The 50,214-nt window shown below is 64.8% G+C and carries 45 protein-coding genes and 1 pseudogene; 25 read left to right on the plus strand and 21 right to left on the minus strand.

Annotated features, from left to right (window positions below; genetic code table 11):
• Positions 1–212: 212 nt before the first annotated feature.
• On the minus strand, positions 213–2,645 hold the full coding sequence (locus tag K675_RS0111560; RefSeq protein WP_420066335.1) for a penicillin-binding protein 1A: 2,433 nt from the start codon (positions 2,643–2,645) through the stop codon (positions 213–215).
• Positions 2,646–2,851: 206 nt separating this feature from the next.
• Between K675_RS0111560 and K675_RS0111565 the strand changes: the two genes are divergently transcribed.
• From K675_RS0111565 to gspM, 24 genes are all read left to right on the plus strand, one after another.
• Entirely contained in the window at positions 2,852–3,916 is a 1,065-nt protein-coding gene (locus K675_RS0111565) for a pilus assembly protein PilM (protein WP_017903681.1), read from the plus strand.
• The gene (locus K675_RS0111570; RefSeq protein WP_017903682.1) at positions 3,916–4,482 is read left to right on the plus strand and encodes a PilN domain-containing protein; all 567 of its coding nucleotides are present in this window, start codon (positions 3,916–3,918) and stop codon (positions 4,480–4,482) included. The genes K675_RS0111565 and K675_RS0111570 overlap by 1 nt, the downstream gene beginning before the upstream one ends.
• The gene (gene pilO / locus K675_RS0111575) at positions 4,479–5,102 is read left to right on the plus strand and encodes a type 4a pilus biogenesis protein PilO (RefSeq protein ID WP_017903683.1); all 624 of its coding nucleotides are present in this window, start codon (positions 4,479–4,481) and stop codon (positions 5,100–5,102) included. The genes K675_RS0111570 and pilO overlap by 4 nt, the downstream gene beginning before the upstream one ends.
• On the plus strand, positions 5,099–5,626 hold the full coding sequence (pilP, locus tag K675_RS0111580) for a type 4a pilus biogenesis lipoprotein PilP (RefSeq protein WP_017903684.1): 528 nt from the start codon (positions 5,099–5,101) through the stop codon (positions 5,624–5,626). Before pilO ends, pilP begins: the two co-directional genes overlap by 4 nt.
• A gap of 11 nt (positions 5,627–5,637) precedes the next feature.
• Positions 5,638–7,713: a type IV pilus secretin PilQ gene (pilQ, locus tag K675_RS0111585; protein WP_026145112.1), complete on the plus strand. Its 2,076-nt coding sequence runs from the start codon at positions 5,638–5,640 to the stop codon at positions 7,711–7,713.
• Between the two features lie 4 nt (positions 7,714–7,717).
• Complete coding sequence (aroK, locus tag K675_RS0111590) at positions 7,718–8,236, plus strand: shikimate kinase AroK (RefSeq protein WP_026145113.1); 519 nt, start codon at positions 7,718–7,720, stop codon at positions 8,234–8,236.
• A gap of 149 nt (positions 8,237–8,385) precedes the next feature.
• Positions 8,386–9,486, plus strand: a complete 1,101-nt coding sequence (gene aroB, locus K675_RS0111595; RefSeq protein ID WP_017903687.1) for a 3-dehydroquinate synthase — start codon at positions 8,386–8,388, stop codon at positions 9,484–9,486.
• Positions 9,487–9,496: 10 nt separating this feature from the next.
• On the plus strand, positions 9,497–11,086 hold the full coding sequence (locus K675_RS0111600; protein WP_026145114.1) for an AAA family ATPase: 1,590 nt from the start codon (positions 9,497–9,499) through the stop codon (positions 11,084–11,086).
• Positions 11,087–11,433: 347 nt separating this feature from the next.
• On the plus strand, positions 11,434–15,882 hold the full coding sequence (gene gltB / locus K675_RS0111605; RefSeq protein WP_017903689.1) for a glutamate synthase large subunit: 4,449 nt from the start codon (positions 11,434–11,436) through the stop codon (positions 15,880–15,882).
• A gap of 31 nt (positions 15,883–15,913) precedes the next feature.
• A complete protein-coding gene (locus K675_RS0111610; RefSeq protein ID WP_017903690.1) occupies positions 15,914–17,332 on the plus strand; it encodes an FAD-dependent oxidoreductase in 1,419 nt (472 codons plus the stop codon).
• Positions 17,333–17,660: 328 nt separating this feature from the next.
• Positions 17,661–18,728 (plus strand): uroporphyrinogen decarboxylase, encoded by a 1,068-nt coding sequence (gene hemE, locus K675_RS0111615; protein ID WP_017903691.1) that lies wholly within the window; start codon positions 17,661–17,663, stop codon positions 18,726–18,728.
• A 488-nt stretch (positions 18,729–19,216) separates the two neighbouring features.
• A complete protein-coding gene (locus tag K675_RS0111620) occupies positions 19,217–20,617 on the plus strand; it encodes a lytic polysaccharide monooxygenase (protein WP_017903692.1) in 1,401 nt (466 codons plus the stop codon).
• A 75-nt stretch (positions 20,618–20,692) separates the two neighbouring features.
• Positions 20,693–21,223: a cytochrome b gene (locus K675_RS0111625; RefSeq protein WP_051070747.1), complete on the plus strand. Its 531-nt coding sequence runs from the start codon at positions 20,693–20,695 to the stop codon at positions 21,221–21,223.
• An 8-nt stretch (positions 21,224–21,231) separates the two neighbouring features.
• Positions 21,232–21,729: a type II secretion system protein N gene (locus K675_RS0111630; RefSeq protein WP_017903694.1), complete on the plus strand. Its 498-nt coding sequence runs from the start codon at positions 21,232–21,234 to the stop codon at positions 21,727–21,729.
• Positions 21,726–23,621 (plus strand): type II secretion system secretin GspD, encoded by a 1,896-nt coding sequence (gene gspD, locus K675_RS0111635; protein WP_026145117.1) that lies wholly within the window; start codon positions 21,726–21,728, stop codon positions 23,619–23,621. The genes K675_RS0111630 and gspD overlap by 4 nt, the downstream gene beginning before the upstream one ends.
• The gene (gene gspE, locus K675_RS0111640) at positions 23,618–25,081 is read left to right on the plus strand and encodes a type II secretion system ATPase GspE (RefSeq protein WP_017903696.1); all 1,464 of its coding nucleotides are present in this window, start codon (positions 23,618–23,620) and stop codon (positions 25,079–25,081) included. Before gspD ends, gspE begins: the two co-directional genes overlap by 4 nt.
• Before the next feature lie 2 nt (positions 25,082–25,083).
• Entirely contained in the window at positions 25,084–26,295 is a 1,212-nt protein-coding gene (gene gspF / locus K675_RS0111645; protein ID WP_017903697.1) for a type II secretion system inner membrane protein GspF, read from the plus strand.
• Between the two features lie 3 nt (positions 26,296–26,298).
• Positions 26,299–26,739: a type II secretion system major pseudopilin GspG gene (gene gspG / locus K675_RS0111650; RefSeq protein ID WP_017903698.1), complete on the plus strand. Its 441-nt coding sequence runs from the start codon at positions 26,299–26,301 to the stop codon at positions 26,737–26,739.
• Positions 26,740–26,742: 3 nt separating this feature from the next.
• Complete coding sequence (gspH, locus tag K675_RS0111655; RefSeq protein ID WP_017903699.1) at positions 26,743–27,213, plus strand: type II secretion system minor pseudopilin GspH; 471 nt, start codon at positions 26,743–26,745, stop codon at positions 27,211–27,213.
• On the plus strand, positions 27,203–27,583 hold the full coding sequence (gspI, locus tag K675_RS0111660; protein ID WP_017903700.1) for a type II secretion system minor pseudopilin GspI: 381 nt from the start codon (positions 27,203–27,205) through the stop codon (positions 27,581–27,583). The genes gspH and gspI overlap by 11 nt, the downstream gene beginning before the upstream one ends.
• On the plus strand, positions 27,576–28,121 hold the full coding sequence (gene gspJ / locus K675_RS0111665; RefSeq protein ID WP_017903701.1) for a type II secretion system minor pseudopilin GspJ: 546 nt from the start codon (positions 27,576–27,578) through the stop codon (positions 28,119–28,121). The genes gspI and gspJ overlap by 8 nt, the downstream gene beginning before the upstream one ends.
• Positions 28,118–28,978: a type II secretion system protein GspK gene (locus K675_RS0111670; RefSeq protein WP_017903702.1), complete on the plus strand. Its 861-nt coding sequence runs from the start codon at positions 28,118–28,120 to the stop codon at positions 28,976–28,978. The genes gspJ and K675_RS0111670 overlap by 4 nt, the downstream gene beginning before the upstream one ends.
• Complete coding sequence (gene gspL / locus K675_RS0111675; protein ID WP_017903703.1) at positions 28,975–30,072, plus strand: type II secretion system protein GspL; 1,098 nt, start codon at positions 28,975–28,977, stop codon at positions 30,070–30,072. The genes K675_RS0111670 and gspL overlap by 4 nt, the downstream gene beginning before the upstream one ends.
• Positions 30,069–30,533 carry a type II secretion system protein GspM gene (gene gspM, locus K675_RS0111680; RefSeq protein WP_017903704.1) on the plus strand — a complete coding sequence of 155 codons (465 nt, stop codon included), beginning with the start codon at positions 30,069–30,071 and terminating at the stop codon, positions 30,531–30,533. The genes gspL and gspM overlap by 4 nt, the downstream gene beginning before the upstream one ends.
• Before the next feature lies 1 nt (position 30,534).
• Here the strand turns inward: gspM and K675_RS0111685 are convergent, their stop codons facing one another.
• Positions 30,535–31,812 (minus strand): MFS transporter, encoded by a 1,278-nt coding sequence (locus tag K675_RS0111685; protein WP_026145118.1) that lies wholly within the window; start codon positions 31,810–31,812, stop codon positions 30,535–30,537.
• A 118-nt stretch (positions 31,813–31,930) separates the two neighbouring features.
• On the opposite strand from K675_RS0111685, the gene K675_RS0111690 reads away from it, so the two are divergent.
• Positions 31,931–32,851 carry a LysR family transcriptional regulator gene (locus K675_RS0111690; protein ID WP_017903706.1) on the plus strand — a complete coding sequence of 307 codons (921 nt, stop codon included), beginning with the start codon at positions 31,931–31,933 and terminating at the stop codon, positions 32,849–32,851.
• A 6-nt stretch (positions 32,852–32,857) separates the two neighbouring features.
• Here K675_RS0111690 and K675_RS0111695 read toward each other — a convergent pair whose 3' ends face one another.
• From K675_RS0111695 to K675_RS0111785, 19 genes and pseudogenes are all read right to left on the minus strand, one after another.
• Positions 32,858–33,094, minus strand: a complete 237-nt coding sequence (locus K675_RS0111695; protein WP_017903707.1) for a DUF6124 family protein — start codon at positions 33,092–33,094, stop codon at positions 32,858–32,860.
• Between the two features lie 419 nt (positions 33,095–33,513).
• Positions 33,514–33,960 (minus strand): hypothetical protein, encoded by a 447-nt coding sequence (locus tag K675_RS0111700; protein ID WP_017903708.1) that lies wholly within the window; start codon positions 33,958–33,960, stop codon positions 33,514–33,516.
• A gap of 39 nt (positions 33,961–33,999) precedes the next feature.
• The gene (locus K675_RS0111705; RefSeq protein ID WP_017903709.1) at positions 34,000–34,440 is read right to left on the minus strand and encodes a hypothetical protein; all 441 of its coding nucleotides are present in this window, start codon (positions 34,438–34,440) and stop codon (positions 34,000–34,002) included.
• Positions 34,441–34,465: 25 nt separating this feature from the next.
• A complete protein-coding gene (locus K675_RS0111710; RefSeq protein WP_017903710.1) occupies positions 34,466–35,692 on the minus strand; it encodes a beta-ketoacyl-ACP synthase in 1,227 nt (408 codons plus the stop codon).
• Positions 35,692–36,420 carry a 3-oxoacyl-ACP reductase FabG gene (fabG, locus tag K675_RS0111715; protein WP_017903711.1) on the minus strand — a complete coding sequence of 243 codons (729 nt, stop codon included), beginning with the start codon at positions 36,418–36,420 and terminating at the stop codon, positions 35,692–35,694. The genes K675_RS0111710 and fabG overlap by 1 nt, the downstream gene beginning before the upstream one ends.
• Entirely contained in the window at positions 36,413–36,877 is a 465-nt protein-coding gene (locus K675_RS0111720; RefSeq protein ID WP_017903712.1) for a hotdog family protein, read from the minus strand. Before K675_RS0111720 ends, fabG begins: the two co-directional genes overlap by 8 nt.
• Entirely contained in the window at positions 36,874–38,070 is a 1,197-nt protein-coding gene (locus K675_RS0111725; RefSeq protein WP_017903713.1) for a beta-ketoacyl-[acyl-carrier-protein] synthase family protein, read from the minus strand. The genes K675_RS0111720 and K675_RS0111725 overlap by 4 nt, the downstream gene beginning before the upstream one ends.
• Positions 38,067–38,549 (minus strand): hypothetical protein, encoded by a 483-nt coding sequence (locus tag K675_RS0111730; RefSeq protein WP_026145119.1) that lies wholly within the window; start codon positions 38,547–38,549, stop codon positions 38,067–38,069. Before K675_RS0111730 ends, K675_RS0111725 begins: the two co-directional genes overlap by 4 nt.
• Entirely contained in the window at positions 38,546–39,280 is a 735-nt protein-coding gene (locus K675_RS0111735) for a class I SAM-dependent methyltransferase (RefSeq protein WP_017903715.1), read from the minus strand. Before K675_RS0111735 ends, K675_RS0111730 begins: the two co-directional genes overlap by 4 nt.
• Complete coding sequence (locus K675_RS0111740) at positions 39,277–40,524, minus strand: NAD(P)/FAD-dependent oxidoreductase (RefSeq protein ID WP_026145120.1); 1,248 nt, start codon at positions 40,522–40,524, stop codon at positions 39,277–39,279. Before K675_RS0111740 ends, K675_RS0111735 begins: the two co-directional genes overlap by 4 nt.
• Complete coding sequence (locus K675_RS30680) at positions 40,515–41,672, minus strand: hypothetical protein (protein WP_037006447.1); 1,158 nt, start codon at positions 41,670–41,672, stop codon at positions 40,515–40,517. Before K675_RS30680 ends, K675_RS0111740 begins: the two co-directional genes overlap by 10 nt.
• Positions 41,666–44,005 (minus strand): MMPL family transporter, encoded by a 2,340-nt coding sequence (locus tag K675_RS0111750; protein WP_017903717.1) that lies wholly within the window; start codon positions 44,003–44,005, stop codon positions 41,666–41,668. The genes K675_RS30680 and K675_RS0111750 overlap by 7 nt, the downstream gene beginning before the upstream one ends.
• Positions 43,989–44,693: an outer membrane lipoprotein carrier protein LolA gene (locus K675_RS0111755; protein ID WP_051070748.1), complete on the minus strand. Its 705-nt coding sequence runs from the start codon at positions 44,691–44,693 to the stop codon at positions 43,989–43,991. Before K675_RS0111755 ends, K675_RS0111750 begins: the two co-directional genes overlap by 17 nt.
• Positions 44,690–45,115 carry an acyl-CoA thioesterase gene (locus K675_RS0111760; RefSeq protein ID WP_017903719.1) on the minus strand — a complete coding sequence of 142 codons (426 nt, stop codon included), beginning with the start codon at positions 45,113–45,115 and terminating at the stop codon, positions 44,690–44,692. The genes K675_RS0111755 and K675_RS0111760 overlap by 4 nt, the downstream gene beginning before the upstream one ends.
• Complete coding sequence (locus tag K675_RS0111765; RefSeq protein WP_017903720.1) at positions 45,108–46,652, minus strand: HAL/PAL/TAL family ammonia-lyase; 1,545 nt, start codon at positions 46,650–46,652, stop codon at positions 45,108–45,110. The genes K675_RS0111760 and K675_RS0111765 overlap by 8 nt, the downstream gene beginning before the upstream one ends.
• Complete coding sequence (locus K675_RS0111770) at positions 46,633–47,571, minus strand: glycosyl transferase (RefSeq protein WP_017903721.1); 939 nt, start codon at positions 47,569–47,571, stop codon at positions 46,633–46,635. The genes K675_RS0111765 and K675_RS0111770 overlap by 20 nt, the downstream gene beginning before the upstream one ends.
• Entirely contained in the window at positions 47,568–48,302 is a 735-nt protein-coding gene (locus K675_RS0111775) for a glycosyltransferase family 2 protein (RefSeq protein ID WP_017903722.1), read from the minus strand. The genes K675_RS0111770 and K675_RS0111775 overlap by 4 nt, the downstream gene beginning before the upstream one ends.
• Entirely contained in the window at positions 48,295–49,965 is a 1,671-nt protein-coding gene (locus tag K675_RS0111780) for an AMP-binding protein (protein WP_026145121.1), read from the minus strand. The genes K675_RS0111775 and K675_RS0111780 overlap by 8 nt, the downstream gene beginning before the upstream one ends.
• Positions 49,962–50,214, minus strand: a pseudogene (locus K675_RS0111785) (hypothetical protein); the annotation flags it as partial. The pseudogene K675_RS0111785 and the gene K675_RS0111780, both read right to left, overlap by 4 nt.

Consider the following 50,214-nt stretch of genomic DNA (forward strand, 5'->3'; position numbering starts at 1 on the left):
TGTCGAGGCTGCTTGATGTGGCGAGCGGGCTTGCCCGCGCTGGGGTGCAAGGCACCCCTGAAGCCTGCTGGTTGCGTCAGTCCAGGTGACACGCGCTGCCTGAGTTGCGGCTGCCTTGCAGCCGGGCGAGCGGGCAAGCCCGCTCGCCACAAGCGCCCGCCTGTCAGGCGTGTCCACCCCACTCCATTGTTGGAGGAGTCATTCCCGTCTGGTCAGAACAGATCGATCGGCGCGGATTCGTCTGCTGGCAGAGGGCTGCCAGGGGCGCTGCCGCCAGTGCCCAGTTCGTTGACCGACGGCGGCGTATCCTCGCTCTTGAACAGCTCGAAGTAGGCGTTCGGCGTGCCGGGTACCGCTGCGCGGCCGCTGACCGGGTCGACCCGCAGGCTGAGGATGCCTTCCGGCTCGGCCTGGGTGTGCGGGGGCTTGTCCTTGAGCGCGGCGCCCATGTAGTCCATCCAGATCGGCAGCGACACCGTGCCGCCGAACTCGCGGCGGCCAAGGCTCTCCGGCTGGTCGAAGCCGGTCCAGACGGTGGTCACGTAGTCGGCGTTGTAGCCGCTGAACCAGGCATCCTTGGATTCGTTGGTGGTGCCGGTCTTGCCCGCCAGGTCGCTGCGGCCCAGGGCCAGGGCGCGGCGGCCGGTGCCGAGCTTGATCACGTCCTCGAGCATGCTGTTGAGGATGTAGGTGGTGCGTCCGTCGACGATGCGCTCGGCGACAGCCGGTGCCTGGGCGGCAGGCGCCGGGCCTTCGCTGGTGCCGTTGATGGTGAAGCTCGAATGGCTTGGTGCGGCGATCCCGTTGCTGGCGGCCATGCCGGTCGGTACGCTCGGCGGGTTGGCGACGAACAGGGTCTCGCCGTTGCGGCTTTCGATCTTGTCGATCAGGTACGGGGTGATCTTGTAGCCGCCGTTGGCAAAGGTGCTCCAGCCGGTGGCGATTTCCATCGGTGTCAGGGTCGCGGTACCCAGGGCCAGGGACAGGTTGCGTGGCAGGTCCTGCTTGTTGAAGCCGAACCGGGCAATGTAGTCGATGGTCTTGTCGACGCCCAGGCTTTGCAGCAGGCGGATCGACACCAGGTTGCGCGACTTGTACAGCGCCTCGCGCAGGCGGATCGGGCCGAGGAAGGTGTTGGTGTCGTTCTTCGGTCGCCAGACCTTGTCCAGGTACTCGTCGACGAACACGATCGGCGCGTCGTTGACCAGGCTGGCCGCGGTATAGCCGTTGTCCAGGGCCGCGCTGTAGATGAACGGCTTGAAGCTCGAGCCGGGCTGGCGCTTGGCCTGCATGGCGCGGTTGTAGTTGCTCTGCTCGAAGGCGAAGCCGCCGACCAGGGCGCGAATGGCGCCGTTCTGCGGGTCGAGCGAGACCAGCGCGCTCTGGGCGGCCGGGATCTGGCTGAACTTGAGGCTGTTGTCGGCCTGGCGCTGGACGCGGATCAGATCGCCGACCTGGGCGACATCGGCAGGTTGCCTCGGTGCCGCGCCGATGCTGTTGGTGTTCAGGTAGGGGCGGGCCCACTTCATGGTGTCCCAGGCCACGGTTTCGATGCCGTTGCGGGTCAGTACGTGCAGGGCGTTCTTGTCCACCTGGGTGACGATCGCCGGGTCGAGTCCGCTGATGGTGCGCTGCTTGCTCAGCTCGAGGTTCCAGGCCTCGCGGGTCTTGCCCGGCAGGCGCGACTCGGGGCCGCGGTAGCCATGGCGCTGGTCATAGGTGATCAGGCCTTCCTGGACCGCATGGTTGGCCATTTCCTGCAGGTTGCTCGGTACCGTGGTGGTGACGCGGAAACCTTCGGTGTAGGCGTCGCTGCCGTAGCGGCCGACCATTTCGGCGCGGGCCATCTCGGCGATGTACGGTGCGTTCACTTCCGGTGTCGGCACGTGGTAGCTGGCGTTCATCGGCTCGGCGAGGGCGGCCTGGTAGGCGGCTTCGTCGATCTTGCCCAACTTGTACATACGGCCGAGAATCCAGTCGCGGCGCTCCTTGGCCCGTACCGGGTTGGCCAGCGGGTTGAAGCGCGACGGCGCCTTGGGCAGGCCGGCGATCGTGGCCATCTGGGCCAGGCTGATGTCGCGGATCGACTTGCCGTAATAAACCTGCGATGCGGCTTCGATACCGTAGGCACGGTTGCCCAGGTAGATCTTGTTCACGTACAGCTCGAGGATTTCGTCCTTGGTCAGTTGGCGTTCGATCTGCAGGGCCAGAAGAATTTCATTGGTCTTGCGCGAGAAACTACGCTCACTGGACAGGAAGAAGTTCTTCGCCACCTGCATGGTGATGGTGCTGCCGCCGGACTGGATGTGCCCGCTCTTGACCAGTTGGGTCGCGGCGCGCATCAGGCTGCTGGGGTCGACGCCATAGTGATTGGCGAAGTTGTCATCTTCGGCGCTGAGCAGGGCGTTGATGAAATTCGGGGGGATGTCGGCGAAGCGGATGGGAGAACGACGCATTTCGCCAAATTCTGCTATCAGTTTGCCATCGCTGGTGTAGACCCGCAGCGGAATCTGCAACTGGATGCTTCGCAGAGCCTCCACGGACGGCAGGCCCGGACTAAGATAGAGAAACGCGCCGCTCAGGACGAGCAGCAGCCCGCAGAATATGGCGACGAAAGACCACCCGAAAAACTTCAGCAGACGAATCAAGGCTTGTGGATTTCCAGATAAAAGAATGAGTTGGGCGTCAGGCTAGATTCACGGCAAGCGCTGGTTCGACGACTCGGAGAAAAGCGTGGGGCATTATAAGCATTTTTGGCCTTGAGCGTCATTTGCGCTTATGTCAAGACTGCTATTAAATGCCCTTCATCATAAAGGGTCCGTAAGTCGCGGATAGTAATAGGGAATCGGTAGTGCTTGGACTCTTCGGCAAAAAAGCGCATTCGCTCCTGGGTATCGACATCAGTTCCACCTCGGTCAAGCTCCTCGAATTGAGCCGCTCGGGCAATCGATATCGGGTCGAGTCCTATGCCGTGGAACCGTTGCCGCCCAATGCCGTGGTCGAGAAGAACATCGCCGAGCTCGAAGGCGTCGGCCAGGCCCTGACGCGGGTGCTGCTCAAGGCCCGAACCAGCGCGCGAGAAGCCGCGGTGGCGGTGGCCGGTTCCGCGGTCATCACCAAGACCATCGAAATGGATGCCGGGCTCTCCGATGACGACATGGAGAGCCAGCTCAAGATCGAAGCCGACCAGTACATTCCCTACCCGCTGGAGGAAGTCGCCATCGACTTCGAGGTCCAGGGGTATTCGGCACGCAACCCCGAGCGGGTCGAAGTGCTGCTCGCCGCCTGTCGGAAAGAAAACGTCGAAGTGCGCGAAGCGGCCCTCGGCCTGGCCGGGCTCGATGCCCGGGTGGTCGATGTCGAGGCCTATGCGCTGGAGCGCTCCTTTGGCCTGCTGGCGTCCCAACTGGCCATCGACCACGACAGGCTGACCGTCGCGGTGGTCGATATCGGTGCGACCATGACCACCCTCAGTGTCCTGCACAACGGGCGGATCATCTATACCCGCGAGCAGTTGTTCGGCGGACGCCAGCTCACCGAGGAAATCCAGCGGCGCTATGGCCTGTCCAACGAGGAGGCGGGGCTGGCGAAGAAGCAGGGCGGCCTGCCCGACGACTACGTGCTCGAGGTCCTGCAGCCGTTCAAGGATGCCCTGGTCCAGCAGGTTTCGCGCTCCCTGCAGTTCTTTTTCGCCTCGGGCCAGTACAACGAGGTCGACTACATCCTGCTGGCCGGCGGCACCGCCTCCATTGCCGGTCTCGATCACCTGATCCAGCAGCGGCTGGGTACGCCGACCATGGTCGCCAACCCTTTCGCCGACATGGCGTTGAGCAGCAAGGTCAATGCCGGGGCGCTGGCCAGCGACGCGCCAGCCCTGATGATCGCCTGTGGCCTGGCGTTGAGGAGTTTTGACTGATGGCGCGGATCAACCTTCTGCCCTGGCGCGAACAACTGCGTGAAGAACGACGCAAGCGTTTCCTGACGGCCCTGGTCGGGGTGCTGGTGATTTCGGTCGGTGTCATCCTGATTGCCGACCAGTACATCAGCCGCTCCATCGATCATCAGGTCGCGCGCAACGCCTATGTGAGCAAGGAAATCGCCCAACTGGACTCGCGGATCAAACAGATCAGCGACTTGAAAGCCCGTCGCCAGCAGTTGATCGAGCGGATGAAGATCATCCAGGACCTGCAGGGCAACCGTTCGATCAGCGGGCGGATCTTCGATCAATTGACGCGAACCCTGCCTGATGGCGTGTATTTCACGGATGTGAAGATGACCGGCAAGGTCATCGCGATCACCGGTGCGGCGGAGTCCAACAACCGCGTCTCTGACCTGATGCGCAACCTCGATGCCTCCGATTGGCTCGAGGCTCCCAGCCTGACCGAGGTCAAGGCGACCACCAGTGGCACGGTCGACCAGGCCAATGTGTTCCAGTTGAGCGTGCGCCAGACCCAGCCTCCAGTTCCGGGGGCTGCCAGATGAATATTTCCGAACGGCTGGAAAACCTGCGCAAGATCGACATCGCCGATCTCGATATGCAGAACATCGGCTCCTGGCCGGCTGCGGTCAAGGTGTTCTGTGGGGTGATTGTCGCGGTGCTCGTGCTGGCGTTGGGCTACGTGGTTTACATTCAGGATCTGACCGAGCAACTGGACCAGCAGCGGGCGGGCGAGGTCACCCTCAAGGAGCAGTTCGCAACCAAGGCGCACCTGGCGGCCAACCTCGAAGCCTACACCCAGCAGATGCTCGACATGGAAGCCTCCTTCGGTGCGCTGCTCAAGCAACTGCCCAGCGATACCGAAGTACCGGGGCTGCTGGAAGACATCACGCGTACGGGCCTGGGCAGCGGGCTGGAGTTCGAGGAGATCAAGCTGTTGCCGGAAGTGGCGCAGCAGTTCTATATCGAGCTGCCGATCCAGATCACCGTCACCGGTGCCTACCACGACCTCGCCACCTTCGTCAGCGGTGTCGCCAGCCTGCCACGGATCGTCACCCTGCATGACTTCGAAATCAGGCCGGTGACCGAGGGCAATGGCAACAAGCTGCGCATGAACATTCTCGCCAAGACCTATCGCTACAACGACAAGGGACTGCAGAAATGATCGGCTTGCGCGGGTTGTGCGTGGGGCTGCTGACCCTGTTGCTGGCCGGCTGTGGCGGTGGCAATGATTTCAGCGACCTGGATGCCTACATGCGCGAGGTGCGTGCGCGGCCGGCCGGCAACATCGAGCCGACGCCGAAGTTTCAATCCTACGAGGCGTTCACCTACAACGCGTCTTCGCTGCGCAGTCCGTTCCAGCCGCCGGTCAAGATCGACCTGGTGAATCGCCAGAAAGGCTCGCGCGAGGTCAAGCCGGATCCGAACCGGACCAGGCAGTTCCTCGAAGGCTTCAATATCGAGCAGTTCGAGATGGTGGGCACCCTTTCCAATGCCGGCGGTACCTACGCCTTGCTGCGCGGGGCCGGTGGCGTTCATCGATTGAAGGTGGGCGATTACCTGGGGCGCAACGAGGGCCGTATCGTGGCTATCACCGATTCCCAGGTCGAAGTGATCGAGATCGTTCCGGACGGCGAAGGCGGCTGGCTGGAACGACCTCGCACCATCCCCTTGAAAGAGCACTCATAGTGGAACTCGATATGAACAGGATCCTTTGCGCCCTCGGCCTTTCGCTATGGATGGCGCTGGTGTCGCCGATGGTGTTCGCCGCCAACCTCAAGAACCTCGACGTGGCGGCGCTGCCTGGGGATCGGGTCGAGATCAAGCTGGCCTTCGACAGCGCCCCTCCGGCTCCGCACGGCTATACCACCGAGCAGCCGGCGCGGATTGCCCTGGACCTGACCGGGGTGGCCAGCCAGCTGACCACCCGGACTCGCGACCTGGGCGTGGGCAACGCGCGCAGCGTGACCGTGGTCGAAGCCAAGGATCGCACCCGGCTGATCATCAATCTGACCAAGCTGGCGCCCTACAGCACGCGGATCGATGGCAATAACCTGTTCGTGGTGGTCGGCCAGGGCGCGGTGCCCGCGGTTGCCAGCCAGGCAGCCGGCAGCCGGCCGGTGGCTGGCGCCGCGCAACCGGCGCGGGTGGCGCCCAAGGCCTATGCGCCGGTGGGCAAGACCATTCGCAGCGTCGACTTCCAGCGTGGCGAGCAGGGCGAAGGCAATGTGGTCATCGAGCTTTCCGATCCTTCCATCAGCCCGGATATCCAGGAAAAGGGCGGCAAGATCAATGTGGACTTCCCGCGCACCCAGTTGCCGGAGTCCCTGCGCGTGCGCCTGGACGTGAAGGATTTCGCCACGCCGGTGCAGTACGTCAATGCCACGGCGTCCGCCGACCGCGCGAGCATTTCCATCGAGCCGGGCGGTGCCTTCGATTATTCGACCTATCAGACCGACAACAGGCTGACCATCAGCGTCCGCCCACTGACCGTCGATGACATTCAGCGACGCAACGCCGAGCGTTTTGTCTACAGCGGCGAAAAGCTGTCGCTGAACTTCCAGGACATCGACGTCCGCTCGGTGCTGCAACTGATCGCCGACTTCACCAACCTGAACCTGGTGGCCAGCGACACGGTGCAGGGCGGGATCACCCTGCGCCTGCAGAACGTGCCGTGGGACCAGGCGCTGGACCTGGTGCTCAAGACCAAGGGCCTGGACAAGCGCAAGATCGGCAACGTGCTGCTGGTGGCACCGGCGGACGAGATCGCCGCGCGTGAGCGCCAGGAGCTGGAGTCGCAGAAGCAGATCGCCGAACTGGCACCGTTGCGCCGCGAGCTGCTGCAGGTCAACTACGCCAAGGCCGCGGATATCGCCAAGCTGTTCCAGTCGGTCACCAGTGCCGAAAGCAAGGGGGACGAGCGTGGCTCGATCACCGTGGACGAGCGCACCAACAACATCATTGCCTACCAGACCCAGGAACGCCTCGATGAATTGCGGCGGATCGTGGCGCAGTTGGACATCCCGGTACGCCAGGTAATGATCGAGGCGCGTATCGTCGAAGCCAACGTCGGTTACGACAAGCAACTGGGTGCCCGCTGGGGCGGCAGCATTTCCGGTGGCAACTGGAAGACCAACGGCGGTTCGCCGACCTTGAGCCGCCTGACCGGCCAGAGTTCCAGCACGCCGTTCGTCGACCTGGGCGCCACTTCGGCGACCTCCGGTATCGGCATCGGCTTCGTCACCGACAACACCATTCTCGACCTGGAGCTGAGCGCGATGGAGAAGACCGGCAACGGTGAGGTGGTGTCGCAGCCCAAGGTGGTCACGTCCGACAAGGAAACCGCGAAGATTCTCAAGGGTACGGAGATCCCGTATCAGGAGTCGAGCTCCAGCGGCGCCACCTCGGTGTCCTTCAAGGAGGCTTCGCTGTCCCTCGAAGTGACGCCGCAGATCACTCCGGACAACCGGATCATCATGGAAGTGAAGGTCACCAAGGACGAGCCGGACTACCAGAACGTGCTCAACAACGTACCGCCGATCAAGAAGAACGAAGTCAACGCCAAGGTGCTGGTCAACGACGGTGAAACCGTGGTGATCGGCGGCGTGTTCTCCAATACTCAGAGCAAAACCGAAGAGAAGGTGCCATTTCTGGGCGATGTGCCGTATGTTGGGCGCCTTTTCCGTCGGGACATCGTTTCGGAAGCAAAATCCGAGCTGCTGGTATTCCTGACTCCGCGTATCATGAATAACCAGGCGATTGCTGTGAGTCGTTGATTCTGTGCGAAATTTGATTCTTGTTGGGCCTATGGGGGCTGGAAAGAGCACCATAGGTCGTTTGCTGGCCAAAGAGTTGCGTCTGCCTTTCAAGGATTCCGACAAGGAAATTGAATTGCGCACCGGCGCGAATATTCCGTGGATCTTCGACAAGGAAGGCGAACCGGGCTTCCGTGACCGTGAGCAGGCGATGATTGCCGAGCTGTGTGCCAGCGACGGCGTGGTCCTGGCCACCGGCGGGGGCGCGGTGATGCGCGATGAAAACCGCCAGGCGCTGCATGCCGGCGGGCGGGTGGTCTACCTGCATGCCTCGGTGGAGCAGCAGGTGGGGCGTACCGCCCGCGACCGCAACCGGCCGCTGCTGCGTACGGCCGATCCGGCGAAAACCCTGCGTGACCTGCTGGCGATCCGTGATCCGCTTTATCGGGAAATCGCCGATCTGGTGGTGGAAACCGATGAGCGGCCGCCACGCATGGTCGTGCTGGACATCCTTGAGCGCTTGCAGCAGCTACCTCCCCGTTAAAGCAGGCGAGGAAATGCGCTATCCTCGACGCCCGCCATGCCCGCTCGCGGTCATGGCTCAAGGCCATCGGGCCGCGCCGGAAACCGACGCCGCCAACAATCGTTAATCCTGGGACTGGACGCCCGCGTCCATCTTCACTGTGGGGACTCATGCAGACACTTAAGGTCGATCTTGGCGAGCGCAGCTACCCGATTCACATTGGCGAGGGGTTGCTGGACCAGCCCGAGCTGCTGACGCCGCACATTGCCGGTCGGCAAGTTGCAATCGTCTCCAACGAAACCGTTGCGCCGCTCTATCTAGAGCGCCTGAGCCGCAGCCTGGCGGCCTATTCGGTGATTTCTGTGGTGCTGCCCGACGGCGAGGCCTTCAAGAACTGGGAAACCCTGCAGCTGATTTTCGACGGCCTGCTCAAGGCCCGTCACGACCGTCGCACCACCATCATCGCCCTGGGCGGCGGGGTCATCGGTGACATGGCCGGTTTTGCCGCGGCCTGTTATCAGCGCGGAGTGGACTTTATCCAGGTACCGACTACCTTGTTGTCGCAGGTCGATTCGTCGGTGGGCGGCAAGACCGGTATCAACCACCCGCTGGGCAAGAACATGGTCGGGGCGTTCTATCAGCCGAACGCGGTGCTGATCGATACCGCGAGCCTCAAGACGTTGCCGGCCCGCGAGCTGTCGGCGGGGCTGGCGGAGGTCATCAAGTACGGGCTCATCTGCGACGAGCCATTCCTGACCTGGCTGGAGGAGCACGTCGATGCCCTGCGTGGCCTGGACCAGGCGGCCCTGACCGTGGCCATCGAGCGTTCCTGCGCGGCCAAGGCGGCGGTAGTCGGTGCCGATGAGCGCGAGTCCGGCGTGCGTGCCACGCTCAACCTCGGGCACACCTTCGGTCATGCCATCGAAACCCACATGGGCTATGGCGTATGGCTGCACGGCGAGGCGGTGGCTGCGGGTACGGTCATGGCACTGGAAATGTCCACGCGCCTGGGCTGGATCAGCGAGGCCGAGCGCGACCGTGGTATTCGCCTGTTCCAGCGTGCGGGCTTGCCGGTCATTCCTCCGCAGGAGATGACCGAAGCCGATTTTCTCGAACACATGGCGGTTGACAAGAAAGTGATCGATGGTCGCATGCGCCTGGTGCTGTTGCGCCGCTTGGGCGAAGCCGTGGTGACCGACGATTATCCGAAAGAGGTTCTACAGGCCACGCTGGGTGCGGACTACCGCGCCTTGGCTCAGCTTAAAGGTTGATTAGATTCCGATGACTAGTTTGCATGCCGACGAGGCTTTCCTCGGCCATTATCAGTTGAGTCACGATCCTTTCGCTCCACGGGTGCCTGGCTTCAAGTTTTTCCCGGCCCAGCGCAAGCCGGTACTGGGGCAGTTGCATCACCTGGCCCGCTACAGCCAATTGCTGCTGGTGGTCACAGGTCCCCTGGGGAGCGGCAAGACCCTGCTGCGTCAGGCGTTGGTGGCCAGCACCAACAAGCAGTCGGTGCAGAGCGTGGTGGTTTCCGCTCGCGGTGCCGGTGATGCGGCCGGTGTGCTGTACCAGATCGCCCAGGCGCTGAATGTGGCCGAGACCGACGTTTCCTCTATCCTGGCACAGGTGGTGCAACTGGCGCTCACCGGCCAGGAGGTCTATCTGCTGGTCGACGATGCCGAGCAACTGGACGATTCGGCGATCGAGGCCCTGCTGGCTCTGGCCGCCGGAGCTCCGGAAGGCCGGCCGCATGTCTTCCTGTTCGGCGAGTCGTCGCTGATTGCCGCTCTGGAGCCGCACAGCGCGCAGGAAGAGCATTTTCACGTGATTGAGCTGCAGCCCTACACGGAAGAGGAAACCCGCGAATATCTGGCCCAGCGCCTGGAGGGGGCGGGGCAGGGGATAGAACTTTTTTCCGCTGAGCAGATCACTGAGATTCATGAAAGCGCCGAGGGTTGGCCTGGCAACATCAACCAGGTGGCCCGCGACGCGATGATCGAAGCCATGATTGCCAGCCGCTCCGCGGTCAAGCGACCAAGTATGGGGTTCAAGATGTCAAAGAAATACGTGTTGGCGTTGTCCGGCGTGGTGGTGGTCGCGATCGCTGCGGCCTGGATGAGTTCGGGTCGCAGCAAGGCGCCGGTAACCGCCGGTGCGCCAAGCGAACAGGCCCAACTGCCTCTGGGGCAGGCGCCGAAGCCCGGCAGTGGTCCGGCGGTCGAGTTCGCCGGCAATTCGCAACCGATGCCACTGCCGTTGGTCGGCCAGTCGCAACCGGTGATGCGCGGTCCGCTGGCTGAAGCGGCCGGTGGCATGCCGGAAGGCGATGACGGTGGCGCTCCGGCGGTGGATGGCGGCGTGGCGCAGCCGCCAACCGTGACCACCACCGCACCACCGCTGGGCGTGCCGGCGGGTCCGGCACCGACGCCGGCTCGCCCGACGCCGGCACCTGCCCAGGTAGCCACGGCCAAGCCGGCCGCTCCCGCCGCCAAGCCAGCGCAGACGCCAGTGCCGGTGCCGGCCGCCAAGCCGGTGGCCAAGGCCGAGAAGCCAGTTGCCGCAGCGGCCAAGCCGGCTGCCGGCAGTAGCTGGTACGCAGGCCAGGCTCCTGGCCACTACGTGGTGCAGATCCTCGGTACCAGTTCCGAAGCCACTGCCCAGAACTTCGTCAAGGAGCAGGGCGGCGAGTACCGTTATTTCAAGAAAGTGCTCAACGGCAAGCCGCTTTATGTGATCACTTATGGTAGTTTCGCCAGCCGCGATGCAGCGGTAAACGCTATCAAGGCCTTGCCAGCGAAGGTTCAGGCTGGTAAACCTTGGCCACGCACTGTCGCCAGCGTCCAACAGGACCTCGCCACAACTCGCTGATGAATCGGCGGCCTTACCCAGGTCGCCCTTCCGGCACCTCAAAATTTCCACATAGGCGCGCAGCCCGCAAAGCTGCGTGCCTTGTGGTGTCTGCGTCACGGTAGGTTTGAGTCGTCACGGTCGAAATCCAAAAAATTTTGACTAACACGAAATATCGCTTTAAAACTTTCATAAATGCGACGCGAATTTTCGACATTTCGTCGCTAAATTTGTGGGCGTCTGTGTCGGTGTGTACAATGACCTCCCTTTTGCCCCTACAAAGTCGGCGTACGTTCGGCGTGGATGGTAAGCGGTTGAATTGAAAAGAAATTTGCCTCGTTCAGAGGCAGCCTGGTGAGAAAGTGTCTATGAAAGCAGGTCTGTACCAACCAGATGAATTCAAGGATAACTGTGGTTTCGGCCTGATTGCCCACATGCAAGGCGAACCCAGTCATCACCTGTTGCAGACGGCCATCGAGGCCCTGACCTGCATGACCCACCGTGGTGGGATCAACGCCGACGGCAAGACCGGTGACGGTTGCGGTCTTCTGATCCAGAAGCCCGACCAGTTCCTGCGCGCTGTCGCAAAAACGCAATTCGGTAGCGATCTGCCCAAGCAGTACGCGGTGGGCATGGTGTTCTTCAACCAGGACCCGGTCAAAGCCGAAGCCGCACGCGAAAACATGAATCGCGAAATCCTCGCGGCCGGCCTGCAACTGGTGGGCTGGCGCAAGGTGCCGATCGATACCAGCGTCCTCGGCCGCCTGGCCCTGGAGCGCCTGCCGCAGATCGAGCAGGTATTCATCGGCGGTGAAGGCCTGAGCGACCAGGCATTCGCCATCAAGCTGTTCAGCGCCCGTCGTCGCTCGTCGGTGGCCAACGCCGCCGATACCGATCACTACATCTGCAGCTTTTCCCACAAGACCATCATCTATAAAGGCCTGATGATGCCGGCGGACCTCGCCGCCTTCTATCCGGACCTCGGTGACCCGACGCTCAAGACCGCGATCTGCGTGTTCCACCAGCGTTTCTCGACCAACACCCTGCCGAAATGGCCGCTGGCGCAACCGTTCCGCTTTCTGGCGCACAACGGCGAGATCAACACCATCACCGGCAACCGCAACTGGGCCCTGGCCCGTCGCACCAAGTTCGCCAACGACCTGATCCCCGATCTCGACGAGTTGGGCCCGCTGGTCAACCGTGTCGGTTCCGACTCATCGAGCATGGACAACATGCTGGAGCTGATGGTAACCGGCGGCATCGACCTGTTCCGTGGCGTGCGCATGCTGATTCCGCCAGCGTGGCAGAACGTCGAGACCATGGATGCCGACCTGCGTGCGTTCTATGAATTCAACTCCATGCACATGGAGCCCTGGGACGGCCCGGCGGGCGTCGTGATGACCGAAGGTCGCCACGCGGTCTGCCTGCTCGACCGTAACGGCCTGCGCCCGGCGCGCTGGGTCACCACCAAGAACGGCTACATCACCCTGGCGTCGGAAATCGGCGTGTGGAATTACCAGCCGGAAGACGTCATCGCCAAGGGCCGTGTCGGCCCGGGGCAGATCTTCGCCGTGGACACCGAGACCGGGCAGATCCTCGACACCGACTCGATCGACAACCGCCTGAAGTCGCGCCACCCGTACAAGCAGTGGCTGCGCAAGCACGCCCTGCGCATCCAGGCGACCATGGAAGACAATGACCATGGTTCGGCGTTCTACAACGTCGAGCAGCTCAAGCAGTACATGAAGATGTACCAGGTCACCTTCGAGGAGCGTGACCAGGTGCTGCGCCCACTGGGTGAACAGGGCTACGAAGCGGTCGGCTCGATGGGCGACGACACGCCGATGGCCGTGCTGTCCCAGCGCGTGCGCACGCCGTACGACTACTTCCGCCAGCAGTTCGCCCAGGTGACCAACCCGCCGATCGACCCGCTGCGTGAAGCGATCGTCATGTCGCTGGAGATCTGCCTTGGTGCCGAGCGCAACATCTTCGAAGAGTCGCCGGAACACGCCTCGCGGGTGATCCTCAGCTCGCCGGTGATCTCGCCGGCCAAGTGGCGTTCGCTGATGAACCTGGAGCGTCCGGGCTTCGAGCGCCAGATCATCGACCTGAACTACGACGAGAGCGTCGGCCTCGAAGCGGCCGTGCGCAACATCGCCGACCAGGCCGAGGAAGCCGTGCGTGCCGGGCGTACCCAGATCGTCCTCAGCGACCGCCATATCGCGCCGGGCAAGCTGCCGGTGCATGCGTCCCTGGCCACCGGTGCGGTGCATCACCGCCTGACCGAGAAAGGCCTGCGCTGCGACAGCAACATCCTGGTCGAAACCGCGACCGCCCGTGACCCGCATCACTTCGCGGTGCTGATCGGTTTCGGTGCCTCGGCGGTCTATCCGTTCCTGGCCTACGAAGTGCTGGGCGACCTGATCCGCACCGGCGAAGTACTGGGCGACCTGTACGAAGTCTTCAAGAACTACCGCAAGGGCATCACCAAGGGCCTGCTCAAGATCCTGTCGAAGATGGGCATCTCGACCATCGCCTCGTACCGTGGCGCGCAGTTGTTCGAAGCCATCGGCCTGTCCGAGGAAGTGGTCAACCTGAGCTTCCGTGGCGTGCCGAGCCGGATCAAGGGCGCCCGTTTCGTCGACCTCGAAGCCGAGCAGAAGTTGCTGGCGGCCGAAGCCTGGAGCACGCGCAAGCCGATCCAGCAGGGCGGCCTGCTGAAGTTCGTCTACGGTGGCGAATACCACGCCTACAACCCGGACGTGGTCAACACCCTGCAGGCCGCCGTGCAGCAGGGCGACTACGCCAAGTTCAAGGAATACACCGCGCTGGTGGACAACCGTCCGGTGTCGATGATCCGCGACCTGCTCAAGGTCAAGACCCTCGACACGCCGCTGAGCCTCGACGAGATCGAGCCGCTGGAGGCGATCCTCAAGCGCTTCGACTCGGCGGGTATCTCGCTCGGCGCGCTGTCGCCGGAGGCCCACGAAGCCCTGGCCGAGGCGATGAACCGCCTGGGCGCGCGCTCCAACTCCGGCGAGGGTGGCGAAGATCCATCGCGCTACGGCACCATCAAGAGCTCGAAGATCAAGCAGGTCGCGACCGGCCGTTTCGGTGTGACTCCGGAGTATCTGGTCAACGCCGAAGTGCTGCAGATCAAGGTGGCCCAGGGCGCCAAGCCCGGCGAGGGCGGCCAACTGCCGGGCGGCAAGGTCAACGGGCTGATCGCCAAGCTGCGTTATGCGGTGCCGGGCGTGACCCTGATCTCGCCGCCGCCGCACCACGACATCTACTCGATCGAAGACCTGTCGCAGTTGATCTTCGACCTCAAGCAGGTCAACCCGCAGGCGCTGGTTTCGGTGAAACTGGTGGCGGAAGCCGGCGTCGGCACGATCGCCGCCGGTGTGGCGAAAGCCTATGCCGACCTGATCACCATCTCCGGCTATGACGGCGGTACCGGCGCCTCGCCGCTGACCTCGATCAAGTACGCCGGTGCGCCGTGGGAACTCGGCCTGGCCGAAACCCACCAGACCCTGCGCGGCAACGACCTGCGCGGCAAGGTCCGGGTGCAGACCGACGGCGGCCTGAAAACCGGCCTCGACGTGATCAAGGCGGCCATTCTCGGCGCCGAGAGCTTCGGCTTCGGTACCGCGCCGATGATCGCCCTGGGTTGCAAATACCTGCGTATCTGCCACCTGAACAACTGCGCCACCGGCGTGGCGACCCAGAACGACAAGCTGCGCAAGGACCACTACATCGGTACCGTCGACATGGTGGTGAACTTCTTCACCTACGTCGCCGAGGAAACCCGCGAGTGGCTGGCGAAGCTGGGCGTGCGCAGCCTTGAAGAACTGATCGGGCGTACCGACCTGCTGGACGTCATCGAAGGCCAGACCGCCAAGCAGCACCACCTGGACCTGACGCCGCTGCTGGGCAGCGACCATGTGCCGGCGGACAAGCCGCAGTTCTGCCAGGTCGACCGCAACCCGCCATTCGACCAGGGCCTGCTGGCCGAGAAAATGGTGGAGATGGCCCGGGCTGCGATCAACGACCTCAGCGGCGCCGAGTTCGACCTGGATATCTGCAACTGCGACCGTTCCATCGGCGCGCGGATCTCCGGCGAAATCGCCCGTGTCCATGGCAACCAGGGCATGGCCAAGGCGCCGATCACCTTCCGCTTCAAGGGCACGGCCGGGCAGAGCTTCGGCGTGTGGAACGCCGGTGGCCTGAACCTGTACCTCGAAGGCGATGCCAACGACTACGTGGGCAAGGGCATGACCGGCGGCAAGCTGGTGATCGTGCCGCCCAAGGGCAGCGCCTATCGCACCCAGGACAGCGCCATCGTCGGTAATACCTGTCTGTACGGCGCCACCGGCGGCAAGCTGTTCGCCGCCGGCACCGCGGGCGAGCGTTTCGCGGTGCGCAACTCCGGCGCCCACGCCGTGGTTGAAGGCACTGGCGACCACTGCTGCGAATACATGACCGGCGGTTTCGTCTGCGTACTCGGCAAGACCGGCTACAACTTCGGTTCGGGCATGACTGGCGGTTTCGCCTACGTGCTGGACCAGGACAATACCTTTGTCGACAAGGTGAACCACGAGTTGGTGGAGATCCAGCGGATCAGCGGCGAAGCGATGGAAGCCTATCGCAGCCACCTGCAGAGCGTGCTGGACGAATACGTCGAGGAGACCGGCAGCGAATGGGGTCGCAACCTCGCCGAGAACCTGGATGACTACCTGCGGCGCTTCTGGCTGGTCAAGCCGAAGGCAGCCAGCCTGAAGTCGCTGTTGTCCAGCACCCGTGCCAACCCGCAGTGATGCGCCTGAAGAGTTTGATGAGGTTTTTGTAATGGCTGAACGTCTGAGTAACGACTTCCAGTTCATCGATGTCGGGCGCAAGGATCCGAAGAAGAAACTGTTGCGTCAACGCAAGAAAGAGTTCGTGGAAATCTACGAGCCCTTCAAGCCCCAGCAGTCGGCCGACCAGGCCCACCGCTGCCTGGGTTGCGGCAACCCGTACTGCGAATGGAAATGCCCGGTCCACAACTTCATCCCCAACTGGCTGAAGCTGGTGGCCGAAGGCAATATCCTCGCGGCGGCCGAGTTGTCCCACCAGACCAACACCCTGCCGGAAGTCTGCGGCCGGGTGTGCCCGCAGGACCGCCTGTGCGAGGGTGCCTGCACCCTCAACGACGGTTTCGGCGCGGTGACCATCGGTTCGGTGGAGAAGTACATCACCGACACCGCCTTCGCCATGGGCTGGCGTCCGGACATGTCCAAGGTCAAGCCGACCGGCAAGCGCGTCGCGATCATCGGCGCGGGCCCGGCGGGCCTGGGTTGCGCCGACGTGCTGGTGCGCGGCGGGGTGACCCCGGTGGTGTTCGACAAGAACCCGGAAATCGGCGGTCTGCTGACCTTCGGCATTCCCGAGTTCAAGCTGGAAAAGACCGTGCTGAGCAATCGTCGCGAAGTCTTCAGCGGCATGGGCATCGAGTTCCGCCTCAACACCGAGGTGGGCAAGGACGTGACCATGGAGCAACTGCTCGCCGAATACGATGCGGTGTTCATGGGCATGGGTACCTACACCTACATGAAGGGCGGCTTCGCCGGCGAGGACCTGCCAGGCGTGCATGACGCCCTGGACTTCCTGATCGCCAACGTCAACCGCAACCTGGGCTTCGAAAAGTCGCCGGAAGACTTCGTCGACATGAAGGGCAAGAAGGTCGTGGTGCTCGGCGGTGGCGACACGGCGATGGACTGCAACCGCACCTCGATCCGCCAGGGCGCCAAGGCCGTGACCTGTGCCTATCGTCGTGACGAAGCGAACATGCCCGGTTCGCGCAAGGAGGTGAAGAACGCCAAGGAAGAAGGCGTGAAGTTCCTCTACAACCGCCAGCCGATCGCGATCGTCGGCGAGGACAAGGTCGAAGGCGTGAAGGTGGTCGAGACCCGTCTCGGTGAGCCGGATGCCCGTGGCCGTCGCAGCCCCGAGCCGATCCCGGGCTCCGAGGAGATCATCCCGGCCGACGCCGTGGTCATCGCCTTCGGTTTCCGTCCGAGCCCGGCGCCATGGTTCGAGCAGTTCGGTATCCAGACCGACAGCCAGGGCCGTGTGGTCGCGCCGGAAAACGGCCAGTTCAAGCACCAGACCAGCAACCCGAAGATCTTCGCCGGTGGCGACATGGTCCGCGGTTCCGACCTGGTGGTCACGGCGATCTTCGAGGGGCGCAACGCCGCCGAAGGCATCCTGGACTACCTGGGCGTCTGAGCCTCTGCCAGGCTCTTGCTGCCGTATGGCGGCAAGAGTGCTCTGGTAAAGGGGGCTCTGGTCTCACCTTGTGGCGAGTGGGCTTGCCCACGCTCGGCTGCGCAGCAGCCGTAAACCCGGTCATCCCGGTCGACCTGATGTACCGGGTTGTCAGGGTTCGGGGGCGCTGTGCGCCCCGACGCGGGCAAGCCCGCTCGCCACAAGGTGAGACCAGGACCTCTGTCGCCCTCCGCGACAAATTGACCCGATAGACAAAAGACACGGCACTCGCCGTGCCTTTTTCGTTGCGCTCTGAGAAAATGCCCGCACTTTTTCTCCGGATGCCGACATGACTGCCCTGAAGAACGACCGTTTCCTGCGTGCCCTGCTCAAGCAACCCGTTGATGTCACCCCTGTGTGGATGATGCGTCAGGCGGGTCGCTATCTGCCGGAGTACCGCGCCAGTCGCGCCAAGGCCGGCGATTTCATGAGCCTGTGCATGAATCCGTCGTTCGCCTGCGAAGTCACCTTGCAGCCCCTGGACCGCTACCCGGGCCTGGACGCCGCGATCCTGTTCTCCGATATCCTGACCATCCCCGATGCCATGGGCCAGGGCCTGTACTTCGAGACCGGCGAAGGCCCGCGCTTCAGGAAGGTCATCGACAGCCTGGCCGACATCGAAGCGCTGCCGATCCCCGATCCGCGGAAGGACCTGGGCTATGTGATGGACGCGGTCAGCACCATCCGTCGGGAGCTCAACGGCCGGGTGCCGCTGATCGGCTTCTCCGGCAGCCCCTGGACCTTGGCGACCTACATGGTCGAAGGGGGCTCGTCGAAAGACTTCCGCAAGACCAAGGCCATGCTCTACGACAACCCGCAGGCCCTGCACCTGCTGCTGGACAAGCTGGCGCAGTCGGTCACCGCGTACCTCAACGGGCAGATCCGGGCCGGAGCCCAGGCGGTACAGATCTTCGACACCTGGGGCGGCAGCCTGTCGGCGGCGGCTTACCAGGAGTTCTCCCTGGCCTACATGCGCAAGATCGTCAGCGGCCTGATCCGCGAGCACGAAGGGCGCAAGGTGCCGGTCATCCTGTTCACCAAGAACGGCGGCCTGTGGCTGGAAAGCATCGCCGAGGCGGGTGCCGACGCGCTGGGCCTGGACTGGACCTGCGACCTGGGCGATGCCCGTCGCCGGGTCGGGGACAAGGTGGCCCTGCAGGGCAACATGGATCCTACCGTGCTGTATGCCAGGCCCGAGGCGATCCGTGCCGAAGTGGCGCGGATTCTCGCCAGCTACGGCGAAGGTTCGGGTCATGTGTTCAACCTGGGTCATGGCATCACTCCGGAAGTCGATCCAGAGCATGCAGGCGCCTTTATCGGCGCCGTCCACGAATTTTCCGCGCAGTACCATCGCTGAGTCTTCGGTTTCGACCACGGCCCCACTGACGGGGCCGTCGGTCCTGCTCTGCAAATTCCACTTTTTTCATCCCGCTGTGTAAGAACATTCCTGTTTTTTCTGCCTATTCTGGGCGTTTTCTGAAAGTTCCTTCGAAGAGTATTGTGCGCTCTATCTTGAAAAGTGGCCTCTTTCGGGAAAAATCAATATTGCTGATGATTCACTCTTTCTGCTCGGAATCATCTTACAGCTAAAAAAATCAATGTTCGTAAAATTCACATCCGAATTCTTACTGCTGAAGTTGCGGTGGTGTGGAATTCGGCTTTCTCTATTGCTATTCAAATGACTATCGATTGATGGGGCTTTCCCAGGGATAGGTATGTCCGCATCAAGGATACTTCTCTACTCGAGTTACATGGATACGAATACTTCAGTAATTCATTCCGGGATTGGAAACTATGATGAGAAAACGTTCGGGTTCGGTCGCAGCAGGTGTGTCCTCTCTAGCCATGCTCACGGCTCTGGTCGCTTCGCAACAGGCGGCGGCTCACGGTTATCTGAGCCATCCACCGTCGCGGGCCTATGCCTGCCAGCAGGGGTTGAACAAGGATTGCGGGAACGCGCAGTACGAGCCGCAGAGTGTTGGTGAGACCTTCAAGGGGTTTCCGGCCGGCAGTGGTGGCGGGCCGATGCAGGGGCCCATCGATGGCAGGATCGCCAGCGGCGGGTCGGCCAGCTTCTCCGCGCTGGATGCCCAGAGTGCGACGCGTTGGCATCTGACCGAAATCAAGGACCGCGATATCGAGTTCACCTGGGATTACACCGCGGCCCATCCGGCGACCCGGCATGAGTATTTCATCACCCGGGCCGGCTGGAACCCGAACCAACCGCTGACCCGCGCCTCGTTCGACAGCGCGCCCTTCTGCGAGGTGGACGGAGGCAATGCGCTGCCGGTTTCCGGTGCCAGGCATGCCTGTTCCATCCCGTCGGACCGGACCGGCCAGCATGTCATTCTCGGGATCTGGACCGTGGGCGACACCGCTGCGGCGTTCTACAACGTGGCGGATGTGAATATCATCCCCGAGGCGGTCACCCCGGATGGCTGGCACACGGTCGGCAACATCACCCCGGCTTCCACGGCCCTGCTGGTGGGCGACAAGGTCAAGGCCCGCGGCTTTGGCAATGAGGGCGAGATCAACGAGCGGCGTGTCGAGATCGCCATCGCGACGGCCGAGGAAGGGCGCCCGGAGAACTGGTCGTTCAAGTTGGCCGAGCAGATCAACCGGACCCAGGAGCTGGTGCGGGCCGGTGTTCGTGACGATGAGGGCAAGATCAACCCGATCAAGGGCGCAAACAAGGTCTTTGCCAAGGCCGAAAGCGGCGTGAAGCGCTATGAGTTGCAAATGGAGCTGCAGGAAGACGCTGGCGCCGACCTGCGCATTTCGACGCTGGGCAATGACTTCGCGCTGGACAAGGGGCGTCTCACCTTGCCCGTGCCGCTGCTCGGCAACCGCCTGATGAATGTCGAACTCACGGTGTTCAACGCCAACAATAAGGTCGTCGGCTCCATCACGCAACAGGTCGAGGCCGGTTCCACCAGCTTGAACGTGGACGTTCGCAGTGCGCCAGGCCCTCATCAGGTCAAGCTGGTCGGCGTGACGCCTGATGGTCGCACCACCCGCCAGGATCTCGTGTCCATCGAGCTGGGTGGCGAAGGGGTAGGCCACGAATACGACTGGGTCTATCCGCAAAATATTGAAAACTATCGCCCGGGTACCACTGTACTGGTGGATGACAATGTCTACGAGTGCAAGCCGTTTCCGGATGGTGACTGGTGCAAGGTTCCCAGTGAGCATCACTACAAACCGGGGCACGGAACCAACTGGCAGGATGCCTGGATAGCCAAGTAAGAGCCACTGTCGGGGGCCTGGAAATTACTGTGAAAGTTTCCGGGTCCCTGCCCGTGCCGTATCGGATTTCATTATATGAGCCAATCTTCGGCGAGCGAAAGATTACCGTATTGTCGTTTTCGGATTGTTCTGCACTGGTTGTCGGCTGTCGTTATTTTATGGGTGTTGCCCAGTGGATTTTATATAGCGATGTTTGATGTTCCCGTTCTATATCGGGAACGAATCGGCTTATTCAATATTTTTGTCGGAACGTTGTTCATTCCTTTTTTTGTTATTCGAATGCTGGTCTGTCTCGCTCATGTCCGCAGTGACTGTCGTTGCCTCGATTCCGCGCAGGCCTGGGCGGCCTTTGCCGTTCACAAGCTCATCTACCTGACGACAGCCGTCGTGCTGGCGAGCGGGGTGCTGATGATGAAGCAGCCGACCGATGTCTTCGGCCTGTTCGTCATGCCCGCGCCGCTTCAGGGCGGCGCGGGCATCGATCTGTTCATGCAGGTGCACCGACTGTCCTGCATCCTGCTCGGTCTGCTGGTGTTCCTGCATGTGGCGGCGGTGCTCAGGCATGAGCTTTCCGGGCGGTCGGTGCTTTGGCGTATGCGCTGGTGAGGTCTTCCATGCGGCTTTTGTGCTGGGCTCTGCCATTGGCCTATGGCGTCTGGCTGGCCTGGAGCGAGTGGGCGTTTCGTCGTGACCTGCCAAGCGTGCCGGTTGCCGCCTTGGGCAGCGCGACACCGGAGCCGGCGCAGCCGCTCAACCCGGCGGCGATAGCCACGGTACTCGGTCTGCAGGTCCGGGACAGTCTGGCGCGCAGCAGCGAGCCGTTGCAACTGCGGGCCAGTTTCGTCTCCAGCACGGGAGCGTCCCGCGCCCTGCTCGCGGGGGCCCAGGGCCAGCGCGTGTACCGGGTCGGTGACAGCCTGCCCGGCGGCAGCATGCTGCGTCGGGTCGAGGCCGGGCGCGTGGTGCTCTGGCGCAATGGCCGCGAGGAGTGGCTGGCGTTGGAGGCGCCTGCCCGCAGGGTGTTATCGCCACTCGGCAGCGCCACCTCCGCTGGCGCACCGTCTTCTTCGTATCTGAGGCCGGCGGCCCCGGGAATCAGGGTGAACCCATGAAACTTCCTGCAGTGTTCGCCCCATGGCGCCTGCTCATCGCTGGCCTGCTGCTGTCGTTGTCGCTTCCGGCGGCATGGGCCGAGGAGCCGCGCTGGCAACTGGCGATGAACGACGCCGAACTGCGTGATGTGGTGCGTGAGATGTCATCGATACTCGACACCACGGTGGTCCTCGACCCTCGTGTCCAGGGCCGTATCACGGTGCTCTCGGAGCAGGCGCTGGATCGCGAAGGTGTGCGACGGCTGTTCTACTCGGTGCTCGATGCGCACAATTTCACGGTGATCGATGAAGGTGACCGGATTCTCATCACGCCGGTGGCGGATGCCCGTACCCGCGCCAGCGATGCCGACAGCCACAGTGCCCAGGCCGGGCAGTTCGTCACCCAGGTGGTGGCCCTGAGCAACAGCCTGGCCAGCGATATTGCCGCCCTGGTCAGGCCATTGGTCTCGGCCAACGGCTATGTCGGTCCTTCGGCCTCGGCCAATGCCTTGGTGATCACCGACAGCGCCGGCAATGTGCGGCGTATCGCCAGGATCGTCCGCGAGCTGGATGCCGGGCACAAGAATGCCCATGAGGTGCTGCCTTTGCAGCATGGCCTGGCCGCCGACCTGGCGCGGGTGCTGGAGCAGTCCCTGGGCAAGCAGGGCGCCGAGTCGGGCAGCCAGGTGATTGCCGATACCCGTAGCAATCGTCTGCTGCTGGTCGGTCCCCAGGCGGTACGCAAGCGCCTCGTCGAGCTGGCGCGATCGCTTGACACACCGGTTCCGGTGGATGCGGACAACGCCCGGGTGATCCGTCTGCGCTACAGCGACGCCAAGCAACTGGCCGAAGTGCTCGACGCCATGGGCCAGGGGCTCGGCCAGGAGGTCGCCAGCCGGGACAACCCGTCGAGCAAGGCGGTGGTCAAGGCCGACGAGAGCCAGAACGCGCTGGTGCTGATCGCCGAGCCGAGCCAGGTACGGACCCTGGAGGGTATCGTACGCCAGCTCGACCAGCCGCGTTCGCAGGTGCTGATCCATGCGGCGATCGTCGAGGTTTCCGGGGATATCGTCGACGCGCTCGGGGTGCAGTGGGGCGGCAAGGCCGGCAGTGCCCAGGGGGGTATCACCTTTCCCAGTGCCGGTGTCGTCCTGTCGGGGGTTGGTGGCGCTGACGCCAAGCTGTTCGACGGTGCCGTGCTGCGCGTCGGTAGTGACCGTTTCAGCATGCTGATTTCCGCGTTGGCGACCAATACGCGCAACAACGTGCTGTCCACCCCCAGCCTTTTGACCCTGGACAACCAGGAAGCGGAAATCCTGGTGGGGCAGAACGTGCCGTTCAGGACGGGTTCCTACCAGCCCTCCAGTTCCGGCAATGACAAGCCCTACAACACGATCAGCCGTGAGGACATCGGCATCAAGCTGAAGATCCGTCCCCATATCAACGACGGTTCGACCCTGCGCCTGCGGGTCGAGCAGGAAAACTCCGAACTGGTGCCGAGCGCGCTGGTGACCGATGACCTGATCACCAACAAGCGCACGCTCAAGAGCACCATCCTGGTCGATGACGGCGAGATCATCGTCATCGGCGGCCTGATCAAGGACAGTACGCGCAACGAGAAAAGCGGTGTACCGCTGCTGCGCGACATTCCCTACCTGGGCGCGTTGTTCCGCTGGAATCGGGAGACGCAGGTCAAGACCAACCTGATGGTGTTCCTGCGGCCGACCATCGTGCGCGGGAAGGAGGACCTGGTCGAGGCCAGTGCGAGCGGTTACAAGCGGTTGCGCGAGCCCAGTCTGCCGTCGGCGCGCCAGGGCAATTCGCTGTTGCTGCCGAGCGACCCACGGCAACTGTTCGACGGCCCTGGCGATGATGCGGCGATCGACCTGCGCCGCCAGCAGGCAGCCCCATGATCCGCCGATTGCCGTTTGGTTTTGCCCGGCGTTTCGGCGTGCTGCTGGAGCCGCGGGACGAGGCGGCCGTGCTGCTGATCCGCGCGGACACACCGTTGACCGCGCTGGCCGAGGCGCGGCGTCAACTCGGCCGGGACTGGCCGCTGCGGACGTTGGCCGACGCGGAGTTCGCCGCGCGCCTGGCCGCCTGCTACAGCGATGGCCAGAGCGCCGCCGAGCAGGTCGCCCAGGGCCTGGACGACGAGCTCGACCTGATGAGCCTGGCCGACCAGGTCCCGCAGGCCGCCGACCTGCTGGAGCAGGAGGGCGATGCGCCGATCATCCGCCTGATCAATGCCCTGCTCAGCCAGGCGGTGCGGGAAAAGGCTTCGGACGTGCATCTGGAGACGTTCGAGCACAGTGTCTCGGTGCGCCTGCGAGTGGACGGCCAATTGCGCGAAGTGCTGCAACCGCGGCGTGAGCTGGCCACGCTGCTGGTGTCGCGGATCAAGGTCATGGCGCGGCTGGATATCGCGGAAAAGCGCGTGCCGCAGGATGGCCGGATCGCCCTGCGGCTGGCTGGGCATGAGGTCGATGTGCGGGTCTCGACCTTGCCGTCGGCCCATGGCGAGCGGGTGGTACTGCGCCTGCTGGACAAGCGGGCCGGGCGCCTGGAGCTGGCCCGGCTCGGCATGCCGGCCGACACCCTGGAGCGTTTCCGACGGATCCTCGGCAAACCCCACGGGATCTTCCTGGTCACCGGGCCCACCGGTTCGGGCAAGACCACCAGCCTCTATGCCGCACTGAATCACCTCAACGAGCGCACGCGCAACATCCTCACCGTCGAGGACCCGATCGAGTACCACCTGCCCGGCATCGGCCAGACGCCGGTCAACCCCAAGGTCGAGATGACCTTTGCCCGCGGGCTGCGGGCGATCCTGCGCCAGGACCCGGATGTGGTGATGGTCGGCGAGATCCGCGACCGGGAAACCGCGGCCATAGCCGTGCAGGCCTCGCTCACCGGGCACCTGGTGCTGTCGACCCTGCACACCAACAGCGCGGCGGGGGCGGTGACCCGTCTGCTGGACATGGGCGTGGATGCCTACCTGCTCGCCTCGTCGCTGGTCGGTGTATTGGCCCAGCGTCTGGTCCGTACGCTGTGCCCCGAATGCAAGGCGCCGGTGCTTGCCGACGCCAGCGCCTGCCAGCGCCTCGGGCTGGCGCCGCAGGCGGCACCGAGGCTGTTCCGGGCGGTGGGGTGTGCGCACTGTCAGCAGGGCTATCGCGGTCGTACCGGCATCTACGAGCTGATCGGCATCACTCAGGCCCTGGCGCAGATGATCCACAACGGTGTCAGCGAACCGGAGCTGGCCCGCCAGGCCCGATGCCTGGGGCCCAGCCTGTTCCAGGACGGACAGCGGCTGGTGCTGGAAGGTCGCACCAGCCTCGACGAACTGCTGCGTGTCACCCAGGAGGACTGAGCATGCCGACCTTCGACTATCACGCCCGGGATATTCACGGCCGACCCTGTCGGGGCCAGCAGCAGGCCGAGAGTGCACGACATGCCCGGCAGTTGCTGCGCGAGCGGGGCCTGTTGCCGAGCGTCCTGAAACCGCTGCGCGAACGCTCCGGCGTGTTGTCCGGTCGGGGTGTCGGTGGCGGGCTGGGCGCCGCCGAACTGGCCTTGCTGACCCTGCAACTGTCGACCCTGGTCCAGGCCGGGTTGCCGCTTGAGGAGGCGTTGCGGGCGGTGGCGGCGCAGACTCAGAAACGTCGCACCGCCAGCCTGCTGGCGACGGTGCGCGACCGGGTCCTGGAGGGCTACGCGCTGTCCTCGGCGCTGGCCGGTTTCCCCAGGGCCTTTCCCGAACTGTTTCGCGCCAGCATCGCCGCCGGCGAACGCTCCGGGCACCTGGGCCAGGTGCTGGAGCAGTTGGCGCACTACACCGAGGCGCGTCAGCAGTCTCGGCAGAAGATCCAGATGGCGCTGGTCTATCCGCTGGTCCTGCTGCTGGCGTCGCTGGGCATCGTCGGTTTCCTGCTGGGTTTCGTGGTACCGGACGTGGTGCGCATTTTCATCGACAGCGGTCGCGAGCTGCCGCTGTTGACTCGCGGGCTGATCAGCCTCAGCGACGGCCTGCGCGCCTATGCCTGGCTGCTGCTGTCGGGGTTGCTCGGCCTGGTCCTGCTGCTGCGTGGCGCCTGGCGGCAGCCTGCCCTGCGCCTGCGCTGGCACGCCTGGCTGTTGCGGGCGCCACTGCTCGGCGGCGTGCTGAAGGCGGTGGAGGCGGCGCGCTTCGCCAGCACCCTGGCGATTCTCGGCAAGAGCGCCGTGCCGCTGGTGGATGCCCTGGAAATTTCGGCCGCGGTGATCGGCAATCTGGCCGTTCGTGCGCGCATGCTCGAGGTCGCCCGTGCGGTACGCGAAGGCGGCAGCCTGACCCGGGCCCTGGAGCAGAGCGGCGATATCCCGCCGCTGATGCTGCACATGATCGCCAGCGGCGAACGCGCCGGCGAGCTCGACAGCATGCTGGCGCGGGCCGCCGAACAACAGGAGAAAACCCTCGCGGCCCGCATCGCGCTGGTCGTCAGCCTCTTCGAACCGGCGATGCTGGTGGCGATGGGCGGCATCGTGCTGCTGATCGTCATGGCGATCCTGCTGCCGATCCTCAGTCTCAACCAAACGGTGAATTGATTCATGAACACTCCCGCATCTCTTCGGCAACGTGGCTTCACCCTGATCGAGATCATGGTCGTGGTGGTCATCATCGGCGTGCTGGGCGCGCTGGTGGTGCCGCAGTTCATGGGCCGCACGGACCAGGCCAAGGTCACCGCGGCGCGCACCGATATCCAGGCCATCGGCACGGCGCTGGAGATGTACCGCCTCGACAACTTCCACTACCCCTCGACGCAACAGGGCCTCGAGGCCCTGGTGAACAAGCCGCTGGGCGCACCGGAGGCGAAGAACTGGAACCCCCAGGGCTACCTCAAGCGCCTGCCGGTCGATCCCTGGGGCACGCCGTACCAGTACCTCAACCCGGGCGCCCGGACCAAGGGCTACGATCTCTACTCCTTCGGTGCCGATGGCATGGCCGGTGGCGACGAGCTCGCCGCCGACATCGGCAACTGGGACCACTGACCAGTGCCGGCGCGCTCGCGTGGTTTCACCCTGCTGGAATTGCTGGTGGCCATGGTGATCATGGGGCTGGTGGCCGGGCTGATCGGTTTCTCGATGAAGCCCAGTCCGCTGCGTCAGGCCCGCCAGGAAGCCGGGGCGCTGTTGCAGTTGCTGCAGCATTTGCGCGAGCAGGCCGTGCTCGAAGGCCAGGAGTTCGGCTTGCGCATCGATGCCGAGGGTTACCAGGTGGTGCTGTATGAGCGCCCCGAATGGCGTGCTGCCGGTGCATCCTATCGCTTGCCCGACGGCCTGTACTTTCGCCTGGAGCTCGAAGGCCAGCCGCTGAAGCTGGGCAACCGGCCGAACCAGCCGCAGTTGCTGGTGCTGAGCAGCGATGAAATGAGCGCCTTCACGCTGCATTACGAAACCGCCCAGCGGCGTTGGCTGAGCGTATCGGGAGACGGCCTTGGCGACCCGGCCATCGATGAAAGCTGAAGGCGGCTTCACCTTGCTGGAGGTCATGGTGGCCCTGGCGGTGTTTGCCGTGCTCGCCGCTGCGGTGCTGTCGGCCAGCGACTACGTGCTGCGCCAGGGCGGCAGTCTGCAGCAACGGCTGTTCGCGGTCTGGCTGGCGGACAACCAGTTGAGCGAACTGCGCTTGCAAGACGCGCCGGCACCGGGGCGGCAGCACTTGCTGCGGCGTTTCGACGGACGCGAGTGGCGCCTGGACCAGAATCTGATTCCGGCGTCTGACGGGCGCCTGATGCAGGTCGAACTGGAAGTTCGTCTCGGCAATGACCCGCAACCGTTGCATCGCCTCACGGGTTGGTTGCCGCTGACCGGGAGCGAACGACGCGATGACTAGGCAGAGTGGTTTCACCCTGCTGGAGCTGGTCATCGCTCTGGCGATTTTCAGCCTGCTGAGCCTGGGCAGTTGGCGGCTCTACGAGGGCCTGTTGCGGGTGCAGGAGCAGGTGTCGGCCCACGAACAGGCACTGCGCAGCCTGCAACGGGCGCTGAGCGTGCTTGAGCGGGACCTCATGCAACTGGCCGTTTCCACCGAGGCTCCGGCGCTACGCCTGCGCCAGGGTGAACTGAGTCTGTTGCGCGGCAACTGGCGCAACCCGCTGGACCAGCCGCGCAGCGAGCGCCAGGAAGTCAGCTATCGCCTGGAGGCGCACAGCCTCTGGCGTCACAGCCGCAGCCCCGGGTTGGCGCCCCCTCTCCAGCAGGTGTTGCTGGGCGATGTGCGCCAATGGCGCTGGCGTTTCCACGACCCCCGGGTCGGTTGGCGCAGCGACTGGCCGGCTGGCGCCAAGCTGCCGCGGGCGATCGAGGTGACGTTGTCCGCCGGGCGTTTCGACGGGATTCGCCGGGTCATCCTGCTGCCGGAGGACGCATGAGTCCATGCCAGCAACGGGGTGTGGCGCTTATCACCGTACTGCTGATCATGGCCTTGGCGCTGCTGCTGACCGCCAGCCTGCTGCGCAGTCACCGGCTGACCTTGCAGGGCGGTGCCCAGCATATCCACCAGGTGCAATTGCGCCAGTGGGCGCTCGCCGCCGAGGGCTGGGCCGTCCAACAACTGCCGATCGCCGAGCCGAAGGCGATGCAGAACGTCAACCTGGCCCAGGACTGGGCGCTGCGGCCGCTGGCGTTGACGCTACCGGACGTCGAATTGCGCCTGGACATCGAGGACCTGGCCGGGCGCTTCAACCTGACCCCGCTGTTCGCCTCCGGCAAGGCCGATGAAATCGTCCAGGCCCGCTGGGCCCGGCTGCTGGAGCGGCTGGACCTCGCCGCCATCGACCTGGCGCCGCTGCGCGGCACCGAGGTTCGCGACCCGAGCCAATTGCGCCTGCTGCCCGGTGTGGACGGGGCGAGCCTGCGTCGCCTGGAACCCTGGGTCGTCCTGCTACCGGGCGATGCCGGGCTGAACGTCAACACCACCAGCGCGCTGCTGCTGTCGACCCTGGAAGGCATGAGTGACAGCGATGCGCAAAGCCTGATCGAGCGGCGCCCCGCCGAAGGTTATCCGGATGCCGGCAGCTTTGCCCTGGTCTCCGGCCTCCGGGGCCGTGGCATTTCCGCCCATGGCCTGGGCGTGAGCAGCCGCTGGTTTCGCGTCAGCATCGAAGTCGCGGCCGGTCGCAGCCGGTTGCGGCTGGTCAGCGACCTGGAAATCGATCCGAAAACCCTGCGGCCGCGTGTTGTGCAACGCCGCTTCCTGGCTCCGACCCAAGGCGAATCGTCCTCATGATCCCGTGGCTTTACCTTTACCCGGCAGGGCTCGATGCGCCCGATGAACAGTGGCCGGTCGCCTGCTGGCAAGTCCCTGACGAAGGGCGCGACATGACCTTGGCCGAGGCCGCCGAGAGGCTGGCGGGCAAGCCCGTGCGGGTGGTGCTGCCGATTGAAGCCTGCGGCTGGCTGCGCAGCGAACCGTGGCCGGGCCGCCGTCGACCCACGGCCCTGGCGCTGGCCTATGCGCTCGAAGAGCAATTGACCGATGATCCGGACAGCCTGCACCTGGCGTCGGGCAATCCCGATCCGGCCCGCCGCTATCCGCTGCTGGTGGTCGACAAGGCGCGCTTTGGCCGTATCGTCGAGCTGCTGCGGCAGGTGGGTTTGCAATTGGCGAGTGTGCGGGTCGATGCCGATCTGTTGCCCGCTGACCAGGCCTACTGCGTCTGGTGGGGTGGCCGCTGGCTGCTGGGTGGTGCTCTTGAGGCGCGCCTGGCGTTGCCCGGGTCGGCGCTGCCGGGGCTGGCTGCGCGATTGCCGGCCGAACTCGTTCGGCTGGATTGCGCGCACTCGGCGCAAGTCTCGGCACTCTTGAACTCTGGGCTGGGGACGGAGTTGCTCCAGGGACCGTTTCGGCCGACGAGCGCACGTCAGCCTTGGCGACCGCTGCTGGCGTTTGCGCTGGTGCTGTTCGTCCTGTCCTGGGGTTTTACCCAGGCACGCAGCCATTATCTGGAAGCCCAGGCCGGACGGCTCCACGAACGGAGTATCCAGCACTTCCAGGCGCTTTACCCGGAGCAGACGCGGGTGATCGACCTGGCTGCCCAGCTCCGGGCGCTGGGCGCTGCCCAGACACAGCAGCCCCGGCGGATGGTCCGGCTGGTGCAACTGGTCGAGCAGGTGATCGGTGGCAGCGGCGTCGAGGTTCAGCGGATCGAATATCGGGCTGGCGCGGGCTGGACACTGGCGCTGACCGCCCGTGATTTTGCCGAGCTGGAGCGCTTGCGCGAGCGTGGGCAGCAGCACCGCTTGCCGATCCGGCTCGGCACGGCGAACAAGGAGGGCAGTCGCGTACGTGCCCTGCTGACCCTGGAGGAACAGAACGGATGATCGGACGCCTGCCGATAGTGGTCTTGTTGATCGAGCGCTGGCAGCGCCTGGCCCGGCGGGAGCGCCAGTGGCTGGCCGGGTTGGCGATCTTCCTGCTGGCGGTGCTGCTGTTCAGCGGCCTCTGGCAACCGGCACAGCAGCGCCTGGACAAGGCGCAGCGCCTGTACCAGCAACGCCTGGTGCTGCTGGCCGAGGTACATAAGGCGCGGCCGACGGTTGTCCGGGCGGATTCGGCGCAGCCACTGTCGACCCGTCTGGGCGAGACCGCCCGGGCAGCCGGGCTCGAACTGCAGCAACTGGACCAGGACGGCCAGTCGCTGCGCCTGACCCTCTCGGGCGACGCCATGGCCCTGCTCGGCTGGCTTGATCGCATCGAGCAGGGCGGGGCGCGGTTGCAGAGCCTGAGCCTGGAGCCGCGTGATGAGCGGTTGGAGGCTCGGGTGGTGTGGCTGGCGCCCTAGTTCAGGACGCCTGGTTGCTTGCCAGCACCGGCAATCGCGCCAGTTTCAACGCCACCAGCAAGGCCACCAGCAGCAGGCTGCCAATGAACAGGCCGATACCGTTCCAGGCGCCGTAGTGCCAGGCCACGCCGCCCAGGGTCCCGGCGACGCTGGAGCCGGCGTAGTAGCAGAACAGGTACAGCGACGAGGCCTGCCCCTTGGCTTTCTGGGCGCGGCGGCCGATCCAGCTGCTGGCGACCGAGTGCGCGCCGAAGAAACCGAAGGTGAACAGCAGCACCCCGCCGATCACCACCGGCAGCGGCGTGGCCAGCGTCAGGGCGATGCCCAGCAGCATGGTCAGGATCATCGACCACAGCACCTTGCGCCGGCCCAGCTTGTCGGCCAGGGCGCCGATCTGCGCCGAGCTGTAGATGCCCGACAGGTAGACGATCGACAGCAGGCCGACGAACGCCTGGCTCAAGCTGTAGGGTTCGGCCAGCAGGCGATAGCCGATGTAGTTGAACAGCGTCACGAAGGCGCCCATCAGCAGGAACGCTTCGAGGAACAGCCAGGGCAGGCCGGCGTCACGAAAGTGGAGGGTGAAGCCGTTGAGCAGGTTATGGGTGTTGAGCCGGCTCGGGCGGAAGTTGCGTGATTCCGGCAGGATCTTCCAGAACACCGTCGCGGCGATCAGCGCCAGGCCGCCGATCACCAGCAGCGCGGTGTGCCAACTGACGAAGTCGATCAGCACGCCGATGATCAGCCGCCCGCTCATCCCGCCAATGGCGTTGCCGCCGATGTACAGGCCCATGGCGAAGCCGATGTGTTGGGGATGGATCTCTTCGCTCAGGTAGGTCATGCCGACCGCAGCCAGGCCGCTCAGCGACAGGCCCACCAGCGCCCGCATGAGCAACACGCCCTGCCAGGTGGGCATGAAGGCACCGAGGATGGTGAACAGTGCGGCGCTGAACAGCGCCACCACCATCACTGGCTTGCGTCCGAGGCTGTCGGAAATCGGCCCGGTGATCAGCAGGCCGATCGCCAGCATCGCGGTGGCGACCGACAGGATCAGGCTGCTCTGGGCCGCATTGATGCCGTACTCCTTCGACAGCATCGGCATCATCGGCTGTACGCAGTAGAGCAGGGCGAAGGTCGCGAAACCGCCGGAGAACAGCGCCAGCACGGTGCGCATGAACGCCGGGGTGCCTTTCTCGATGTAGGTGTCGCTGGGGCGGGGGGCGATATCGTCCGAAGCGTTGGGGGAAATTTCGTGGGCGAGGGGAGCGACAGCAGTTTTCACGGTGGACCTCGGAAGGCGCATTCGGTCAGGCAGTGAAAAAATCATATAGCTGGCTAAATATTCTTTCCAATATATTGTTCGACATGTTTGATAGGTTTTACGACTCAATGAGGTCTCCATGGAATTGCGTCACCTGCGCTACTTCATCGCCGTCGCCGAGGAACTGCATTTCGGCCGTGCCGCAGAGCTGCTGGGCATCTCCCAGCCACCGCTGAGCCAGCAGATCCAGGCCCTGGAGCAGGAACTGGGGGCGCGGCTGTTCGAGCGAACCAATCGTCGAGTCGAACTCAGTGAAGCGGGGCGATTGTTCCTCGCAGAGGCCCGGCTGGTGCTGGCCCAGGTCGACAAGGCGGCGGACGTGGCCCGTCGCGCCCAGTTGGGCGAACTGGGGGAGCTGAAGATCGGCTTCACCTCGTCGGCACCATTCAACTCGACGATCCCCCAGGTGATTTTCTCGTTCCGCCAGTCCTACCCGGCGGTGCACCTGAACCTGCAGGAAATGAGCAGCAAGATGGTCGCCGACGCGTTGATGGACGAGTCGATCGAGGTGGGGTTGATGCGCCCGCTGGCGTTGCCCGACGCCCTGCATGTTGTCGAGCTGATGCGCGAGCCGCTGGTGGCGGTGCTCAGCGCCGAGCATCCGCTGGCCAGTGGCAGCGAGGCGGGCTTGCATCTGTCCGAACTGGCGCTGGAGCCTTTCGTGTTCTTTCCACGTAGCTATGGCAGTGGCCTGTATGCGCAACTGGTGACGCTGGCGCGCCAGGCCGGTTTCAGCCCGCACTTCGCCCAGGAGGCCGGTGAGGCGATGACCATCATCGGATTGGTGGCGGCGGGGCTTGGGGTCTCGGTGCTGCCGGCGTCCTATCAGCGCATCCGCATCGATGGTGTGGTCTACCGGCCGCTATTGGACCCGGATGCGATCTCGTCGGTGTGGCTGGTTCAGCGCAAGGACCAGAAGTCACCGATGGCCAAGGCGTTTGTCGAGTTGTTGACGCAGCGGACGATGGGTTTTTCGGAGCATCACACCGGCGCGAAGTAAAACGACCTAGTGTGCCGGTAGATTATTCAACGACTGCTCCAACTCGGCTTTTGCCATCTCCACCAGATGCATGGTCGAGAACGCCAAGGCGCGCTTGGAGCCGCTGAGACCATCACCGGACTCGTAGGCGGTGGCCGCTGCGCAGGTCAGCAGATCGGAGATGTGAATCAGGGATTCTTCCAGGTTTCGATGGGCTTTGGTGCTGGGGGCGTGCGCCGGTGGTGCAGGGGTAGTTTTGCTCATGGTCATGCTCCTGACGAAAGAGGGAGCTACCAGCATCACTTGCAGATGATGGGTGGCAGCTGTACGCGAGCCTGCAAGACCGGAACGTCAGGGACACCGGCTGACCCAAGGGTCACCCGCGCACAGCCACCATAAATCGCAGCCACTGAAAAGTGCCGTGCGGGGTGGGGCGCTTTCACGCCTGATGTTCATCGAGCTTGCAGACTCGGTCGCTGATTTTGCAGCGACAAATCGCAGGCTAGCGGTGTGATGAACAACCCACAAGGTATTGGGATTTTCTAGGAAATGTCTCGCGAGTGAAAGGGAAAGGTCTTTCAGCTGACACAAAAGCTCGCGAGTGGGGCGCTGAACTTGTGGCGAGTGGGCTTGTCGGAACGCCGCACCGCCCGCCACAAGGGAGAGTCCGCATCGCTGGGGGGTTACTGCACTTTCGACAGGTCGCCCTTCAGCGCTACGCCGCCGATGAATGCGCCGGCATGGCACTCGTAGGTGGTCGGGCTCTTGGTTTCGTTACGCTTGTAGTAGCTGACGATGTTGGTCACCGCGTTCGCCCCGGCCTTTTTCGCCGCGTCGTGCAGGGTGATCAGCGCCGATTGCAGGGCCCAGGCGCAGGCCTCCTCGTCGCTCTTGTTGAAGGCGTTGGTCTTCTTGTTGGTCACCGCGCCAGGGCTGACCACGCTGACCTTGCCCTTGGGCGTGTTGCCCGCCAGGTAGAACTTGACGCTGCCATCGATCTTGCCGGTGCTGACCGCTTCGGCCACCACCTTGTCGAATGGCAGGTTCAGCGTGGTATCGCGCGCCTGGCTCAGGCCGGGCAGGCTGCACAGGACCAGGGTGGCAGCGGCGGCCCAGGTTTTCGTTTTCATGATCAACTCCTTGTTTTTCGATGCACGGAAGAAACGGTGTTACTGGCTGATCGGTTGCGGCTGGTCGACACCGATGGCGCGAGCGGTGCTCTCGGCATCGTGATCGCGCAGCTCACGCAGGATGCCCTTGTCCAGCAGGCGCACCCAGCGGATGTAGTTCTTGTGGATCTTGCCATCCTTGTAGTCCATGCCGCTGCTGTCGCGGTAGGCGATGTTGTAGCCGCTGGCGCTGTAGTTGATGTCGACCTCGACGTGGAATTTCTCACGCACGGTGATCTCGGCCTGGATCTGCGACGGGTTGACCCGCTGCACGCTCCACTTGCGCTTGACCAGGGTGGTGAGGATCGCCTGCTTCATCTGCTCCTGGCTGGTCTGGATCTCGGGGGTGACGGTGCGCGTCGGGGTGATGATTTTCTTGCTGGTGCAACCGGCGGTCGTCAACAGGGCCAGGGCGATCAGTACAACGCGAAACAGGGACATTCCATTTCTCCAGTGGGGTAAAAAATCAGGACCAGCGACGGAACACCAGCGAGGTGTTCACGCCACCGAAGGCGAAGTTGTTGTTCATCACATACTCGTTGCTCATCTGCCTGAACTCGCCGCGCAGGTAGTCCAGCTCGGCGCATTGCGGGTCGACCTGGTCGAGGTTGAGCGTGTGCACGTAGCTGTCGCGGTTCATCATCTCGATGCTGAACCAGGACTCCAGCGCACCACAGGCACCGAGGGTGTGGCCGAGGAAGCTCTTTTGCGAACTGATGGGCATGCGGCTGCCGAACAGGCTCTGGGTCGCCAGGGTCTCGGCGATGTCGCCCTGTTCGGTGGCGGTGCCGTGGCCGTTCACATAGCCGATGGCCTCGGGCGCGAGCCCGGCATCCTCCAGCGCCAGTTCCATGGCCCGGCGCATGGTGGCCTGCTCCGGACGGGTTGCATGCTGGCCGTCGGCATTGCTGCCGAAGCCGACGATTTCCGCGTGGATATGCGCGCCGCGGGCCAGGGCATGCTCCAACTCTTCGAGCACCAGCATGCCGCCGCCCTCGCCGATCACCAGGCCGTCGCGGCCGCTGTCGTAGGGGCGCGGGCTGGTGTGCGGGGCATCGTTTTTCAGGCTGGTGGCGTAGAGCGCGTCGAACACCATGGCTTCGGTGGCGCAGAGCTCTTCCGCGCCACCGGCGAGCATCATCGGCAGGCGGCCGAACTTGATCGCCTCGTAGGCGTAGCCGATGCCCTGGCTGCCACTGGTGCAGGCACTGGAGGTGGGGATCAGGCGGCCGGTGAGGCCGAAGAAGATGCTGATGTTGGCTGCCGTGGTGTGCGGCATCATGCGCACGTAGGAGTTGGCGTTGAGCCCCTCGGCCACCGAGTTGATCAGCATCATGCCGAAGGCCTTGATCTCGTCGGTGCTGCCGGTGGACGACCCGCAGGCCACGCCCATGCGCCCGTCGCGGATGATCTCGTTGCCCAGCAGGCCGGCGTCGGCCAGGGCCATTTCGGCGGCACCGACGGCGAAGCGCGAAACCCGGCCCATGCTGCGCAACTGCTTGCGGGTCCAGTGCGAGGGCACCGCATAGTCGTCCACCGGTCCGGCCAGGCGGGTGTTCAGTTCGCTGAAACGGTTCCATTCGTCCATGCGCCGGATGCCGCTGCGACCGGCGCGGAAGTTCGCTTCGATACTGGCCCAGTCGCTGCCCAGCGAGGTGATGCCGGCCATGCCGGTGACGACGACGCGTTTCATCAGCACAGGCCTCCGTTGACGGCCAGAACCTGCCGGGTGATATAGGCCGCTTCGGCGGACATGAGGAAGTTCACCGCGCCGGCGACTTCTTCCGCAGTGCCCATGCGCTGCGCGGGGATCATTTTCAGCAGCTCTTCCACCGGGACGTTTTCGTCGAGCATGGCGGTGTCGATCAGCCCCGGGGCCACGCAGTTGACGGTGATTTTTCGTTTGCCCAGCTCGATCGCCAGAGCCTTCGCCGCGCCGATCAGACCGGCTTTCGAGGCGCTGTAGTTGACCTGGCCGCGGTTGCCGATCAGCCCGGAGACCGAGGTGATGCAGACCACCCGACCCGGCGCGCGACGGCGGATCATCGGCATCATCAACGGGTGCAGCACGTTGTAGAAGCCGTCGAGGTTGGTGCGCAGCACCTGGTCCCAGTCATCGTCCGAGAGCGCCGGGAAGGCGCCGTCGCGGGTCAGGCCGGCATTGAGCACCACGCCGTAGTAGGCGCCATGGGCCTCGACGTCGGCTTCCAGAATCGCCCGGCAGGTTTCCCGCTCGGACACGTCGAACTGCAGCACCCGTGCGTTGCGGCCCAGGGCCTGGATTTCGGCCTGCACGGCGTCGGCCTCGGTGCGACCGCTGCGGCAGTGCAGCACCAGGTCATAACCGGCCTGGGCCAGGCGCAGGGCGATAGCACGGCCGATGCCACGGCTGGAGCCGGTAACCAGTATGGATTCAGTCATGGCTGGATTCCTGTGATTCGTTGAGATAGGTGGCGGCCTGGGGCGGACGGAACACGTTCAGGCGGGCCGAAGCCTGGATGGACGGACCGCTGAGGTGGCATTCGAATACTCCCATGCCATTGTCGTCCTCCAGGGAGCGCTGGGCATGGATGGTCAGTTCGCTGCCCAGCGGGAAATGTTCGACGTTGCATTCGAACTTGCGGGTACCGAGCAGGAAGCCCAGTTCCACCGGGCGACCCTCGCTGCGGGCGCGGCAGCCGGCATAGGCGGCCACGCTCTGGGCCATCAGCTCGATGCCGACCCAGGCCGGCAGGCTGCCGTCCTCGCGGTTGAACAGGCCGCCGGGGCGCACGGTGAGGCGGGTGTTGATCTGCTCTTCATCGAAGCTCAGGACCTGATCGATAAGGATCATGTCCCCGGCGTGGGGCAGCAGTTCGGCGAGCGGCCAATCGATCATGGGGCGTCTCCGATAATCAGGCTGACGTTGTTGCCGCCGAAGGCAAACGAGTTGCTCATCAGCCGGCGTGGGGTCTTGGCGTCGAGCCGGTCGTTCGGGCCGACCCAGTGCAGCCCAGGCAGGGCCGGGTCGGGCTGGCCGTCCCAGAGATGGGGCGGCAGGGCGCCGTGGGGGTTCTCGGTACTCAGGCTCAACCAGCAGAAGGCCGCCTCCAGCGCCCCGGCGGCGCCGAGTGTATGGCCGGTCATGGGCTTGGTCGAGGAGCAGGGCAGGCTGTCCGGGAACAGCCCGGCCACCGCCAGGCTCTCCATGGCATCGTTGTGCTGGGTCGCGGTGCCGTGCAGGTTCAGATAGGCGATCTGCTCCGGTTGCAGGCCGGCCTGGCGCAGCGCCTTGCTCATCGCCTGGGTGGCGCCCTTGCCGGCTGGTTCCGGGGCGGAGATATGGTAGGCATCGCAACTGGCGCCGGCGCCGAGCAGGGCGATCGAATGCGCCTCGCCCGGCTGGCGGGTCATCAGGAACAGCACGGCGGCTTCGCCGATGTTGATGCCGTTGCGGTTCACCGAGAACGGGTTGCAGCGCTGTTCCGATACCGCTTCCAGCGAGCTGAAGCCATTGAGGGTCAGCTTGCAGAGACTGTCGACTCCGCCGCACAGAACGGCATCGCACAGGCCCAGGTCGAGCAGGCGCTGGGCGCTCATCAGGGCGCGGGCGCTGGAGGTGCAGGCGGTGGAGATCACATAGGCCGGGCCATCCAGTTGCAGCCAGTCGGCGAGGAAACTGGCCGGGGCTCCGAGTTCCTGTTGCCGGTAATCGTAGTCGGCGGGGAATTGCTGGTCACGCAGATAGCTGGCGATACCGCGGCTGGCTTCATCGATACCCGAAGTGCTGGTGCCCAGGACGATGCCGATGCGCTCGCGGCCATAGGTGGCGATGGCCTGGCGGATCGGCTCGGCGATCTGCAGGGTCGCTTCCATCAGCAACTGGTTGTTGCGGCTGTGCTGGTTGCTCAGCTCGCCGGGCAAGGCCACCAGCTCGCCGCGCACGGCGGCGACGGGTAGCGCGCGCTCGGGGACCCAGCCGGTTTCGGCACGAATGCCCGAGCAGTCGCCGGCGAACAGGTTGCGGGCGACTTCCTGCTTGTCGCGACCCAGCGCGCAGATCAGGCCGAGGGCGTTCAGGTAGGCGGTCATGGCGCGCTCTCGTTCAACGGGCTGATGCTGTAGTGCAGACCTTGCGGCAGGTCGAGGCGGAAGAACAACGGCTGACGATAACTGACCTGCCACTGCTCGCCCAGTTTCCGTTGCCCGGCTTGCTGGCGGGCAGTGGGGTAGTTGTCTGCCAACTCGGCCTGCGGCGTCAGCGCGAACAGCAGCGCGGCGAACAGCTCGCGGGCTTGCGGGTTGGGTGGCAGCAGGCCATCGGCGTGCCAGTCACCATCCTGCAGGAGCTGGCGTGCCAGCGGGATGCCCAGCGGATCCATCAGCGACCAGCGCAGGCCACCGGCCTCGCGCTGGATCACCAGCAGCCAGTCCTGACGTACGCCGTCCTGCTGGCGCTCGACCAGCAGTTGCAGTGGCAGGTTCAGGGTCGGGGTGTACGCGGGCAGCGGCAGGCGGCTGGCGCAGGCGCCCAGCAGCAGGAAGCAGCCCAGCAACAATGTACGGATCATTCGCGCGGCCCTGCCAGGGGTTTGCGGGCGACCACATTGACCAGGGTTTCCTCACGCTGGCCGACTGGCGGCGGGTTCTTCAGGCGCAGGCGTTCGAGCAGGCCGAAGTCCTTGGCCCGGCTCCACCACAGGTAGGGGTACGAGACGTTCCTTTCTTCGAACTCGAAGCCCTGGTCGCGAATCATGTCCAGGTACTGCGCGGCGCTTTTCTGCACATGCATCGGATGGCGGAACAGCCATCGGATCACCCAGGTGTCGATATAGGCTTCGGTGGATTCGGCGAACAGCAGGTAGCCACCCGGTTTCAGTACCCGGTAGAACTCGGCCAGGGCCCGGTCCTGCTGGACCAGGTGGTGGAAGGTCTGGTGGCAGAACAGGATGTCGACGCTCTCTGACGGGACTTCCAGGGTCGCGCAGTCGCTGCCGATCAGCTCGATGTCGAGATTGCGCCGCCGGGCTTCCTCGGCGGCCAACTGCAGGCTGTGCGGGTCGGCGTCGAGGCCGATCAGTCGTTGCGGCGCGAACACCTGCTGCAGGTACTGGAAGGATTTGCCCTGGCCGCAGCCGGCATCGAGCAGCACCGGGTTTTTCGGCAGCTCTTCGCTGAACAGGCGCCGCAGGTCGTTGATCGCCACGCGCAACACATGGTGCTGCCAGGTGTGGCTGCGCAGGAACCAGAAGCCGAAACGGGTTTCCTCGACGTAGGTGTCGCTCAGGTATTGATTGCTCATGCCGGGGTGCTCGCACAGATTTCCGAGAGCATCCGCAGGCGACGCTTGGGCTCACTGACAAAGGGGTTGCGTTCGTCCCAGGCATAGCCGGCGAGGATCGAGCTGATCATGGCGCGGATTTCCTCCGAGCTGCCGGGATGGTAGATCACATCCTGGAAGGTCCCGGCGTACCAGCCTTCGACGTAGCAGCGGAAGGTGTCGACACCCCGTTTCAACGGTTCGGCGAAGTCGCGCTGCCAATCGACGCTTTCACCCTGTAACTGCCGGTGCAGCAGGCCCGCGGCCATGCTGGCCGAGCGCATGGCGATGGTCACGCCGGAGGAGAACACCGGGTCGAGGAATTCCGCCGCATTGCCCAGCAGCGCGTAGCCCGGGCCGTGCAGGCGCTTGACGTTGGCCGAGTAGCCGCCGATGGCCCGTGCCGGGGTGTCCCACTCGGCGTTTTCCAGCACGCGTTGCAGGCTCGGGGTTTCGGCGACGAAACCCTTCAGGCAGGCATCCAGGTCTTCGCCACGACCGGCGAAGTGGCTGGCGTCGGCGACCACCCCGAGGGAGCAGCGGCCATTGCTGAACGGGATGGTCCAGAACCAGATATCGCGCTTTTCCGGGTGGGTGGTGATGAGGATCTTCTCCCGCTCGAAAGCGGGGTGGTCGATGCGGTCTTCGATGTGGGTGAACACCGCCCGGCGCACCGGGAAACCCGACGGCGCCTCCAGGTCCAGCAGGCGCGGCAAAACGCGGCCGTAGCCGCTGGCATCGAGAACGAAGCGGGCTTCGAGCCGATACTCGCTACCGTCTTCGCGCCGGACCTGCACCTGGGGTCGCGGACGCTCGAAGTCGGCGCCGACGATCTCTTCGCCGTAGCGGATTTCCACCCCTTGCAAGGCGGCCTGGTCCGCCAGCAGTTTGTCGAAATCGGCACGCTGGACCTGGAAGGTGGTTGGCTTGCCGTTGCTGAAGGTCTTGCCGAAGTCGAAGGCGCTGTAGCGGTCGCCCCAGGCGAAGGCCGCGCCGTTTTTCAACTGGAAGCCGGCGGCGTTGACGGCGTCGAGCATCCCGGCTTCCTCGACGAAGTCCAGGCAGTGGGACAGCAGGCTTTCGCCGATGGAAAAGCGCGGGAAATGCTGGCGCTCGACAATCAGTACATCATGACCATGGCGCTTGAGCAGGGCGGCGGCAATCGCACCGGAGGGACCGGCGCCTATCACCAGCACTTCACGGCGTTCCATTTCAGTCATTGGCACACGGGCTCCTTGCCGGTCTCGGCGCTATTCAAGGGAATTCGATTCATGCCTGCCAGCGCTGGCAGCAGCGTGGCGAGCAGGCCCATCAGCATCAGCGCGAAGTACAGCGCCGGACTGATCAGCTGTTGTTGCAGGAGCAGGTTGAGGAAGACGATCTCACTCAAGCCGCGAATGTTGAGCAGCAGGCTTTCCTTCCAGCGGCTGGCGCCGGGAAACGACTGACCGGCCCAGCCCAGGCCCAGCCAGTTGCCCAGCAGCTTGCTGGCGACCGGGGCCAGCAGCAGCGCGACGAACTGTAGCAGGCTCAGGTTGTTCAGGGCACTGTGCACGTTGATCTGCGCGATACCGAAGGTGAGGATCAGCGGAACCGCCACGCCGATCTGCAGGCGGCTCATCCACTCGGGCTTGAGCGGCGGTACCAGCGGCACCTTGAGCCAGGCCATGCAGAGCAAATAGCCGATGCCGAAGATCAGCGCGTTGAGTTTGTAGTGTTCGGCCACCACCAGCAGGCCGAAGAAGCCCAGGCCATGGACCAACGGCTGGCGTACCCGGCAGCCATGCAGGGCCAGCGGCAACAGGGCCCCACCCAGCGGCAACAGCAGGCTGCCCAGGTGCAGGCTGCCCTGGGCCAGGCCGAACAGGGACCAGCAGGTCAGGTCGATCAGGATCGCGGTCTGCACCAGGCGACGGGTGGCGGCGAGGGGGTAGCCGATGTGCTTGAGATAGAGATAGAGCACCGGGATCGCGGTGATGGCGAACACCAGGCCGATCGCCAGGGCGTTCAGCCAGTGCTGTTCCGGCAGCAGCCAGACGGCGCAGGCCAGCCCGCAGGCGAATGGCACGCCGAAGCTTGGCAGGGCGATCTTCAGGCTCTCACGGTCCAGCTTCAGTTCGATCACGTCGCCGAGAATGCTCCCCAGCACCAGCGCGAAGGCGCAACCGTAGAGGGTCCTGAGCCAGTCGGGAGCGACCAGCGCGGCACCGCTCAACTGCCAGTGCGGCTCGATCCAGAACAGCATCAGCAGCGGCAGGCCGAAAGTCGCCAGCAGCAACTGGCTGACGATCGGCACCAGGCCGAACCGTCGGCCGATGCGGGTCGCCACGGCGAATGCGGCCAGCGCCATGCCCCAGAACAGCAGGATCAACATGATGCGGCGTCCTTGTCCGTGGTCGCATGATGCCGCCCGGCCCAGGGTGCGAGCAGGAAGCTGAAGGCCAGGCCGAGGCTGACCGACAGGCCGAAGTTGCTCACTGCCGGCGTGTTGGAAATCGCCAGCAGGCCGAACGACAGCCAGGTGGTCAGCGCGGCCAGCAGGGTGCCGAGCAGGCTGACCGCCGCGCCGCCGATCTGTTCGCGCATGAGGATCGCGTAGTCGACGCTGATGGCCGTGACCAGCAGCAGGCCGAACAGGCTGAACAGGGTCAGCGGTTGCCCCAGCCAGCCGAGGCTGGCCAGGCTGCAGAGCGCCGCCAGCAAGGGCAGGGAGACGATGCGCAAAGCGCCGCCGAGACCGAATGGCAGGATCAGCAACAACACGATCAGCACGCAGGACGCGAGCTTCAGTTGCGCCGCACTGATCTGCGTGGCGGCGAATACCTTGTTCAGGTCACCGAGACGATCCACCAACTGCACGCCCGGCAGGTCCAGCGCCTGGATGCGCAGCAGCTCGGCGTTGTTCAGGCCCTGCAGACTGACCATGCCGGCCACGCCATCGGCGTACGGGCCGAGCCAGAGCACCCGCCAGGGTTCGCCGAGGGGACCGGCCAGGGCGCTGTCGATATCCTCGATCGGCAGGGCCTGGAGTTCGGCCAGTTCCTGCTGCAGGGCCGCCAGTGGGACGCCGAGGTCGAGCAGCGGTTGCCAGTGTTGCGGCAATTGCTGGAGCGCGTCACGCAGGCGCTGCTGCTCGCTGGGCAGGCTGACCAGTTGGTTCAGCGACAGGTAGCCTTGCAGCTTGTCCAGGCTGACCAGTTGCCCGAGACGCTTGCCCAGCGCGGCCTGGCGTTCCAGCAGTTGCTGTTGGTCGGCGGCGCGGACCAGGAAGAACTGGCTGGTCGGCTGGTAGCCGGTGATTCGCGCAATGGCCTGGGCCTCGGCCTGCAATTGCGGCGGCGCGCCGACCCACTGGCGGATATCGTTTTTCGTGCCCAGTTGCCACAGGCCCCCGGCGCAGAATAACAGCAACAGGCCCAGCAGCACTGGGCTGCCGAGTTTCCGCAGCAGCTTCTCGCGCAGCGCCAGCAAGGCCTCGCAGGCCTTGAGCGGCCACTGCGCCGGGCGCAGGTCGGCCCCCTTGAGCAGCGCCGGGAGCAGGCACACTGCGGTCAGGTAGGCACCAAGCAGGCCGGCGGCGGAAAACACCGCGATCTGGGTCAGTGCCGGGAAGGGTGTCCAGGCCAGGGCCAGGTAGCCGATGCAGCTGGTGGCCAGGCTCAGGCTCAGGCCGGACAAGGTCACGCGCAGGGCCGGCCAACTGTGCCAAGGCTTGAGGCTCCAGCTCTTGGACAGGTAGTGCAGCGGGTAGTCCACCGCTACGCCGATCAGGCTGGAGCCGAGGACCAGCGTCATCACGTGCATGTGACCGAAAAACGCCACGCAGGCCACGGCGCCGAACAGCATGCCCACCAGCACTGGCAGGAACGCCAGCAGCACCCGCCAACGACGGAACGCCAGCAGCAACAGCAGGAGAATGCCCAGGGTGGCGCCGCCACCGACCCAGGTGATTTCCCGGCTCGCCTGTCGCTGGCCGCTGGCGGCGTAGAGCAGGCCACTGGCGGCCAGCAGTTGCACGTCGGCCTGGCTGGCTTGCTCGCGGCTCTGCTGGAGCAGTTCGGCCACCTGCAGCGGCAGTTTCATGTCGAAGGCATTGCCGGTGGTGCGGGCCCGCAGCAGTACCCAGCTCTTGCCGTCGGCGTCGGCCACCAGGGCGCCGCTACCGATATCCAACTGCACCGCGCCACGTTGTGGCTGGCTGTTCTGGATGCGCCCGGTCAGACCGAGCCAGTCGTCCTGGCTCGGCACCAGGCTGAAGCCGGCGAACGGGTCGAACAGGGTTTGTACCCGTTGCTGGATGAAGGCCGCCGGGTTGTCGATCAACTGCCGGCGGTCTTTCGCCGAGAGCATCGCCAGGCGGCCGCGCAGCAGTTGCTCGCGCAGGGCGGGCAGGTCGGCCTGCAGGTCCCACCGGACCGTTTCGAACAGACCGCTGGCCTGCCAGCGCTCACCCAACTGGCGAGCCATGGCGATGGCCCGCTGGCGATCGGCATGGCCGACCAGCACCAGTATCTCCCGGTTCAGCGGTTCCTGCATGCGCTGTTCGGCCTTGAGGTCCAGCGCATCGGGCGAGGAGCCCGGCACCAGTTCCATCAGGTTCGCCGACAGCGGCGCGCCGTGCCGCCACTGCCAGCCGGCCAGTGCGAGCACCGCCAGCAGCAGGACCAGGAACAGGCGCGGCAGCAGGCGTTCACTCGGCAAAGTCATGTTGCTCCGCTTCGCTCAAGGGTTGGTCCGCGGTGCTGTCCTGCATGCGCAGGACGGTGCTGTCGCCCTGGGTTTCCAGCAGCTCGATGCGTTGCACCAGAGCGCCGCCGTCGATGTCGATGCGGGTGAAGATCTGCTTGAGCAGTACCGAGCGTGGTGTCAGGGTCAGCTTCCAGTCGTTCGCCTGGCCTTGCAGTTGCAACTCGAAGTCCCGTTGCAGGCCACTGCTGTCGCCTTGCAGCACGGCGATGAACAGGCGGTTCTGTTCGGCCCCGGCGCTCTTGTTCGGGACCATCTGCCAGCCGCTGCCATCGCGTCGGGCGATGCCTTTGGCGGTGATGCGGTAGTCCTGTTGCAATGGGGCCTTGAGCAGCCAGAGCAGGCCATGGTCCTTGGCCAGCACGAAAGTGCCCTTGCTGGTCAGCGGCTGTGGCAGGGCGCGCAGGTGTTTTTCCTGGATGAAACTGCCGTGGATCACCGACGGCCTGGCCAACTGTTCGCTCAGTTGTTGCAGGTCGAAGGCCGCCGCCTTCCCGGAAAGTCCCAGGCACAACACCAGCAGCAGACCACGCACGCCCCCTGTAGGGGCCGGCTTGCTGGCGATGAGGCCTTTGAGCCTTGCAGCGATCCTGCGGGTGCTATCGCCAGCAAGCCGGCTCCCGCAGGACAGAGGTGTGATGAAGTTCATGCGAGCACCTTTTCGACCGCGTCGACGAAAACCCTGGGCGAGGCCAGTTGCATCTCGCGGCTTTCGATATGCACGGCGACCTGCACCGTGCTGGCACGGGTCAGGCGCTCGCCGCTGGCGAGGTCGGTGATCAGGTAGTTCACCTTCAGGCGGTTTTCCCACTCCACCAGGTCGGCCCGGACATTGATCCGCTGGCCGAACACCGCGCCGCGCACATAGCGCAGTTGCAGGTCGATCACCGGCCAGGCGTAGCCGGACTCGCGCATCTGCACGTAGTTGTGGCCGATATGGTCCAGCAGCGCGCAGCGGGCGACTTCCAGGTACTTCACGTAGTGGCCGTGCCAGACCACGTGCAAGGTATCGACATCGAAGAACGGCACGAGGATCTCCGTATCGACGTGCAGCACGCCACGACTACGCATGCAGCCTCCAGTGTTGTTCGCCGATGCGTTGCAGGCACAGGCGCAGTTCGGTTTCCAGGGCACGGTCCTCGATCAGCGGCGGGAAGTCCCGGGCCAGTTCTTCCTGCATCACCGCCAGTGCTGGCGGCAATGGGCGGGCGTCGGCTTCCCGGCTGCGCAGCCAGACACCCTGGTTGGCGGCCAGCAGCGTGGCGGCGGCAACCTGTTCGGTCAGCTCCAGCACGCGAATGGCGTCGCGGGCGGCGATGGTGCCCATGCTGACCTTATCCTGGTTGTGGCATTCGGTTGAACGCGAAAACACGCTCGCCGGCAGGGTGTTTTTCAGCGCCTCGGCGGTCCAGGCACTGGCACCGATCTGCACGGCCTTGAAACCGTGGTTGAGCATGGCGCGTTCGCTGCTCGAGCCGGAGAGGTTGCTCGGCAGGCCGTGGTTGTAGCGCACGTCCACCAGCAGGGCGAGCTGGCGGTCCAGCAGGTCGGCGACGTTGGCCACCAGGTTCTTCAGGCTGTCCATGGCGAAGGCGATATGCCCGCCGTAGAAGTGCCCGCCGTGCAGGACGCGTTCCTGCTCGGCGTCGATGATCGGGTTGTCGTTTGCGCTGTTCAGTTCGGTCTCGATGAAACCGCGCAGCCAGCCCAGGCTGTCGGCCAATACGCCGAGCACATGCGGCGCGCAACGCAACGAGTAGCGATCCTGCAGGCGATGCAGCGGCGCGGTCGGCGCGTCGATGGCCAGGTCCTGGCGCAGCCAGGCGGCGACCTGCATCTGGCCCGGGTGTGGCTTGGCGGCGAACAGGCGCTCGTCGAAGTGCTCCGGGTTGCCCTGCAGCGCGACGACGTTCAGCGCGGTGATGCGGGTTGCCAGGCGCAGCAGGTAGTCGGCGCGGGCGAAGGCCAGGCAGGCCAGGCCGGTCATCACCGCGGTGCCGTTCATCAGCGCCAGGGCTTCCTTGGGCCGCAGGACCAGCGGCTCCCAACCCAGTTCGCGATGCACGTCGGCGGCCTGGCGGCGCTCGCCACGGAACAGCACTTCGCGTTCGCCGGACAGGGTCGCGGCCACATAGGACAGGGGGGTGAGGTCGCCGCTGGCGCCGACCGAGCCCTCCTCGGGGATCAGCGGCAGGATGTCCTGGTCGAGAAACGCCTGCAGGCGTTCCAGCAGTTCCACCCGCACCCCGGAAACCCCGTGGCACAGCGACTGCAGGCGCGCGGCGAGCACGGCGCGGGTGGCCTGCGGGTCGAGCAGCTTGCCCAGGCCGCAGCCGTGGAAGGTGTAGAGATGACGTGGCAGCGCCTCGACATGCTGCAGCGGCACCGCCACCACGCAGGAGTCGCCGTAGCCGGTGGTGACGCCATAGATCACGCCTTCCTTGTCCAGCAACGAATCCAGGAACTGTGCGCCCTTGGCGATGCGCTGGCGGTAGGCCGGGTCGTCTTGCAGTTGCGTCGGCACCTGACGGTTGGCCAGGGCCAGCACGTCCTCGATGCGCAGCGGGAGTTCGCCGAAGGTTACCGGCTCAAGCGGATGCGTTGTCATCGGTCTTCCAGAAAGGGTAGAAATTGAACCATTGTTGGGGCGCTTGCAGGCAGTACTGGCCCAGGCGCTCGGCATAGCGGGCGGTCCACTGGGCGATGACTTGCTCGCGATCGCCGCGCTTCCACTGCACGGCTTCGGCGAAGGGTTCGAGGGTGACGTGATAACGCCCCTCGAGCTTCAGGCAGAACAGCAGGTTGACCGGGCATTTGAGCAGCCCGGCCAGCAACCAGGGGCCTTGCGGAAATGCCGCGTCGTGGCCGAGGAAGTTCACCCGCACATTGCGCCCGCCATGCAGCGGGACGCGGTCGCCGGCAATCGCCAGCCACTCGCCGCGGTCCAGGCGCTGGCTCAGTTGCAGCATGATCGCCGGGTCCAGCTCGCTGACCTGGATCAGCCGCAGGTTGGTCGCCCCGGACTCGCCCAGCAGGCGATTGAACCGCTCGGCGTGCTTGGTGTGCACCAGCACGTTCATGGTGACCTTTTCACCCAGTTCGGCCAGGGCGCGGCAAACTTCCAGGTTGCCCAGATGGGCACCCACCAGCATCTGGCCGCGCTCGCCGCGCAGTTGGTCGCGTAGCCGGGCCGGGTCGATGATGTTGATCTGGTCGATGCCCAGTTTGCCGTTCCACACGTCGAGCTTGTCCAGCAGTGCATCGGCGAAAGCCATGAACTGGCGGAAGACTTTCAACCGTGTCGGCTGCAGCGCGCTCTGGCCGCTCCACGCGGCCAGGTGCTGCTGGTATTGCCAGGCACTCTGCCGGGCGCTGCGGCCGAACAGGAAAAAGTACAGGACGATGCCGTGCAGCACCGGGCTGAGCATTCTTCGACCGAGCACCCGCACGCCGAAGGCGGTGAGTTTCATCAGCCAGAAGCTGCCGCGCTCCTGGTGGTCGGCCCAGTGTTTCTGCGTGTCGCTCATGCCCGCCACCGTCGCCAGAGGATGCTTGGCAGGCGCAGCAACATGCCGAAGAACAGCCGGGTGTGCATGCTCGAAATCAGCGCGTTGTCATGGAACGGGCGGAAGTGCGACAGGCCGTCCTGGGGGTAGTGAACCCGGGTCGGCAGCCAGCGCATGGGCTGGTTGCGCCAGGCCAGGCGCACGAGGATTTCCGGATCGAAGTCCATGCGCCTGCCGACCCGGGCGCTGTCGATCAGCGCCAACACCGGTGGCAGCGGGTAGACGCGGAAACCGCACATGGAGTCGGGGATCTGCAGCGACAGGCTGTTGATCCACACCCACACATGGGTCAGGTAGCGGGCATAGAGGCGGCCCTTGGGCACGCTTTCGTCATATTGCGGATAGCCGCAGATCAGCGCTTCGGGATGCTGACGGGAGGTCTCGAGGAAGGTCGCGACGTCCTGCAGGTCGTGCTGGCCGTCGGCGTCCACCTGCAGGGCGTGGCTGAAGCCGCGCCGCGAGGCTTCACGCAGGCCGGCCATGACCGCGCCGCCCTTGCCCTGGTTGACCGGCAGCTTGACCAGGAAGGTGTTCTCGCCTTCGGCCAGGTGTTCCAGCACCGTGGCGCAGGCCGGGCTGCTGGCGTCGTCCACCAGCACGCAGGGCAGGCCGGCGGCCAGCAGGGCTTCGACCACCGCCGGTACGGCGGTCTCGTGGTTGTATACCGGAATCACCGCACACGGCTTATGCATGCGCGGCCTCCAGCACGATGCGGCCGCTGGAGCAGGCCGCCTCGCCATTGCGGAAGGCAAAGTAGAGCTTGCCGCGTTCCCGGTCGAAGCGCAGGCTCAGCTCGATCCGGTCGCCCGGGCGTACCAGTTGCTGGAACTTGAGCACTTCCATGCCGGCGAATGTCGCCGGCAGTTCAAGCCGTTCGCGACCGAGTTCCAGGGCCCAGTCCACCTGCACCACGCCGGGTAGCACCGGCGTGACCGGGAAATGCCCGCTGAAGTAGGCGAGATCCGGCGGGACGGCCAGTTGCAGCAGCCATTCACCGTCCGTCTCGCTTTGCCCGAGCACTTCCGGCGCTTTCGGCCGCGGAGCCTGCAACAGCGCCTGGACCTCGTTCTGTGGCAGCTTGCCCTGGGCGTTGAGCGGCAGTTGCCGCAGCAAGCGCCAGCGCCGTGGCAGGGCCAGGGCCTCGCAGTGCCCGAGCAGGTATTGGCGCAGGGCGTCGGTCAGGGCGCGCCGCCCCTGGTTGCGCAGGGCATGCAGGCCCTGGCCGGAGAGCACCAGCAAGGCACCGAGGTAGGCGCGATTTTCCTGGACCACGCCCAGCCGCGCCTCGGCGACCCACGGGTGTTCCAGCAGCGCCTGTTCGAGCATTGGCAGCGAGATGCGCTTTTCCTCCAGCTTGACGATGCGGTCGAGCCGGCCGAGCAGTTCGAAGCGGCCATCGGCCTCGAAGCGCGCCGCGTCCGCGGTCTGCTCGACATGGCCTTCGGGCAGGTATGGCGAGGCGACCTGCAAGGCACCGTCGGCATCCTGGCTCAGGCACACATCGGCGAAGGGACGCCACAGACGATCGCCCTGGCGCCAGGCGATGCCGCCGGTCTCCGAACTGCCGAGGATTTCCGTCGGCCATTGTCCCAGGCGTTGCCGCAGGCTGTCGGCCGCCTCTTGCGGCAGGGCACCGCCCGAGGAGAACACCTGGCGCACCGCGCTCAGCGCCGGCCAGTCGAGGTTGTCGCCCATGCGTTTGAGCAGCGCGGGGCTGGCGACCCAGGCGAACTGCGGGTGTTCGCGGCTGCTGCGTTGCAGATCCTCGGGGAACGCCAGTTGCCGGCGCACGAAGGTGCGCCCGGCACACAGCGGCCAGAGCACGCGGAACAGCAGGCCATAGATGTGCTGGGCCGCGACGCTGCCGATGATGCGGGCCTGGCCCAGGTCGGCTCCCCACAACTGTTCCAGTGCAAGCACTTCGTTGGCCAGTTGGCGCAGGCTTTTCTCGATGAGCTTGGGCTCGCCGCTGGAGCCGGAGGTGCACAGGCTCAGGCGGCATTGGTCGAGGTCCAAGGTGGCCGGTTCCAGGGGGGCGGCGCTCAGGTCAGCGAGATCGGCGCTGTCAGTCAGCCAGAGATCGACCCGGGCCGCCCAGCGTTGGCGGGTCTGGTCCTGCAGGTCGGGCAACAGCAGCACGGCCACGCCGGCGCGCCAGGCGCCGAGCAGGGCGACCGCCAGTTCACCGGCGTCTTCCAGGTGCAACGCCAGGCACTGCACGTGCTGCTCGCGCAGTGCCGCGGCCAGGCCCAGGGCGCGCCGGCACAGTTGCGCGTGGTCCAGCGGCGGATCGATTGTCACGGCACGCCCGGCGTGCATCCCGAGCAGCAACTGCTCAAGGCTTATCCAATTCATGCGCGGCCTCTCACGCGTTGTCGTATCAGCCATTCAATGGCAAACAGCAGACCCATCAAGCCGTAGGCGATCAGGCCGTTGTACAACGTCCACCAGCTCAGCGGCGCCCAGAGGGTCAGGGCGGCGGCGAGCAGGCCGTTACAGAGAAAGAACAGGCTCCAGGCCTGGGTCACCCGGCGTGTATAGCTGATAGCCACTTGCGGCAGCTCCGGCTCGCTCAGCCGTGCCAGCCGCTCGGCCACCGGAGGG

It is taken from the genome of Pseudomonas fuscovaginae SE-1, from assembly GCF_000364705.1.
GTDB lineage: Bacteria > Pseudomonadota > Gammaproteobacteria > Pseudomonadales > Pseudomonadaceae > Aquipseudomonas > Aquipseudomonas fuscovaginae_A.

What these genes read in the sequence shown, in the direction of transcription:
- gspI (WP_017903700.1), top strand. Translation starts at nt 27,203, where the DNA reads ATGAAAGCTGAAGGCGGCTTCACCTTGCTGGAGGTCATGGTGGCCCTG.
- K675_RS0111730 (WP_026145119.1), bottom strand. Translation starts at nt 38,549, where the DNA reads ATGATCCGTACATTGTTGCTGGGCTGCTTCCTGCTGCTGGGCGCCTGC.
- gltB (WP_017903689.1), top strand. Translation starts at nt 11,434, where the DNA reads ATGAAAGCAGGTCTGTACCAACCAGATGAATTCAAGGATAACTGTGGT.
- K675_RS30680 (WP_037006447.1), bottom strand. Translation starts at nt 41,672, where the DNA reads ATGTTGATCCTGCTGTTCTGGGGCATGGCGCTGGCCGCATTCGCCGTG.
- pilQ (WP_026145112.1), top strand. Translation starts at nt 5,638, where the DNA reads ATGAACAGGATCCTTTGCGCCCTCGGCCTTTCGCTATGGATGGCGCTG.
- K675_RS0111610 (WP_017903690.1), top strand. Translation starts at nt 15,914, where the DNA reads ATGGCTGAACGTCTGAGTAACGACTTCCAGTTCATCGATGTCGGGCGC.
- K675_RS0111620 (WP_017903692.1), top strand. Translation starts at nt 19,217, where the DNA reads ATGCTCACGGCTCTGGTCGCTTCGCAACAGGCGGCGGCTCACGGTTAT.
- gspE (WP_017903696.1), top strand. Translation starts at nt 23,618, where the DNA reads ATGATCCGCCGATTGCCGTTTGGTTTTGCCCGGCGTTTCGGCGTGCTG.
- K675_RS0111710 (WP_017903710.1), bottom strand. Translation starts at nt 35,692, where the DNA reads ATGAAACGCGTCGTCGTCACCGGCATGGCCGGCATCACCTCGCTGGGC.
- K675_RS0111570 (WP_017903682.1), top strand. Translation starts at nt 3,916, where the DNA reads ATGGCGCGGATCAACCTTCTGCCCTGGCGCGAACAACTGCGTGAAGAA.
- gspJ (WP_017903701.1), top strand. Translation starts at nt 27,576, where the DNA reads ATGACTAGGCAGAGTGGTTTCACCCTGCTGGAGCTGGTCATCGCTCTG.
- aroB (WP_017903687.1), top strand. Translation starts at nt 8,386, where the DNA reads ATGCAGACACTTAAGGTCGATCTTGGCGAGCGCAGCTACCCGATTCAC.
- gspF (WP_017903697.1), top strand. Translation starts at nt 25,084, where the DNA reads ATGCCGACCTTCGACTATCACGCCCGGGATATTCACGGCCGACCCTGT.
- pilO (WP_017903683.1), top strand. Translation starts at nt 4,479, where the DNA reads ATGAATATTTCCGAACGGCTGGAAAACCTGCGCAAGATCGACATCGCC.
- K675_RS0111760 (WP_017903719.1), bottom strand. Translation starts at nt 45,115, where the DNA reads ATGCGTAGTCGTGGCGTGCTGCACGTCGATACGGAGATCCTCGTGCCG.
- K675_RS0111780 (WP_026145121.1), bottom strand. Translation starts at nt 49,965, where the DNA reads ATGAATTGGATAAGCCTTGAGCAGTTGCTGCTCGGGATGCACGCCGGG.
- hemE (WP_017903691.1), top strand. Translation starts at nt 17,661, where the DNA reads ATGACTGCCCTGAAGAACGACCGTTTCCTGCGTGCCCTGCTCAAGCAA.
- gspG (WP_017903698.1), top strand. Translation starts at nt 26,299, where the DNA reads ATGAACACTCCCGCATCTCTTCGGCAACGTGGCTTCACCCTGATCGAG.
- gspL (WP_017903703.1), top strand. Translation starts at nt 28,975, where the DNA reads ATGATCCCGTGGCTTTACCTTTACCCGGCAGGGCTCGATGCGCCCGAT.
- gspM (WP_017903704.1), top strand. Translation starts at nt 30,069, where the DNA reads ATGATCGGACGCCTGCCGATAGTGGTCTTGTTGATCGAGCGCTGGCAG.
- K675_RS0111735 (WP_017903715.1), bottom strand. Translation starts at nt 39,280, where the DNA reads ATGAGCAATCAATACCTGAGCGACACCTACGTCGAGGAAACCCGTTTC.
- K675_RS0111770 (WP_017903721.1), bottom strand. Translation starts at nt 47,571, where the DNA reads ATGAGCGACACGCAGAAACACTGGGCCGACCACCAGGAGCGCGGCAGC.
- K675_RS0111695 (WP_017903707.1), bottom strand. Translation starts at nt 33,094, where the DNA reads ATGAGCAAAACTACCCCTGCACCACCGGCGCACGCCCCCAGCACCAAA.
- K675_RS0111775 (WP_017903722.1), bottom strand. Translation starts at nt 48,302, where the DNA reads ATGCATAAGCCGTGTGCGGTGATTCCGGTATACAACCACGAGACCGCC.
- K675_RS0111700 (WP_017903708.1), bottom strand. Translation starts at nt 33,960, where the DNA reads ATGAAAACGAAAACCTGGGCCGCCGCTGCCACCCTGGTCCTGTGCAGC.
- K675_RS0111690 (WP_017903706.1), top strand. Translation starts at nt 31,931, where the DNA reads ATGGAATTGCGTCACCTGCGCTACTTCATCGCCGTCGCCGAGGAACTG.
- K675_RS0111600 (WP_026145114.1), top strand. Translation starts at nt 9,497, where the DNA reads ATGACTAGTTTGCATGCCGACGAGGCTTTCCTCGGCCATTATCAGTTG.
- K675_RS0111755 (WP_051070748.1), bottom strand. Translation starts at nt 44,693, where the DNA reads ATGAACTTCATCACACCTCTGTCCTGCGGGAGCCGGCTTGCTGGCGAT.
- gspD (WP_026145117.1), top strand. Translation starts at nt 21,726, where the DNA reads ATGAAACTTCCTGCAGTGTTCGCCCCATGGCGCCTGCTCATCGCTGGC.
- K675_RS0111750 (WP_017903717.1), bottom strand. Translation starts at nt 44,005, where the DNA reads ATGACTTTGCCGAGTGAACGCCTGCTGCCGCGCCTGTTCCTGGTCCTG.
- pilP (WP_017903684.1), top strand. Translation starts at nt 5,099, where the DNA reads ATGATCGGCTTGCGCGGGTTGTGCGTGGGGCTGCTGACCCTGTTGCTG.
- K675_RS0111765 (WP_017903720.1), bottom strand. Translation starts at nt 46,652, where the DNA reads ATGACAACGCATCCGCTTGAGCCGGTAACCTTCGGCGAACTCCCGCTG.
- K675_RS0111705 (WP_017903709.1), bottom strand. Translation starts at nt 34,440, where the DNA reads ATGTCCCTGTTTCGCGTTGTACTGATCGCCCTGGCCCTGTTGACGACC.
- K675_RS0111625 (WP_051070747.1), top strand. Translation starts at nt 20,693, where the DNA reads ATGAGCCAATCTTCGGCGAGCGAAAGATTACCGTATTGTCGTTTTCGG.
- K675_RS0111630 (WP_017903694.1), top strand. Translation starts at nt 21,232, where the DNA reads ATGCGGCTTTTGTGCTGGGCTCTGCCATTGGCCTATGGCGTCTGGCTG.
- K675_RS0111725 (WP_017903713.1), bottom strand. Translation starts at nt 38,070, where the DNA reads ATGACCGCCTACCTGAACGCCCTCGGCCTGATCTGCGCGCTGGGTCGC.
- K675_RS0111720 (WP_017903712.1), bottom strand. Translation starts at nt 36,877, where the DNA reads ATGATCGATTGGCCGCTCGCCGAACTGCTGCCCCACGCCGGGGACATG.
- K675_RS0111670 (WP_017903702.1), top strand. Translation starts at nt 28,118, where the DNA reads ATGAGTCCATGCCAGCAACGGGGTGTGGCGCTTATCACCGTACTGCTG.
- fabG (WP_017903711.1), bottom strand. Translation starts at nt 36,420, where the DNA reads ATGACTGAATCCATACTGGTTACCGGCTCCAGCCGTGGCATCGGCCGT.